This window comes from Rhodanobacter glycinis (assembly GCF_006438785.1).
Lineage (GTDB): Bacteria > Pseudomonadota > Gammaproteobacteria > Xanthomonadales > Rhodanobacteraceae > Rhodanobacter > Rhodanobacter glycinis_A.
Genome location: NZ_RCZB01000002.1, coordinates 343866 through 401536, shown reverse-complemented (window position 1 = coordinate 401536; position 57671 = coordinate 343866). Strand labels below are relative to the sequence as shown.

The following is a 57671-nucleotide window of genomic DNA, read 5'->3' as shown; positions in this document are numbered from 1 at the left end:
TGCGCTGACATTTGCCGCTGTCCTTGACCTGTGGCTCCGCCACAAGCTTGGCATTCCACAAAGGACACATCATGAAAACGAAACTTGTCTTGGCCATGTGCGCCGCCCTGCTGGCATCCGGTGCAGCGATGGCAGCGCAGTCCGACGATCAAAGCGGCACCGTTCAAACCACCAAAACGACGACCACCACCGTGCAGCACGTCAACGGCGCCAACACTACCTGGTACAAGGAGGGCGGCATCGTGCCGACCGAGTATCGCGACAATCGCTACGTCGTTCAGCACTGGCAGACCGAGCACCTGAACGAACCCGTCCATGGCTCCCATTGGGTGCGTGGTGACGATGGCGATTATCTGCTGGTCGATGAAACCAACGGTGCGATCACCAAGATCATCCACCGCACCGATTGAACAACTAGGGGCACGAACCCTCAGCCTGCCCCTGCAGACGGACCCATGGTTTCCATGGGTCCGTTTTTTATGGCGGCGCCCAATCTGCAACGGGACGAGTTTTGCCCCTGATTCGTTGCACTTCGTATTTGCGATGAACCGACCCGGCTGCGACACTCCCGCCACGGCGCTCCGGCCATGGAGCGCCATGGCCAACCATCCGAGGGGAGTTGCCATGTCCATCGCCGCCAACGTCGTGATCGCCGTCATCGCGCTGCTGCACCTGTGGTTCCTGATCCTGGAAATGTTCCTGTGGACCAAGCCCTCCGGCCGCCGCGCGTTCGGCACCACGGCGGAATTCGCCGAGCAAACGAAGGCACTCGCCGCCAATCAGGGGCTCTACAACGGCTTCCTCGCCGCCGGACTGGTCTGGGGCCTCTGTCTCGGCGGCGCCGGCTTCTACGTGAAGGTGTTCTTCCTCACCTGTGTGCTGGTCGCCGGCATCTTCGGCGGGCTGACCGCGAGCCGGAAGATTCTGTGGATACAGGCGTTGCCAGCCGTGGTTGGGCTGGTACTCATTCACCTGGCCTGATCAAGCAGACACTCATGGCGACTCCCTCTCGCGAAGCTGTCGGACAACACTTCGATCCCGCCATGATGCAACACGCCCGCGGAAAAACCTGGGCTGCGCTGCACGGTATCCGAGAGCGCATGCGTCCAGGCATCAGCGAGGACGAGGCGAGGCTCGAAGCGGCCGAAGTGTTCCGCGAGCTGGGCTTCGAGCGACTGTGGCATCCGGTGCTGATCCGCATCGGCGCGAACACTACCAGGACGTATCGGCAGCGCTCCGATCCGAACGTGCGGTTGGGCGAAAACGACAGCTACTTCATCGACCTCGGGCTGGTGTTCGACGGGCATGAGGGCGATGTGGGCGATACCTTCGTGGTCGGTCACGCGCCGCAGCGACAGGCTTGCGCGGATGCGGCGCGTGCACTGTTCGGCGAAGTGGCCGACGCGTGGCGCATGCAGGGACTGAGCGGTCGGGCGCTGTATGCGTTTGCCGGCCGGCGCGCCGACGCGATGGGCTGGCGATTCAATCAGGCGATCAAGGGCCACCGGGTCAGTGACTTTCCGCACGCGATCCACAAGGGCGGCGATCTCGGCGATCTGGAAGCGTCGCCATCCAGCGGGCTGTGGATACTGGAGATCCAGATCGCGCACCCGACGGAGCCGTTCGGCGCGTTCCATGAAGACTTGCTGACGGATACGCACATGCGCTGATCAGCACACGCGTAGCGACCGCGTCACTGCAATCACCCGTGTTAGGCAGCATGCGCGCTATGCTGCAGCCTCATCCAGGCGTTGCCTTGGATTTCAGGCTGCATCGCATGCCGTCGTATCTGAAGCCCGTGCCCACTCCCGCCACGACTGCCGGCAAGGGCAGCTCATCGGCGAAAACCCGCAAGCTGCCACCGACCAGCACCATGATCGTCGGCATCGGCGCTTCGGCGGGTGGACTTGAAGCGTTCAAGACATTCTTCGCGCACATGCCTGCCGATGGCGAGCTGGCCTTTGTGCTGGTGCAGCACCTGGCGCCGGATCACAACAGTCTGCTGGCCGAACTGGTCGGCCGCGTCACCGCGATACCGGTACTTGAAGCAACGCACGGCATGCGTGTCGAAGCGCGGCATGTCTATGTGATTCCACCAAATGCCACGCTGACGATTGCCAACCGCGTGCTGCAGGTGTGCAAGCCGGCGCCGCCGCGCGAGCATCGCTGGCCGATCAATACGTTCTTCACCTCGCTGGCCGAGGACCAGGGCGATTGCGCAGTGTGCGTGGTACTCGCCGGCACCGGCAGCGATGGCGCGAAGGGATTGCGCGCGGTGAAGGATCACGGCGGGCTGGCGCTGGCGCAGTCCGGCTTCGACCACGAGGCGATGACAGGCATGCCGGCCAATGCGGTGGCCACCGGGCTGGTCGATGCCGTCATGCCGGTAGCCGACATGCCGGCGCGGCTGCTCGCTTACCAGAAGCAGATGCACGCCGCGCAGCAGAAAAAAGGTTCCGATGGCGTACGCGGCGACGTGGCGGCGCACCTGAAAACCATCTGCGAGCTGCTGCATGCCGAGATCGGCCACGACTTCGGCCAGTACAAGGAAAAGACCCTGATGCGGCGGATCCAGCGACGCATGCTGGTGGTGCAGGCTGACAGCGTCACCGACTACATCACCCATCTGCGCGAGCATCCGAACGAACATGAGCTGCTGTTCCGCGAGTTCCTGATCGGCGTGACCGAGTTCTTCCGCGACCCGATCGCGTTCGAGGCACTGCGCACCATCGCGATTCCGTCACTGCTGGCCGACAAGACCAGCGAGGATGTGCTGCGGATCTGGGTGCCCGGCTGCGCCACCGGCGAAGAGGCCTACTCGATCGCGATCCTGCTGCGCGAGGCAATGGGCTCGCAGCGCGGCCTGAAGGTGAAGATCTTCGCCACCGACATCGACGACCAGGCGATCGCCCGCGCCCGCGCCGGACGTTACCGGGCACCGCTGAACGGCATCTCACCCGAGCGCCTGGAGCGCTGGTTCAGCAAGGATCGCGACGACTACTGCGTAGCCAAGCAGATCCGCGAGATGTGCATCTTCTCGCCGCACAGCGTGATCAAGGATCCACCGTTTTCGCGGATGGATCTGGTCTCGTGCCGCAATCTGCTGATCTATCTCAACAACGATCTGCAGGAACGGCTGGTGCAGGCCTTCCACTATGCGTTGCGCCCTGGTGGCTTCCTGCTGCTGGGGCCGTCGGAGCGACTGGCGCGGAACGCGCGCCTGTTCACCGAGCTGGACAAGAAGCAGCGGCTGTACGTGCGCCGCGACGATGCACACACACGCCCACGGAATTTTGTCAGCATGCAGCCACGCCCGTTCAACAGCGCCGAGCAAGCCACGCCAAGGCATGTCGAAGACCCGATCGATCAGCAGGCGCGGCAGGCGCTGGAAGCGTGGTCGCCGGCCTACGTGGTGATCAACAGCAGCCACGACGTGCTGCGCTTCGGCGGCGACACCGGGCGTTACCTGGCGCCATCGACCGGCGCGGCCAGTCTCAACCTGTTCCAGCTGCTGGACAAGCCGTTGCGCGGTGCCGTGCGCGCAGCTGCGCTGCAGGCCTTTGCCAGCGGCAAGCAGGTGATCCGCGATGGACTGACCATCCTGCTCAATGGGCAGGAGCGCTCGCTGCGGCTGATCGTGGAGCCGCTGGGCCAGGAGGATCTCCGCGACGACGGCAAGGTCGAGATGTGCGTGGTCGCCTTCCATGAGCTCGAACCTGCGCCGCGTTCGACCGAGGCGACAAGCGACGGCAAGCCCGGCAGCGAGCCCACGCGTATCCACGCGCTGGAGGACGAATTGCGCAGTACCCGCGTGCAACTGCATAACGCGGTCGAACTGCACGAAACCGCCAGCGAGGAACTGAAATCGGCGAACGAGGAATACCAGTCGGTCAACGAGGAACTGCAATCCGCGAACGAGGAGCTGGAAACCTCGACCGAGGAAATGCAGTCGATCAACGAGGAGCTGCAGACCGTCAACGCCGAGCTCAACAGCAAGAACGAGGCGCTGGGCCGGCTCAACAACGACATTCGCAACCTGATGGACAGCACGAAGATCGCGACGATCTTCCTCGATCGCGAGCTGCACATCCGCAGCTATACGCCGATGATGACCGAGCTGTTCCATCTGCGTGACGGCGACAAGGGTCGGCCGATCACCGAGATCTCGCCGCGCATCAACTACCCGGAACTGAAGAACGACGTCGCGCAGGTGCTGCACGACATGGCGGTTACCGAACGCACCTTGCGTGGCGTCAACGAGGCACCGACCTTCCTGCTGCGCATGCGCCCTTACCTGACGTTCGACAATGTTGTCGATGGCGTGGTGCTGACCTTCGTCGACATCACCGAGAGCCAGCAGCTGAACAGCGAGCACGCCCGCCTGGCGGCCATCGTGAACTCCTCACGCGATGCCATCTTCGGTTTTTCGCTGGACGAACGGATCAGCAGCTGGAATGCCAGCGCCGAACGCATCTTCGGGTTGTCGGCCGAGCAGGTGGTCGGTCAGCCGTTGAACATGCTGCTTCCGCCCAAGCCATCCGAGGAGACCAGGAAGTTTTTCGTCAGCCACGAGCGGCCCACACGGCTGGCCGAGTTCGACATGACCTGGGTGCGTCCGGATGGTGCCTCGGTGCCGCTGGCGATCAGCTATTCGCCGGTATGCGATCACGACGGCACGATGTTCGCCGGCAAGCTGATCGCACGCGACGTCACCGAGCGCGTGCGCGCGGCGCGACATACGGAAATGATGATGGCCGAGCTCAACCACCGGGTGAAGAACACCCTGGCCACGGTGCAGGCGATTGCCCAGCAGACCATCGTCAACGCGCCGGATCTGCCCACCTTCAGGGAAAGCTTCCTGTCGCGACTGCTGGCGCTGTCGCATACGCACAACCTGCTGGCGCAGGACGCATGGCTCGGCGCGCCGCTGGCCGGCATCATCAACAACGAACTGGCGCCGTACCGGCAGGACAGCGACACGCGCGTGAACGATGCGCGGGTTCGCCTGCAGGGCGGCGAACTCAACCTGCCGCCGAAGCAGGCGCTGGCACTGAGCATGGCCCTGCACGAACTGGCCACCAACGCCGGCAAATACGGCTCGCTGTCGATACCCGAAGGCCAGGTCTCCGTCACCTGGGCGACACGCGTGAAGGGTCAACGTCCATGGCTGTTGCTGCAGTGGACGGAAACCGGTGGCCCCGCGGTGGCACCGCCCACCCGCCGCGGTTTCGGTTCACGCCTGATCGATGAGGGCGTGCCGTATGAGCTGGATGGTGAGGTAACGCTCGCATTCCCCCCTGGCGGCGTGACCTGCGTCATCGATGTACCACTGGACGAGGTAGTTTCCTGATGACCAATGACAGCAGCCTGCCCTGCATCCTGCTCGCCGAAGACGAGATGATGCTGGCGATGATGCTGGAAGATCGCCTCAACGCATCGGGCTACAGCGTGATCAAGGCCGCACGGCTGGCCAGATGCCTGGAGCTGGCCGAGTCGGCGACGATCGACATGGCAATCCTCGACATCAACCTGGCCGGTGAAGAGAGTTTTCCCGTTGCCGTGGTGCTGCGGCGTCGCGGCATCCCGTTTGTATTTTCCTCCGGCTACGGCGACCAGGACCTGCCCGAGGCGTGGCGCAACGAAAAGGTCCTGCAGAAGCCCTACGACTCCAGGCAACTGACTGAGGCGTTGACCGCCCTGCGCGCCGCCTGACGGCCTTCGCCGAAGGAATCCGCTCTCTCCTCCGACTTGAGTCCTGGCCGCGAGGCCGGTCTGGCCGACCATCGGCGGCGGTCGTGGGCGCCACGCAAGTACGCCTCGCCCGAGATGCAGGACGTGCTGCTGGAAAGCCTGCAGGCACGGGTAGCTGACCAGTACGAATGCGACGATGGCGGGTCCTGTCGCCGTCAGCGGCCGATTTTCGAGGCACACCGAGGCCCCTGACGGGGCATATCTCCGTCCATTGCCGCCCGTCGACTGAACCGATCCCAGCAGGCTTGCCGCTGGCCGGTTATGATAGGCGGTCTGATGCACTCGCACCCTGCCTGCCGGGGCCAGCGCAAACCAGCCCCAAACCCGCAGGCATCTTGAAAACGATCCCGGTGGACAGCATCTGACTGCCCTCCTCACGCTTGCCCTGACACAACCTTTTCCGGAATCCAGACCGTGGCCCGACAGAAACCCATCTCGCTCTACCGCAACATCGGCATCATTGCGCATATCGATGCGGGCAAGACCACCACCACCGAGCGCGTGCTGTATTACACCGGCAAGAAGCACCAGATCATCGACGTGCACGACACGAAAGATGGCAAAGGCTCCACCACCACCGATTACATGGAGCAGGAGCGCAAGCGCGGCATCACGATCCAGTCGGCGGCGGTGACCGCCGAGTGGAAGGGCCACCAGATCAACGTGATCGACACGCCCGGACACGTCGACTTCACCATCGAGGTGAACCGTTCGCTGCGTGTGCTGGACGGCGCGGTGGTGGTATTCGACGGCGTCGCCGGCGTGGAACCGCAGACCGAGACCAACTGGCGCCTGGCCGACCAGTACAACGTGCCGCGCGTGTGCTACATCAACAAGATGGACCGCATCGGCGCCAGCTTCGCGCATTGCGTGAAAGGCATCCGCGAGCGCCTCAACGCACCGGCGCTGCTGTGCCAGATTCCGCTGGGCAGCTCCGACGAATTCATCGGCATGGCCGACCTGGTCGCCAATGTCGCCTACATCTGGGCCTCGGACGACAAGGACAGCACCTGGGAAACCGTGTCGTTCGAGGAGGCGCGGGCGCGCCTGAAGTTCGGCTCCACCGTCGACAACGACTGGATCGACCAGTTGCCCAAGCTGCGCGAGGAAATGCTGGAAACCGCACTGGCGATGGACGACGACGCGTTCAGCCACCTCATCGAGACCGGCGAGCACGATCCGGTGAAGCTGAAGGAATGCATCCGCAAGGGCTGCGTCACCGGCAAGCTGGTACCGGTGTTCTGCGGCTCGTCGTACAAGAACAAGGGCGTGCAGCAGCTGCTCGACGCCGTGGTCGACTACATGCCGTACCCGGGCGAGAACGGCGGCATCTCGATCGTCGACGAGGACGGCAATATCATCGGCGAGCAGGAAGTGCGCGACGACGCGCCGGCGCGCGCGCTGGCGTTCAAGGTCATCAACGACCAGTTCGGCACGCTGACCTTCTGCCGCATCTATTCGGGCGTGATCAAGAAGGGCGACACGCTGCAGAACGTCACCCGCGGCAAGAAAGAACGCGTGGGCCGCATCGTGGAAGTGCAGGCCAACGCCACCAAGGAAATCGACGAGGTTCGTGCCGGCGACATCTGCGCGTTCGTCTCGATGAAAGACACCGAGACAGGCGATTCGCTGTCCGATCCGGCGCATCCGGCCCTGCTCGAGCGCATGCGCTTCCCCGATCCGGTGATCAGCGTGTCGGTCGAGCCGAAAACCCGCGGCGACGTCGACAAGATGTCGACCGCGCTCTACAAGATGGTCAAGGCCGATCCGTCGCTGCGCATGGAAGTGGACCAGGAAACCGGCCAGACCGTGCTCAAGGGCATGGGCGAGCTGCACCTGGAAATCACCATCGACCGCATGCGCACCGAACTCGGTGTGGAGGCGAACATGGGCAAGCCCAAGGTCAGCTTCCGCGAGGCGTTCGGCCAGACCGTCGAGCACACCTACACGCACAAGAAGCAGACCGGCGGCACGGGTCAGTTCGCCGAAGTGAAGATCATCTTCGAGCCGGGCGAGCCGGGCACCGGCGTGGTGTTCTCCGACGAAGTGGTCGGTGGTCGCGTGCCGCGCGAGTACATCCCGGCAGTGGAGCAGGCCATCACGAAGGAGTCCCGCCAGGGCCAGGTCGCCGGCTACCAGGTGCTGGACTTCAAGGCACGCCTGATCGACGGCAAGTACCATGACGTCGACTCCTCAGCGCTCGCCTTCGAAATCGCCACCCGCGCCTGCTTCCGCGAGGCGCAGAGGATGTCCAAGCCGAAGCTGCTCGAGCCGGTGATGAAGCTGGAAGTAGTCACCGAAGCGACCTACCTGGGCGACGTGATCGGCGACATGAACCGTCGTCGCGGCTCGATCACCGAACAGGGCCAGAAGGGTACCAATGCCTTCGTGCAGGGCTTCGTGCCGCTGGCCGAAATGTTCGGCTACATCAACTTCCTGCGTTCAGCCACCAGCGGTCGCGGCAACTTCACGATGATCTTCGATCATTACGAAGAAGTGCCGGCCAGCATGGTCGAGAAGTTGATGGAGAAGGAGGCGAAGTAAGGCTTCGGTTCCAACATCGCACTGGCCGCACCGGCCAGTGCGATGCGAAAAGCCCGGGGAGCGATCTCCGGGCTTTTTTGTGCGTGCATGCCGCAACCGCTGGAATCCACGCGCGGGCATCGACCTATACAAGCGCGCGAGCCGCCGCGCATACTCGGGCTTCGTTCAAGACATGCACAGGGGACCTCGAATGAGAGCACCACGAGCACTTGGGCCCGCCGCAGCGGCCACACTGGTCTTCTGCGCCGGCATCGGAATGGCGCACGCCAACACGGCCGCCGAGGCGCTGCCCGAAACCATGGGCATGCTCAAGCACGCCATCAGCATCCACACGGTTCAGGGCGAGCACCAGGTGCCGGTGCTGGCCGCGTACCTGGCCGACAAGCTCAAGGCCGCCGGCTTTGCCGCCAGCGACGTCGAGATCATCCCGGTGGGTGAAACAGCCGCGCTGGTGGCGCGCTATCGCGGCACCGGCGAAGGCAAGCCGATCCTGCTGTCCGGTCACATGGACGTGGTGGCGGCGAAGCGCCAGGACTGGACTCGCGATCCGTTCACCCTGGTCGAGGAGAACGGCTATCTCTACGGCCGCGGCACCGCGGACATGAAAACCGCGGCGGTGGTGATGGTCGAGACACTGATCCGGCTCAAGCGCGAGGGCTTCAAGCCACGCCACGATCTGGTCCTGCTGCTGTCCGGCGACGAAGAGACCACCATGGCTTCGACCCGCGAACTGGCGAAGCGTTATCACGACGCCGAATTCCTGCTCAACGCCGACGCCGGCGGCGGCACCCTGAACCCCGACACCGGCAAGCCTGCGCTGTACCAGATCCAGGCGGCCGAGAAGACCTACGCGGACTTCCAGATCAGCCTGACCTCGGCCGGCGGACACTCCAGCGAACCCAATAAGGACAATGCCATCTATCGGCTGGCACGCATCATCGATCGCGTTGCCGGTTACCAGTTTCCACCACTCAGCAACGAGATCACGCTCGCCTCGCTGCGTGCGCTCGGCGCCCACACGCCCGGCCCGCTGGGTGCGGCGATGACCCAGTTCGCCGCCCACCCCGATGACGCTGCCGCCGCAGCCACCATCTCGGCCGATCCGGCCTATGTCGGCCAGATCCGCACCACCTGCGTGGCGACCATGCTCAACGGCGGCCACGCGCTCAATGCGCTGCCGCAGAGCGCCAGCCTCAACGTCAACTGCCGCATCTTTCCCGGCACACCGGTCGACAGCGTGCGCGACACGCTGATCAAGGTGATCAACGACAAGTCCGCCACCGTAGCGGTGCTGTCACCCACCCCGGTGGCCAGCCCGGCATCGCCGCTGCGCAAGGACGTGATCGCCGCGGTGACCGACGCCGTGCACCAGCGCTTCCCCGGCGTGGAGATCGTTCCCGGCATGTCCGCTGGCGCCTCCGACAGCATGTACTTCCGCAACGCCGGCGTACCCAGTTATGGCGTGGACGCGGCATTCACCAAGCCGGACGATACCTTTGCGCACGGCCTCAACGAAAAGCTGCCGGCGTCGGAAGTCGCTGCGGGACTGGAGTTCTGGCACCGGGTGCTGACCCAGCTGGCGAAGTAGGCGGCGGCCTGGCCAGCCGATCCGGCTTCATCAACGATATGCGCCCGGCCGGACCATGGCCGTGGCGCTCGCCCGATGGGGCTGGGCCGCTATGCCGAAAGGTGTTCGTACAGGATCGCCGCACCCACGCCGATCAGGATGATGCCGCCGATCACCTCGGCACGCCGGCCCACGATGGCACCGAGTACGCGGCCAAGCATGATGCCCAGCGTCACCATGCTGAACGTGCACAGCCCGATCACCACCGCCACGACCGCGATCGGAATGTCGACGAAGGCCAGCCCCACGCCCACGGCCAGCGCGTCGATGCTGGTGGAGAAGCCGGTGATGGCCAGCGGGACGAAACCGTGCTTCTTCGCATCGTCCACTGTCTCGTCCGTGGCCGGCTTGAGCGCGTTCCAGATCATGTGCAGGCCCAGCGCCAGCAGCAGGCCGAAAGCCACCCAGTGATCCCACGTTTCGATATAGCGTGAAGCGCTCTTGCCCAGCAGCCAGCCAAGCACCGGGGTGATCGCCTCGATCACGCCGAAAATCAGGCCGGCACGCAGCGCCTGGCCGAGCCGGGGCCGGGTCATCGCCGCGCCCTTGCCGATCGCCGCCGCGAACGCGTCGGTGGACATGGCGAAGCCGAGCAGCAAAATGGAAAGGGGATTCATGGATGGCCGGATCGGTCGGGCAAGGCGCAACGGCACGACGGCGCGCCCCACCGCTGTGGCGCCGTCAGCCGTTGGTCTCGCCAACCAGGATCGGTGTCTTCGCCACGGCAGGATAAGCCGAGCATGTTGACGAAGACGCCTCGCCGAAGCGAGGCAGGCTACTCCCCAAAAGATGGGGGACACACCGGCATGGCCGGGATGTCCAGCGCCAATTCTAGCATGGAGCGGATTCGGACGGCCGGCGATCCACGCTACAATTGGCGGTTCGCGCTCCAGCCGACCCGCCATCCATGTCCACCCATCTCCAAGAAACCCGCCGCCGTCGCACGTTCGCCATCGTCAGCCATCCTGACGCGGGCAAGACCACGCTGACCGAAAAGCTGCTGCTGTTCGGCGGCGCGATCCAGATGGCGGGGTCGGTGAAGGGGCGCAAGGCGGCGCGGCATGCGACGTCCGACTGGATGGCGCTGGAGAAGGAGCGCGGCATCTCGGTAACCTCGTCGGTGATGCAGTTTCCGTACGAGGGCAAGATCGTCAACCTGCTCGACACGCCGGGACACGCGGACTTCTCCGAGGACACCTATCGCGTGCTGACCGCGGTGGATTCGGCGCTGATGGTGATCGACTGCGCCAAGGGCGTGGAGGAACGCACGATCAAGTTGATGGAAGTCTGCCGGCTGCGTGACACGCCGATCATGACCTTCATCAACAAGCTCGACCGCGAGGGTCGCTCGCCGATCGAATTGCTGGACGAAGTGGAGTCGGTGCTCGGCATCGCCTGTGCGCCGGTGACCTGGCCGATCGGCATGGGCAAGCGGCTGAAGGGTGTGTACCACCTGCTGCTGGACGAAGTGCACATCTTCGAGCAGGGCAAGAATTTCACCCGCCAGGATTCGACCATCTTCGACGGCCTCGATGCGCCGGGCCTGCTGGAGAAGATCGGCGACGAGGCGATGCGTGAGCTGCGCGAGGAACTCGAACTGGTTCAAGGCGCCGCGCCCTCGTTCGAGATGGACGAGTACCTCGCCGGCCGGCAGACGCCGGTGTTCTTCGGTTCGGCGGTGAACAATTTCGGCGTGCAGCTGTTGCTGGATTTCTTCGTGGAACACGCGCCCAGCCCGCGTCCGCGCGGCACGCTCACTCGCCTGGTGCAGCCGCAGGAAGAAAAGCTCACCGGCTTCGTGTTCAAGATCCAGGCCAACATGGACCCGGCGCATCGCGACCGCGTGGCGTTCATGCGCGTGTGCTCGGGAACGTACACGGCCGGCATGAAGATGATCCAGACGCGTACCGGCAAGGACATCCGCATCGCCAACGCGCTGACCTTCATGGCCAGCGACCGCGAGATCGTGGAGACCGCGTATCCCGGCGACGTGATCGGCCTGCACAACCACGGCACCATCACGATCGGCGACACCTTCACCGAAGGCGAGTCGATCAACTTCACCGGCATCCCGAACTTCGCGCCGGAGCTGTTCCGCCGCGCGCGCCTGCGCGACCCGCTGAAGATGAAGGCGCTGCAGAAGGGCCTGGCGCAGTTGAGCGAAGAAGGCGCCACCCAGTTCTTCCGCCCGCTGATGTCGAACGACCTGATCCTGGGCGCGGTCGGCGTGCTGCAGTTCGACGTGGTGGCGTACCGGCTGAAGGACGAATACAACGTCGACGCCAGTTTCGAGCCGGTGACGGTGACCACCGCGCGCTGGGTGCATTGCGACGACGAGAAGAAGATGGCCGAGTTTCGCGAGAAGAATGCGATGAACCTCGCCATCGACGGCGCCGGCGAGCTGGTCTACATCGCGCCGACGCGGGTGAACCTGCAACTGGCGCAGGAGCGCTGGCCGCAGGTGCGATTTGCCAACACGCGTGAGCATGCGGCATCGGTCGAGATGTAACTGCCGCGCACCGGCGAGTGGACGCCGGGCATGACAGCTGCCACTAGGCGGGCCCTGTCGCGACTGCTAGCGTGCTGGTCTTTCCAGACAGGGGCCCACCACCATGCACGACGCGTCAGTTGCCTTTGCCACACCCGACGGCGCACCGCGCTGGAAACGCTGGCTGCTGTTCTCGCCGCTGGCGCGCATCGTGATCTTCGTGCTGATGTTCATGGCGCTGAGCTTCGGCATGGGCGCGCTGGTTCATGCGCTTGGCTGGGGTGGCAAGGACGCGCCGGCCAACGTGCACGCCTTGGGGCAGTTCCTGATGCGTGCCGTGCCGGCGCTGCTCGCCTATCTGCTGCTGGTGAAGCTGGTGGAACGGCGCCCGATCACCGAGCTGGCACCGCGCAGGCTGCTGCGTGACGGCATCGTCGGCCTGCTCGGCGGCTTGCTGCTGTTCAGCGCGGTGGTCGGCGTGCTGTATCTGCTGGGCAGCTATCACGTCATCGGCACCAACCCCGACGCACAATGGCTGCCGGCGATGCTGATGGTGGGGCTGGGCGCGGGTATCGGCGAGGAGATCATCTGTCGCGGCGTGCTGTTCCGCATCGTCGAGGAAGGCCTGGGCACCTGGGTCGCGCTGATCGTCTCGGCGCTGTTCTTCGGCGCCGCGCATATCGCCAATCCCGGTGCCACGCTGTGGAGTTCGGCGGCCATCGCGATCGAGGCCGGCCTGCTGTTCGGCATGCTCTATCACGTGACGCGCTCGCTGCCGCTCTGCATGGGCCTGCACGCGGCATGGAACTTCGCCCAGGGCACGATCTACGGCATCCCCGTCTCCGGCCTCAAGGCCGATGGCTGGCTGGTGTCCACGCGCAGCGGCCCGGACTGGCTCAGCGGCGGCGTGTTCGGTGCCGAGGCGTCGGTGATCGCGCTGACCCTGTGCTCGCTGGGCACGCTCGCCCTGCTGGCCGTCGCCGTGCGCCGCGGCTCGATTGTGCCGCGCCGGTCCTGGCGGCGGCTCGGTCGTCACTGAGCCACGGCGTACGGCCGGCTATGGTTCGGCGGCAGCACAGACTAATCTGTTGCTGGCGCAGTGGTCGATCCGACGACTGCGCGACAGATCGCCCATCGGACCACCGTGGCTCGCATGCAGCAACCTACCCGACCGAAAAAGAGCTCCTGGCTCGCCGACCAGCCGCTGCAGCGCAAGATGATGCTGGCGATCGGTCTGCTGCTGGGCCTGTTCCTGCTGACCAGCCTGGTCACCCTGCACTCGCTGCATCAGCAGGAAAGCAATCGTCATTGGGCGACGCACACCAATCAGGTGCTGCTCGAACTTGATCATGTGCAGCGTGCGCTGCAGACCAGTCAGATCGGCGCGCGCGGCTACATGCTGACCCAGCGCGCCGACCAGCGGGCGATGTTCGAGAGCGGCACCCGCGACCTGCGTGAGCGCATCGCCTCTCTGCGCAAGATGACCGCCGACAACCAGCTGCAGCAATTGCGCACCGATTCGCTGGAAAAGATGGCGGCACAATGGCAGCGCGAAATGACGGCCAATGCGGTCGACCCGATCGCCCGACTGAAGGGCACCGATACGACGGCGAAGGCGCTGGAACTGCAGCGCATCCAGTCGAGCTATCTGGAGCACCGCGCGGTTCGCAGCGAGGATCTGTACGCCGTCATCGACCAGATGATCGTCGAGGAGAATCAGCTGCTGACGGCGCGCAACCAGCAACTCGATGACGCCCTGATCACCACCAAAGTGATCAACATCATTGCAGTACTGCTCGGCATCCTGCTCGGGATGACGGTGATCCGGCTGACTTCGCAGCTGGTAAGCCGGCCGCTGCGCCGGCTCACCAACCTGATGACACGGTTGTCCAGGCATGATCATGATTTCGAGATCCGCCGGCTCGACCGTCGCGACGAGATTGGCGAAATTTCCCGCGCGCTGCAGGTGTTCAAGCAGATGTCGCTGGATACCGAAGCGCAGACCTGGATCAGATCGCGGGTGGCGGATATTTCGCATGTACTGTTGCAGGCAACCACCCACAAGGATTTCGCGCAGTGGCTGACCAGCGAACTGGTGCCGTTGTGCAAGGCCGGCGTCGGCCTGTTCTATTCGTTCGACGATACGCGCCAACGCCTCGACCTGCTGGGCAGCTATGGCCTGCGCCTGAGCAACCGTTCGACCGATCACTACCTGCCCGGCGAGGGGTTGGTGGGCCAGTGCGCGATCGAGCGCAAGGCCATCATGCTCGACGACGTGCCGGAGAATTACCTGCACATCGACTCCGGCAGCGGCGAGGCCCTGCCGAGCTACGTCGCGATCCTGCCGGTGCTCTACCGCGATACGCTGATCGGCGTGCTGGAACTGGCCGGCTTCGTGCCGATCACCACGCAGCAGAAGCAGTTGCTGGATGAGTTGCTGCCGATCGTGGCGTTGACCCTGGAAAACCTCAACCGCACGATCCACACGCATGACCTGCTGCTGCAGACGCGGGAACAAGCCGACGATTTGCGTGTGTCCGAACTGGTGATGCGTCAGCAGAAGGAAGTGCTGCGCGACAACAACGAGGCACTGCAGGCGAAGACGGCCGAGCTGGAGGAACAGTCCGAACGGCTGATTGCCTCGGAGGAAGAGCTGCGCGTGCAGGCCGAAGAGCTGCAAGCGTCCAACGAGGAATTGCGCGAGAAGACCGACAGCCTGAACCGGCAGAAATATGTGCTGGAGGATCTTCAGCAGGAAACCGCCGACAAGGCTGCCGAGCTGGCGCGGGCCAGCCAGTACAAGTCCGAGTTCCTGGCCAACATGTCGCACGAGTTGCGCACACCGCTGAACAGCCTGCTGATCCTGTCGCGCAGCCTGGCCGACAACGACACCGGCAACCTCGACGAAGAACAGATCGAATCGGCGCGGATCATCCACGACGCCGGCAACAGCCTGCTGCACCTGATCAACGACATCCTCGACCTGTCCAAGGTCGAGGCCGGCAAGATGGAACTGGTGATCGACGATCTGGTGCTGGCCAGCCTGGTGCAGCGGCTGCGGCGCACGTTTGCGCATGTCGCCGGGGAAAAGGGCCTGGACTTCACGCTGGAGATCGAGCCCGACCTGCCAGCGATCCTTCGCACCGACGGCAACAAGCTCGAGCAGATCGCCAACAACCTGCTCAGCAATGCGTTCAAGTTCACCGCTGGTGGTGCGGTGAGCCTTCACATCGGGCGCCCCGACAGCGAGACCGACGTTCCCGAGGCGCTGTTCGGCCAGCCGTTGATCGCGATGACGGTGAGCGATAGCGGCATCGGCATTCCACCGGACAAGCTCCAGCGCGTGTTCAATGCGTTCGAGCAGGTGGACGCCGGCACCAGCCGACAGTTCGGCGGCACCGGGCTGGGCCTGGCGATCTCGCGGCGGATGGCGCAATTGCTCGGTGGCGACATCGTGCTGCGCAGCGAAAGCGGCCGTGGCAGCTGCTTTACCGTGTTGCTGCCCGAAACACCACCGGTGCCATCCGAGGTCGCTGCCGATGTGCCACACATCGGCGCCACCAGACTCAGCCGGGCAACGTCACCGTATCTGCTGCCTGAGGTGATCGATGACGATCGCCGCTCGCTGCTGCCCGGCCAGATCTCGATCCTGGTGATCGAGGACGATCCTGCATTCGCGCGCATCCTGATCGACATCATCCATCGCCAGGGCTATCGCGCGCTAGCCGCCGTCGATGGCGAATCGGGCCTGCAGCTGGCGCGCGAACACCGTCCCACCGGCATCCTGCTGGACGTCGCATTGCCGGCGATGGATGGCTGGACGGTACTCGACAAGCTCAAGGCCGACGACACCACGCGGGCGATCCCGGTGCACTTCATCTCGGCCACCGACAGCAGCACACATGGACTGGAGCGTGGCGCCGTGGGCTTCCTGACCAAGCCGGTCAGTCGCGAGTCGATCGGCACCGCGCTGGAGCGCCTGCTGCACTTCGCTGTCGGTCAGCGACGACACCTGCTGATCGTCGACGACGATGCCGGCTCGCGCACCGCCGTGCGCACCATGCTGCGCGCCGACAGCGTACAGATCGACGAAGCGGGCTCAGCCGAGGAGGCGCTGGAGAAGATCGCCCACACCGGCTACGACTGCATCGTGCTCGACCTGGGCCTGCCCGGCATGTCCGGACTCGAATTGCTGGAGAAGCTGGCGGACACGGCCAGCGGCGTGCCGCCGGTGGTGGTGTATTCCGGCCGCGAACTGAGCCGCGAGGAAACCCTGAAATTGCGCCAGTACACCGATGCCATCGTGCTCAAGGGCGCACGCTCGACCGAGCAGCTATTCGACGAGGTCAGCCTGTTCCTGCACAGCATCCAGCATGCGCCGCCCGGGGTCGCCGCCGAATCGGCCGCCGCCAGCGAGCTGACCGGCCGTCGCGTGATGCTAGTGGACGACGACATGCGCAACCTGTTTGCGCTGTCCAAGGTGCTGCGCGGCTGGGGGCTGCAAGTGAGCATGGCGCAGGACGGGCCCAAGGCGCTGAAGATGCTGGCCGAGGTCGAAGCACCGGAACTGGTGCTGATGGACATCATGATGCCTGGCATGGATGGCTACGAGACCATTCGCGCGATCCGCACACAGCCGCATTTCGCCAGCCTGCCAATCATCGCGCTGACCGCCAAGGCAATGCGCGGCGATCGCGAGAAGTGCCTGGAGATGGGTGCCAGCGATTATCTGTCCAAGCCGATCGACATCGACAAGCTGGCATCGCTGATACGCGTGTGGCTGCAGCGCTGACCGCGATGCCGACCCTCCTCGATCGAGCCTGACAGTGCGGCCGTTCACACCGGCCATTGCCGATAGCGACTAAGGTTCGCCATGGACCCAACCGCTCCGCCATCGACATGAACGCGATGTTGCCGAAAATCCTGGTGGTCGACGATACCGCTGCCAACCTGGTCGCGATGCGTCGGTTGCTCGCGCATAGCGGCGCGCAGATTCTCGAGGCTCGCAGCGGCAACGAGGCGCTGGCGCTGTGTCTGGACCATCAATTTGCGTTGATCCTACTCGACGTCAACATGCCCGACATGGATGGCTTCGAGGTGGCGGCCCTGCTGGGCGAAACCGAGCAGCTGCGCGATACCCCGATCATCTTCGTCACCGCCGCCTACGCCGACGACATGAACCGGCTCAAGGGCTATCGCTCCGGTGCGGTGGATTACATCGCCAAGCCGATCAACGATGTGATTCTGCAGTCCAAGGTGCGCGTGTTTCTCGAGCTGTATACGGCGCGCGCCGAATTGCAGCACGCGATGGCCGAACTGGCCGAGCGCAACCGCCAGCTCACCGAGGAAGTGGCCGAACGCGAGCTGATCGAGACGATGGTCCGTCACCAGGCCAGTCATGACTTGCTGACCGGCCTGCCCAATCGCATGCTGTTTCAGGATCGCCTGCATGTCGCGATCCAGCGCGCACATCGCCATCATCAGCGCTTCGCCCTGGCCTTCATCGATATCGACGGCTTCAAGGGCGTCAACGATGAGCACGGCCATGCGGCGGGCGATGTATTGCTGCAGGAAATCGCGGCGCGGCTGTCTGCGCAGCTACGTGGCAACGACACCGTGGCGCGGCTGGGTGGCGACGAGTTCGCACTGATTCTGGAGGACATGAGCGACCCGCAGCAGGCGTTGCAGCTCGGCGAGAAACTGTGTTCCGTGCTGGGCGAGCCGTACATGCTGCGCGTGGATGGCTGTTCGATCGAGGTGCGCATCGGCGCCAGCATTGGCATCGCACCGTTCGTGACTGATGATCGCCCCGATGCCGACGAGCAGTTGGTCCAGACCGCCGACCGCGCCATGTACGCGGCCAAACGCAGCGGCAAGAATCGCTGCGTGCTGGCGGGCTGAACGTTCGCGGCTTGCCTGCCGCTGGACAACGCGTTCAGGCATGTCTGCGCGGAGACACCCACATCATGACGCGAGCGCGGAATACCACTTCACCGGCAGCATCGGTGATCTGCACATCGACCGGCCATTGGTAGCCGTCGACAGCGGAGTGCACCATCGTCTCGGGCGTAGCGACTCCATGCAGTGTACCCACCGCCTTTTTCAGGTACTCGACGGTCATGCCCTTGGGAATCCAGCGCATGTCGGCCGGAATGGTCGCGTCGGTCATCACGCCGGCGCTGAGTTCGGCCAGGTTGCACAGCGCGATCGCATGCACGGTGCCGATATGGTTGTGCACGCGGTGGCGGTCGCGGATGCGCACTTCGCAACGCCCCGGCTCCAGCGCCACGAATCGCGGCGCGATCGTGGCGAAGTACGGCGCCTTGAAACAGACCAGCCGCGAAAAGATCCAGTGGCCGGCCGGCCAGCGCGTGATGCGGCGGTACAGCGACAGCACGGACACAGTCATCGGCGATCTCCGGGAAAAAAGTCGGCCCGCGCCTGGTGTCGTAGTAGCGACATCAAACGCGGGCCGGTAGCTACATGTTGCCGTCTGCTTACTTGTCCGCGCGGGTCTTGAAAGCGCGCAGCTCCTCCGGTGCGAAATCGTCCACCGAAATGAACTCGAACACGCCTTCGCGCACGCGCTTCAGCAGCGCTGCCTCGCTGGCATTCAGCACGCCGGACCGCTCCGCTTCGGCCAGCTGATCCATGTAGTCGTGCGTCGTGAACTGGCCACTCTTCTGCGCCTTGCCGAACTTGCGATCGACCGGTTCGGCCGCGATCACGTCCGGCAGCAATGCATTCATGCGGCCGACCGTGTTGTTCGCCGTCGGCGTCAGGTAGACCCATTCCATCAGGCGATCGCGCGCCTCGCTGGGGCCGCTGATCAACGCAGCAACGCGGCGGCCCAGGCGATCGGACGGCGGCACTTCGCGGCGACCGAACGGGAACACCAGCACGCGCAGCAGCCACGACACCGGGCGCACCGGGAAGTTGCGGATCGCCCCATCCAGCGCCATCTGCATGTTCCATACGCACTGGTGGAACGCCCAGGCCAGCAGCGGACGGTCCGCTTCCGGCCGGCCGGTGTCCTCGTAGCGCTTGAGCATGCTGCTGGCGATGTACAGGTAGCTCAGTACGTCGCCGAGGCGCGCCGACAGTTTCTCCTTGAACTTCAGCTTGCCGCCGAGCACGCCCATGAACACGTCGGCGCACAGCGCCAGCGCGGCGGAATAACGATCGAGCTTGCGGTAGTAGCGGCGTGTATAAGCATCGCCCGCGCTCTCGCCGAGACGCGAGCCGGTGAGACCCATCGCGAAGCTGCGCACTGCGTTGGATACACCGAAGCCGAGATGGCCGAACAGCAGGCGGTCGAAGGTCTTCAGCTGCTCGCCGCGGTCGGTGATCGACAGCGCCTGCATTTCCTTCAGCACGTACGGATGACAGCGGATCGCACCCTGGCCGAAGATCATCAGACTGCGCGTCATGATGTTGGCGCCTTCCACGGTGATCGCGATCGGCACGCCCTGCCATGCGCGGCCGGCATAGTTGCTCGGGCCGAGCTGCACGCCCTTGCCGCCGAGCACGTCCATCGCGTCGCCGGCGACCTGCCGGCCCCATTCGGTGGCGTGGTATTTCGCGATAGCCGACGGCACCGCAGGCTTCTCGCCGCGATCTACCGCGGCAGCAGTAGCGCGGGAGAGCGCCGCGGTGGCGTAGGTCAGACCACCGATGCGTGCCAGCGCTTCCTCGACACCCTCGAAGCGGGCGATCGCCAGACCGAACTGCTTGCGCATGCGCGCGTACGCGCCGACCGAGGCCACCGCACCGCGCAGCGCGCCAGTGGCATTGGACGGCAGCGAGATCGCGCGCCCCACCGACAGGCACTCGACCAGCATGCGCCAGCCGTGGCCGGCCATGTGCGGGCCGCCGATCAGGGTGGACAGCGGCACGAACATGTCCTTGCCGTGGATCGGGCCATTCTGGAATGGCACGTTCAACGGGAAGTGGCGACGCCCGATCTGCAGGCCCGGCGTCGAGCGCGGCAGCAACGCCAGGGTGATGCCGAGGTCGTCCTGCTCACCGAGCAGGTGCTCGGGGTCGTACATGCGGAACGCCAGTCCGATCACCGTGGCGATCGGCGCCAGCGTGATGTAGCGCTTGTCGAAGGTGAGCTTGATGCCGAGCGTATCGACGCCGTCGACGCTCTGCCTGCAGACGATGCCGAAGTCGGGAATCGAGGTGGCGTCGGAGCCGGCGTACGGGCCGGTGAGTGCGAAGCAGGGAATCTCCTCGCCCACCGCCAATCGCGGCAGGTAGTGGTTCTTCTGCTCCTCGCTGCCGTAATGCAGCAGCAGTTCGGCCGGCCCCAGCGAGTTCGGCACCGACACGGTCGAGGCCACCGTCGCCGACATCGTGGCCAGCTTCTGCAGCACCGCCGAATGCGCCAGCGCGGAGAACTGCAGGCCGCCGTACTGCTTCGGGATGATCATGCCGAAGAAGCGATTCTTCTTGATGAACTCCCACACATTCGGCGGCAGGTCGGCCAGCTCGTGGGTGATCTGCCAGTCATCGATCATGCCGCAGAGTTCTTCCACCGGGCCGTCGATGAATGCCTGCTCCTCCACGCTCAGCTCGGGCTTGGGCTGCTTGAGCAGCTCATGCCAGTTCGGCTTGCCGGAGAACAGCTCACCCTCGAAGCCGACCGTGCCCGCTTCCAGCGCGGTCTGCTCGGTCTCGGACAGTTTCGGAGTGACCTTGGCGAACAGCTTCAACAGCGGCGCGCTGATCTGGCGTCGACGAAAATCCACCAGCAGCAGCGGCACGGCGATCAGCAGCTCGACGATCAACAGGATTGCCGTGGTCCATGGTGCATGGGCGATCAGACCGACCACCAGGGTGGCGACGATCGTGACGATCGCCCAAGTGCGCAGGCTGCTGCGATGGTAGGCACAGGTACCGGTGGCAATCAGCGCCGCCAGCAGGGTCAGTATCACGGACATCACGAACACCTCATCACGGTTGGGCCGCGCCGGCATGTCGCCGGTCGGCGGATGGATCCAGACTTTGCACGAAACGGACGACTTCGCGCATGAATGCATCATTCGCGTCGCCCGCCACCATGTGCGTGGCGTGCGACAGTTCCACATGCTGCGCATGCGGCACCAATTGCATGAATTCGTCGACGGTGGCGCGCGACACCACGTCACTGCGGGCACCGGACAGCAGCAGCACGGGGAGGTCGATCTTTGCCGCAGCTGCCTGCAGGCGCGGCTGGTAACGCTCGCTTTCCTGCACCACGCCACCGGCCAGCAGCGCCGGGTCCCAGTGCCAGCGTAGCCGGCCATCCGCACCTTCGCGCAGCAGCGGACGCAGTTGCTCCTCGCTCTTGCGCTCGCGCCGCTGCGGCAGATACGCGGCGATCTGTTCGGCCGCATCGGCGTAATTCGCGAAGCCGTCCGGATGTGCCTGCATGAACGCGAGAATGCGTTCCACCCCGGCGGTTTCCCAGCGCGGCGTGATGTCGACCAGCACCAGCGCGCGGAACGGTACAGGCCGCATTTCGCCGGCAAGCACGATGCCCAGCAGGCCGCCCATCGAGGCGCCGACCAGGATCGGTGGCTGCGGCTGCGCTTCCGCCAGTCGCAGCAAATCGTCGGCGAACTGATCCATGTGGTACCCACCTCCAGAATCCGCGCCGCCAGCCACACGATCACTTTCGCCATGACCGCGGGTGTCGTACGTGACGCAGCGGCATCCTGCGTCCGCCAGCGCGGAGGCGGCACCGTTCCAGGCCCCTCGGGTTTGACCGAAACCGTGCGCGAACAGGAGCGTCGGACTGCCGTCCGGATTGCGTGTCTCTACCGCCAGACCCAGATCGGCGACGGGGAACCGGCTGATGGCCGGCGGCGCGTGGATATCGTATACCATACGGATGAGTATGGATTGCCTCCACGAGTGTCGTCAACCGCCCCTGCCGATACCGGTGCAAGCAGCCGATGCATCCGTCGGGCGACCACATTACAAATACGCGAGGTATGGCTACCATACGCACATGAATGTCAGTAGCAAGCCAGAACGCACCCGCCTGTCCGCCGAAGATTGGGAACTTGCCGCCCTCCATCTGATTGCCGAACAAGGTGTCGGCGCCTTGGCTGTGGAGGCACTGGCACGCCAGCTTGGCGTGACCAAGGGCAGCTTCTACTGGCATTTCCGTACCCGCGAAGCCCTTCTGAATGCGGCGCTGGAGCGTTGGGAGCAATACGGCGAGCGCGAGATCATCAGCCAGATTGAGCAGATTGCCGATCCGCGCAAACGCCTGCCCGAACTGTTCCGCCGGGTAGCGCATGAGTTGCAGCCACATCGCGTGTATGCCTCGCTGCTCAAGGCACTGGATCATCCCCAGGTCGTGCCCGTGATGGCACGCGTATCGCAGCGACGGATGGAATTTCTGACTACAGCCTACCGCGAAGCCGGCTTGCCGCCGCCGCAGGCGTTGAACCGGGCACGGCTGACCTACGCGGCCTACGTGGGTTTCCTGCAGCTGAACTTCACGCTGGGCCTGCCGCGGATCAACCACGAGGAATTCGAGGCCTACGTGGAGCACATGATCGCGACCCTGATTCCGGCCTGACGCACTTAGCAGATATCCCCTACGGCGCCATCTGGCGCCGTTTTTGTTGCAAGAAACCTTGCAATACCAGTGCACGCAAACTACCGTTTCAGATCAATTTTTCTGAAAACCTTAGAGGGACACGATGGCCAGCAAGCTGGAAGCGCTCGAGCATTGGGTAAACGAAGTGGCGGCGCTGACGCGTCCCGCCCGGATTCACTGGTGCGATGGCTCGGATGCCGAATACCAGGCGCTGGTACAGCAGATGCTGCAGACCGGCACCCTGATCGAGCTGAACCAGCAGACCCATCCGGGCTGCTATCTGCACCGCTCCAATCCTTCCGACGTCGCGCGTGTCGAGCACCTGACCTTCGTCTGTCATCCCGACGAACAGGACGCCGGCCCGAACAACCACTGGATGGCACCGGCCGAAGCGCACGCGAAGATCGATGCACTGTTCGATGGCTGCATGGTTGGCCGCACCATGTACGTGATTCCGTACTGCATGGGACCGATCGACTCACCGCTGGCGCGTTGCGGGGTGGAGATCACCGACAGCCCGTACGTGGTCGCCAACATGAGGATCATGACCCGCATGGGCGCTGCGGCGCAGGCACGGATCGAGCGTGAAGGCACGTTCATCAAGGGGCTGCATTCCACCGGCGAACTTGATCCCGAGCGTCGTTTCATCATGCACTTTCCGGCCGAACTGTCGATCAAGTCGTACGGTTCCGGCTATGGCGGCAATGCGCTGCTGGGCAAGAAATGTCATGCGCTGCGCATCGCCAGTCATCAGGCACGCAGCGAAGGCTGGCTGGCCGAGCACATGCTGATCGTCGGCATCGAGAACCCGCAGGGCGAGACGCATTACATCGCCGCCGCGTTCCCCTCCGCCTGCGGCAAGACCAACCTGTCGATGCTGATCCCGCCGGAAGGCTATCTGCGCGATGGCTGGAAGGTGTGGACGATCGGCGACGATATCTGCTGGATGCGTCCCGGCGCGGATGGGCGGCTGTACGCAATCAATCCGGAGGCTGGTTTCTTCGGCGTGGCCCCGGGCACCAGCGGCAGCACCAATCACAATGCGTTGACCAGCATCTCGCACGACACCATTTTCACCAATGTCGCAGTCACCGCCGATAACCAGCCGTGGTGGGAAGGCCTGCCCGGCACGCCGGCCATCGACTGGCAGGGGCGTCCCTTTGACCCGGCCAATGGTCCCGCCGCGCACCCGAACTCGCGTTTCACGGTCAGCGCGAAGCAGTGTCCGACCTGGTCGGAGATGGCTGAGGCAGCCCAAGGCGTGCCGATCAGCGCGATCGTGTTCGGCGGCCGTCGCCCGTCACTTCTGCCGCTGGTGATGGAGGCGCGCGACTGGACCCACGGTGTGCTGATGGGTGCCGCGATGGGCTCGGAAACCACTGCCGCCGCCACCGGCACGGTCGGTGTACTACGCCGCGACTCGATGGCGATGAAACCGTTCTGCGGCTATCACTATGGCGACTATTTCGCACACTGGCTGTCGTTCGACCAGCCCGGCGCGAAGCTGCCGAAGGTGTTCCACGTCAACTGGTTCCGCAAGGGCGCCAACGGCAAGTTCCTGTGGCCGGGTTTCGGCGACAACCTGCGCGTGCTGGAGTGGATGATCAACCGCGTCGAGGATCGCGTCGATGGCGTCGAAACCCCGATCGGCATCCTCCCGGGCGATGGTGAACTCAAGGTCGACGGACTCAGGCTCGATCCCGCACAGCTCGATGCATTGCTCGACGTGGACAACGCCGGCTGGCAGGCCGAACTGGCTGCCATCGGCGAGTATCTGCAAACCTTCGTGCCACATCTGCCGGAGCGCCTGCGCGAAGAGCAGCAACGCGTGGCCAGGGCACTGGATGCAGCTGACGACGCCCAGCCACGTCAGGAAGCCACCGCGCACTGACCGATCGTATCCCGGACGGTTCACCATTCCTTCCGGGATGTCGTTGACGCTGTGGCACGGTAGTGATTCAAACCCTTTCGCACGACAGCGCATCCAAGCTGGCAAGATGATCGCCGCCTGCCCTGCCATTGGAAGCTCCATGTCGCCTGCCTCAACGGGAGCCACCGACACCGATGACGTGCGCGCCGCAGCTGCCGGTGATCGTCATGCATTCCAGCGGCTCTACCGGCTGCACGTCGGCCGCGTGCATGGCGCGGTATACCGTCTCGCCGGCTACGACCACGCACGCGCCGAAGACCTCACCCAGGACGCCTTCATCCGCGCCTGGCAGAAACTGCCCGGCTTCCGCCATGAGAGCGCGTTCGGCACCTGGCTGTACCGGCTCGCGGTGAACGTGGCGCTGATGGATATCCGCGCCCGCGGCGCCGACCCCGTCAGCATGCTCGACGACGATCACCTGCCGGACACCGGCGCAACTCCGTTTTGCGCCGCCGAGCGCGAGGAACTGGAACGCGCGATCGGCCTGCTGCCGCCGCGCGCCCGCGCCGTGCTGGTATTGCACGATATCGAGGGCTGGCGACACGAGGAGATCGGCGGCGAGCTTGGCATGGCGGTCGGCACATCGAAAGCGCAACTGCATCGCGCACGTGGTCTGTTGCGCAAGGTTTTGGGAGAAAAGTCATGAACGAATTCGAATGGCGCCGCCAATTGCGCGACCTGCGCCAGCCGCTCACGCCGCAGCGCGACCTGTGGGTTTCGATCGATGCCGCACTGGACGACACCACATTGGCCCGTGCGCCGGCAATGCCGCCGACACCACTCCATCAACCGAGGCACCGCCAACGCTGGCTGGTTGCCGCTGGTCTCGCGGCATCGTTGCTGCTGGTCGGTGGCATCGGCTGGCATCGGCTGCAGGCACCGGCGACCCGATCGATGGCTGGCGTCGCTTCATCCTCCGCTGGCTGGAAACCGGCCGACCCGCGTCTGGCCGGTGCCGCGATCGAGCTGGATGCCGCACGCATGGAACTGCAGCTGGCGATCCAGCAGGCGCCCGATTCAGCGGCCTTGCAGCGCCTGCTCAGCCGCACCCAACTGCAACAGACGCAATTGCGCCAACTGACCGATCAGGCCGGTTGATACCCACAGGAATGATCATGAAAACCAACCGCTACCTTCCGCTGCTGCTGTGTCTGTGCATCGGCCAGGCTCTGGCCGACACGCCGATCCAGTTGCGCCACGACGCCACTGCAACCGCCCATGTCAGCATCAGCAACATCGCCGGCACGGTGAACGTGATCGCCTGGGACCGCAACGAAGTGCAGGTCAGCGGCCGACTCGGCGACGGCAGCAAGCCGCTGGTAATCACCGGCAGCAATGGCGACTTGTCGATCAAGGTCGAGCCGCTGGGCGGTTCCGGCTGGTTCAACTGGGGTGGTGACAGCAAGATGGCGCCGACTACGCTGGAACTGCATGTGCCCAAGGCGGCTTCGCTCAGTGTCGATGTGATCAGTGCACCGCTGGTCATCGACGGCATGGCCGGCGGCAACATCGAGGTCAATACCGTCAGCGGCAAGGCGCGCATCAACGCGCGCACGCCATCGCTGAAAGTGGACAGTGTCAGCGGTGGCATCGAACTGGCTGGCCATGCCGAACAGGCCGACCTGCAAACCGTGAGCGGCGAGATCCTCGCGCCCTCGCTCGGCAGCGACGTGAAGCTGCAAACCATTTCCGGCCGCATCCAGGCCGCGGGCGGACCGTGGCAGAAACTGGCGCTCAGCACGGTATCCGGTGATGTACAACTGACGGGCGCCCTGATTCCCCAGGGTACGCTCGCTATCGACAGCATGAGCGGCGACGTGCAGCTGCAGCTACCCGCCAATACCTCAGGCAGTCTGCACGCCAGCAGTTTCAGCGGCGACCTGCGCAGCGATTTCGGCACACCGACGAAACCCGAACACGGCCCCGGCAGCTCGCTGGACGTCCGCCTCGGCGACGGTCACGGCAAGATCAATGTCGAAACCTTCAGTGGCGACCTGCGCGTCCGCAAACAGAACTGACCACGGGCCGCCCGCCATCCCATACCAAAACGCCGTCGCGGCAGCGACGGCGTCAACAGTTCAACCGAAAGTTTCCTGCCGGCGGGTCAGAGATCCTGGTGGTACTGCACGTACGGTGTACGTGACTGATCCGGTTCCGGACCCACCGGGGTGTTGGCGGGTGTACCGGACGACCACAGGTTCTGCGCGCCAACGCTCAGCGAGCCACGCCACGGCAGGCGCCAGGTCACGCCGAGATCGATGCTGTTCCAGCGCCTGTCGGCACTGAAGTTGCCCGGAATGCCGGCCTGCGGTTGCATGGTGCGACCGATCAGTACGCCACTCAACGGGCCGTGATCGACCCCGAAACTCAACGCCTTCTGATCCAGCGCATTGATGCCAAGCAAGTTGCCCGGCAGCAGGTGGATGCGGCCGACGCTGGCACCCAGATCGATACCACTCTTGTTGCCCAAGGCCAGCCGGCCGCGCGCATTGAATTGCGAGCTGCTGTCGAAACTGGACAGCCCGTCGATACCCGGCGCGGCGCCCGGCAGCACGCGCGGCAACACGTTGTTGTTATTCGGTGTACTGGTGGCACCCACACTCAAGCCAAGGCTGTAACGGCCGGCATCATAGGTGGCACCCACTTCACTACCCAGTATCCGCGAGCCCTGGTTGTTGACCCACGAGGAGTGTTCGCTGATCTCGGCATGCGCCGAAAGCCCTGAGCCCAACCCGTACTGCAGGCCGGTTGTCATCACGCTGGCGGCATCGACCACGCGCAGCGACAGCGGGGCATTCTTGCGCAGCGCGTCGGCGCCGGTGCTGCGATCAGCCTTGAGCGCCAGCAGACGACCATCGGTACCACGCCACAGTGGCACCATGACGCCGGGTTCCACCTCGGTCATCTGATCCGGTGGTTGCGCCAGCAGACGCTCAGCCATGACGCTGTCGCCGCTCACAGACTGCCCGGCCGCGGCAAGCGGCAATAGCAAAATCAGCAGGGCGGACAGGCGGCGCATGAGCTTGGAATCGGTGGCTCTTTCAATAGGGGTATAGGCGGAGCTGAGTATATCCCGTTTTACGTTTTGCTAACACCCTGAAAACCCCTAACCAATCACAGAATGGGATAGGTTTGTGTCAAGCTTTGACCGGCCGGGACACCCGCAGTTCCCGCCGCCGCAATGCTGGCGACAGGGCCAACTTACGCGATATAAAGGGATTTGACGCTGACCTGACAGATCGTCCCGGAACCAACCATAGCCCCAATGAGCGCTACACCGACGATCCGTTCATCCCAGCCTCCTTCAGTGGCTCGGGATCTTGCGGCCTTGCGCGAAGCGGTCGAACGGCTGTTCGAAGCTCCCGACGCCGCCAGCGTGATGGAAATCTGTGAGCTCATGCTGGTCAACTTCGGCATCCAGGGCCGACTTCGCTGGCGCCGCATGGACGAGCAAGCCGGCCATATCGGTGGACAACTCGATCTGGCCGAGGACCCCCAAGGCCCGCGCACGTTGACGCTTGAATGGGCCGACCTGCCGCCGCCGGAGATCGTGCGCGACCGGCTGGACTGGCTCGGTCGGCTGGCCGATACGCGTCTGCGCCAGCTGGCCGAAATCAGTCGGCTCTACGAAGCCATCTCCCGCCTGGCCCTGGCCGAACGCCTGCAGCGTGCGCTGTACGCGATCGCCGAACAGGCAGGCGCCGAACACGACATGCCCGAAATGATGCGCTCGCTGCATGCCATCGTCAGCAGCCTGATGTATGCAGAGAATTTCTACATCGTGCTGTACGACGCGGCCACCGACACCGTCCGTTTCCCGTACTACGTCGACATCGCCGATACCGACCCGCCCTCACCTGACCAGGGCGTGCCGTTGCACGACATGCTGCACAGCCTGACCTGGACCCTGTTGCAGGAGGGTCGGCCGCTGATGGGCTCGATCGAGGAGTTGAAGCAGCAGTTCGGCGACCATTTTGTGCCGATCGGCCCGAGTTGCGAACACTGGCTGGGCGTACCGCTGCTGCGCGGCGATCGCGTGGTCGGCGGAATCGTGATGCAGAGCTATCGCGCCGACACCCATTACTCGCGACATGATCTGGAGTTGCTGAGCTATGTGGCCCAGCATGTGCAGACCGCGCTGGAACGACGCGAAGCGCATATCGAGCTGGGCCGCCGGGTAACCGATCGCACTGCGGCACTGCGCGAGGCCAATCGCGTGCTGCGCCAGCAGGTACTGCAACGCCAGCGCGGGGAACGCCTGCAGGCGGCGTTGTTCCGCATCGCTGAACTGGCGAATAACTCGGAGAGCCTGGAAAAGTTCTACGCGGCCATGCACCAGGTGATCAGCGGCCTGCTGTACGCCCGCAATTTCTATATTGCGCTGGTCGACGAGGAAAACGGGCACCTGACCTTCCCCTATTCTGTCGATGATGTCGACAACCTGCGGCCACCACGGGCGCACGGACGCGGCGTCACCGAATATGTGTTGCGCCATGCCAAGCCGCTGCTGGCCGACATGCAGGCCATCGACCATCTCATCGAAACCGGCGAAATCAGCCATTTCGGTTCGCGCTCGGTGTGCTGGCTCGGCGTGCCGCTGATCTGGGGTGGTAAGGCGCTGGGCGTGCTGGCGCTGCAAAGCTACTCACCCGAACACACCTACAACGAGCGCGACCAGGAATTGCTGACCTTCGTCAGCTACCACATCGCCAACGCGCTGCAACGCAAGCAGGCGGCGTCATCGCTGAAGCAGGCCTATGCCGGGCTGGAACGTCGCGTCACCGAGCGCACCCGCGCACTGGCGCTGGCCAATCGCGACCTGCGCGAACAGATCGCCGAACGCGAACGGGTCGAGCGGCGGTTGAAGTACGAAACCCTGCACGACTCGCTGACCGGCCTGCCGAATCGCACGCTGCTGCTGCAGCGACTGGAGCAGGCGATGCAGCGCTACGTCGCGAATCCGAACGAGCAGTTCGCCGTGCTGTTCATCGACCTGGATCGTTTCAAGGTAATCAACGACTCGGTCGGCCACCTGGTCGGCGATGACTTGTTGTTCCAGGTCGGCGGTCGCATCCGTGCCTGCCTGAAGACACGCGATGTGGTCGCGCGCCTGGGCGGCGACGAATTCGCCGTGTTGCTGGAGGGCATCGTCGACACCGGCAAGGCCACGCTGATTGCCGAGCGCATCATCAGCGAACTGCAGACGCCGTTCCGGCTTGGCACCAAGGAGATCTTCACCTCCGCCTCGATCGGTATCGCCCTGTCCAGCCCGCATTACCGCCAGCCGGAGGAGTTGCTGCGCGACGCCGATGCCGCGATGTACAACGCGAAGGACGGCGGTCGCCATCGCGCGGCGATGTTCGACGACCGTCTGCGCCGCGAAGCACTGTCACTGCTGGACATGGAAAGCGACCTGCGCCACGCGCTCAGCCGCAACGAATTCGAACCGTTCTACCAGCCGATCGTCGAACTCGCCGACGGCCGCGTTACCGGCTACGAGGCGCTGCTGCGCTGGCATCACCCCGAGCGCGGCCTGCTGCCGCCGCATGATTTTCTGCTGATCGCCGAGGAGTGCGGCTGCGCCGAGGCGATCGACTGGCAGATCTTCGAACAGGTCTGCACCCAGGCCGTGCGGCTGATCGGCAACGAGGGTTTCATCAGCATCAATGTCTCCGGCCGGCATTTCCGGTCCGCCGATCTCGACCAGCGTCTGCTGGCGCTGTTCGAGCAATACGCCGTGCCGACGCACTGCATCCGCATCGAGGTCACCGAGCACGCGTTGCTGGAGAACCCGACTCAGGTCAAGCAGATGCTGCAGAACCTGCGCAGTCATGGCGTCGGCATCGCGCTCGACGATTTCGGCACCGGCTACTCCTCGCTGAGCTATCTGCACCAGTACCCGTTCGAGACGCTGAAGATCGATCGCTCCTTCATCACGGAATTGCCGCCCGGCGACGAAGAGACCCAGGGGCTGGCACTGGTGCGCGCGATCCAGGTACTGGCTGACTCACTGCAGATGAAGGTGATTGCCGAGGGCATCGAGGATGAATCGCAGCGGCAAGCCCTGTTACGCGTCGGCTGCCGCTATGGCCAGGGCTTCCTGTTCGCCATGCCGCAGCCGGCGGCAACCTGGTTGAGTGCAGACAAGCCGCTGCTGCTGGCCTGATCGCTGCCCAACCCGGGCTCCTATCCTCCGATCCAGCACAGCGGATTCATTGCTCGGTATCGGGCGTATCTACGGTCGCACTGGCGCTGAGCAGATGCTCGGCGTCGATGCGATCGAAATGATAGCGCTGCGCGCAGAACTCGCAGATCACCTCGATTTCGCCATCGCGCGCCGTCAGCGCCGCCTCCACCTCATCGCGCCCCAACGAGCGCAGCATCGCCGTCACCCGCTCACGGCCGCAGCTGCAACCGAAAGCCAGCGGACGCGGCGCGAACAGGCGTACCGATTCCTCGTGGTAGAGCCGGTACAACAACTGCTCCGGCGCCGTACCCAGTAACTCTTCGGCGCCCAGCGTGGCCGTCAGGTGCACGATGCGGTTCCACGCATCGTCATCCAGCGCAGCGTCGCGACCACCCTCGTCCGGCATCTTCTGCAACATCAGGCCAACGGCGTGTCCGGCGTCGGCGGCCAGCAGGATGCGCGCCGGCAATTGTTCGGACTGCACAAAGTAGTTTTCCAGCGATTCGGCCAGCCCGGCGTGTTGCAGGTCGACCAGCCCCTGATAGCGCTGGCCCCGGTCCACGTTGCCAATGGTGATCGCCATGATCGCGTCAGGCAGCGCGTCCAGCGCCAGCGGCGCGGGCAACGGTTCATTCCAGCGGGCCAACCCGCGCACGCGACCCTGGTCGTTGCACTCGGCAAACAGCAGACGCAGCGCACCCGAGCTCTTCAGCTCGATCGACAGCGCGCCGTCCAGCTTGATGTTGCCGGTCAACAGCGCGCTGGCGGCCAACGCCTCGCCCAGCAGCGCATGCAAAGCGGGCGGATAGTCGGCACGGCCGGCCACGTCGCGCCATGACGGGCCGAGCCGCACCAGCGTGCCGCGCACGCCAGCGCGTTCCAGCAAGAAGCCATGCAACACATCTTCGACAGGCAGGTTTTCCAAAATAGACACTCTCAATCGGCTCAGTCGCTTCAGATGGGGGCGCGACGGCGGCGGGACAACGCCCCTTATACTGCGGCGTCTTCCTGCGCGCACCGCTATGCTTCCTTTGTCTCGCCGCCCTGTGTTGTCCCGACCGTTGCGTTCGCTGGCCGTCCTCGTGCTGGCCTGGCTCGCATTGAGCTGGCTGGTGGTGCTGGTGCTGCGCTTTGTGCCGCCGTGGACATCGGCCGTGATGCTGGAGCGACAGCTTGGCGCCTGGGTTCGCGGCGAGAAGGATTTCCAGCTGCGTCAGCACTGGGTGCCGTGGGCGCAGGTATCGCGCTGGATGCCGTTGGCGGTGGTGGCCGGCGAGGACCAGAAGTTTCCCTACCATCATGGCTTCGACTTCGATTCCATCCATGACGCGATGGATGCGGCCGACGATGGCAAGCGCCTGCGTGGTGCCAGCACGATCAGTCAGCAGGTTGCCAAGAACCTGTTCCTGTGGAATGGCCGCAGCTTCGTGCGCAAAGGACTGGAAGCCTGGTTCACCGTGCTGATCGAGCTGACCTGGCCGAAGCAGCGCATCCTCGAGGTGTACGTGAACATCGCCGAGCTTGGGGATGGCGTCTATGGTGTCGGTGCGGCCAGCGCGGCGTATTTCCACACCTCGCCGGCACAGCTCGGTCCGGCGCAGGCCGCCCGCCTCGCCGCCGTGCTGCCCAGCCCGCGCCGCCTGCATGCGGATCGTCCCAGTACTTATGTGCAACGCCGCGCCAACTGGATCCAGCAGCAGATGAACCAGCTCGGTGGCCCGGGCTATATCGAAGGTCGCGCGCCGCCACGACCCAGGCACTGAACGCACCCCGGCGCCAGCGGCAAGCGTCTGCGTGGACCCGCTACCCGCTTCACAACTTGGCTACACGCCAGCCCGGCAGCGGCGCTAAACTCGTCTCGGACGGCCCGCCCGGGCCCGTGGGAGACCCAAGCATGAGCCAGGTCAAACATCTGCTGGAAAGCAAGGGCAGCAAGGTCTTCAGCATCGCACCCGATGCGCCGGTGCTCGAAGCGATCAAGCACATGGCCGAACACCGCGTCGGCGCGCTGCTGGTGATGCGCGGCGACCAGCTGATCGGTGTGGTGTCGGAACGCGACTACGCGCGCAAGGTGATCCTGCAGGGTCGCTCCTCATCGCAAACCGCCGTGTCCGACATCATGAGCAGCACACCGCTCACCGTCAGCCCGGATACCGACGTGTTCGACTGCATGCGCCTGTGCACCGACAGTCGCATCCGGCATCTACCCGTAGTGGACGGCCAGAGCGTGGTCGGGGTGATCTCGATCGGCGATCTGGTCAAGGCGGTGATCGACGCGCAGGCCGAAGAGATCGAGCATCTGCAGCGCTATATCACCAGTTAGGCCGGGAATCGCTGAAACGCAACCCGCCAGCTTCAAACTGGCGGCGTTTCACCATCGTCGACCCGCGCATGCTCGTCCGGCGCCAGGTCGGGCGACCAACCGGCCCGGCGGGCCACTATCGCCGCCAGGGTGGCGACGCCGGCACCCAGCAAGGCCAGTCCACCGATGCCCCAACCCAGCATGCGCAAACCGCTCACGGCACTGGTCACCACCACGTCGCCAAAGCGCCATACCGCGGTCTCGACGAAGTTCTTGCCCTTGTAGCGCGTCTCGCGCGGCACCCGCGTGTACAGCGCATCCACCGCCGGTTTGGTCATGCCGTAGGCGAAGCCGCGCGTGATCACCTGCATCACCGCCAGCAGCGGCACGCTGTAGCTGAAGAACACAAGGCTGCCACCACCGATCAGCGCGACGCCAGCCAGCAAGATCAGATTCACCAGCGATGGCACGACCAGCCCCCAGCCGGCGCCGCGACGCACCAGTAACCACGGCGTCACACTCAGCTGCAGCACTGCGCCGAGCAGATTGGTCGCCAGATCCAGGTCGTTGTAGAACAACGTGCGCGCGACCGTGCTGGTGAAATGCGCCTTGGCGTAATCGGCCACCAGCGCATAGGCCAACGTGCCGATGCCATCGCCGAACAACATCAACAAGGCCATGTAACGCAGGAACGGACGCGACCACAACTCCCTGATGCCGGCCCACAACGAGCCGCCAATCGCCTCATCGGCACGGCTGCCCGCTTGTCGATCGTGCTGCGTGGAAAGCTGCAGCAACAGCATCATCGAAAAGCTCAACGCCAGCGCCGAGACCACCAACAGCGGCGCCACGCCGATCAGCTGCACCAGAAGCTTGGTCACCAGCGGGCCGAAGATCGCGCCAGCCATGCCACCGAGCGCGATCAGCGAAAACACCCGCCGTGCCTGATCGCTGGAGAAGATGTCCGCCATGAAGCTCCAGAACAGCGACACCACGAACAGGTTGAACACGCTGGCCCAGACGAAAAACACCACACCCAACTCGCGCGCGCCGATGCGATCCTGCGCCATGAACGCAGGCACGAACGCGAGCAGGCACAGAATGAAGAAGCTGTAGCTCCAGCCGAGCAATTGCCGGCGTCGGAAGCGCGCCACCAGCATGCCGAACACCGGCGTCAACAGCAGCATCACCACAAACACCGCGCCGTAGAACAGCGGCAGTGACTGCGAGCCGACCGCACCGCTCAGCTGGCCCATGACTGGCCGGATGATGTAGTACGAAGTCATCACGAAAAAAAACGCCAGCGCGGACAGCGTCGGCGCGGCGGCTTGTTCCACAACGGTTTGGCGGGGCAAACTCACGGGCACATCCAGCGTGGGGCGCGGCAAGCCTAGCATGCGGTCATATCCACCCCGTCGGGAGCGCAAAACCCTTGAGCCATTACGACTACATCATCGTCGGTGCCGGCTCGGCCGGCTGCGTGCTGGCCAACCGGCTCAGCGCCGATTCGGCCAAACGCGTGCTGCTGCTGGAGGCCGGCGCGTCCGACTGGAATCCGCTGATCCACATGCCGGCCGGCATCGCACGGCTGGGCAACAACCGTCGACTCAACTGGAACTACCACACCGAACCGGAGCCCGCACTCAACCAGCGCCGGTTGTGGTGGCCGCGCGGCAAGACGCTGGGCGGTTCCAGCTCGATCAATGCGATGTGCTACATCCGCGGTGTGGCAGCCGATTACGACAGCTGGGCGCAGGTGTGCGGCGATCCACGCTGGTCATGGCAGCAGGTGTTGCCATGGTTCCTGCGCAGCGAGGACAACAGTCGCGGCGCCAGCACCCTGCATGCCGCGGGTGGTCCGCTTGGCGTTTCCGACCTGCGCCATCACAACGTGCTGTCGGCGACCTTGATCGATGCGGCCACGAGCGCCGGCTACACACGCAACGACGATTTCAACGGCACCCAGCAGGCCGGCTTCGGGCTGTATCAGGTCACCCAACGCAACGGCGCGCGTTGCTCCACCGCGACGGCCTTCCTGAAGCCGGTACGCCAGCGCGGGAACCTGCATGTGCGCACGCATGCACTGGTCGAGCGCGTACTGCTCGACCACGCCCACGCGGTGGGCGTGCAGTTGCGCCACGGCCGGCATGTGACGGAACGCATCGAAGCGGGCGAGGTGATTCTTGCCGCCGGCGCGATCAACACACCGCAACTGCTGATGCTGTCCGGCCTCGGCCCGGCCGATCATCTGCGCGAACACGGCATCGCCGTGCTCGCCGACCTGCCCGACGTCGGCAGCAACCTGCAGGATCATCTGGACATCAGCACGCTGGATGGCAGCACGCAGAAAATCACCTACGACCATCTCAACGAACTGGGCACCGGCCTGCGCTGGTTGCGTCATCGCGATGGCCCGGGCAGCTCCAATATCGCCGAAGCCGGCGGCTTCGTGCGCAGCCGTCTGGCCGATGACGAACGCTGCGACCTGCAGTTCCACTTCATACCCGCGCTGCTCGACGATCACGGCCGCCATCGCCTGCCCGGCTACGGTTACACCATGCACGCCTGTTATCTGCACCCGCGCAGCCGGGGCCGTTTGCGTCTGCACTCGGCTGATCCGGCGCAGCCGATCGCGATCCACGCCAATTACCTGGGCGATCCGGAGGGGCACGATCTGCAGCGGATGATCGAGGCGGCGCGGCTGTCGCGCGAAATCTTCGACCAGCCCGCATTCGACGCGTACCGCGGTAAGCCGGTGTTTCCCGAACGCGCACTTCGCACCGATGCCGAGTACGCCGACTTCATCCGGCGCAAGACGGAGACGGTCTATCACCCGGTCGGCAGTTGTCGCATGGGCAAGGACGATCGCTCGGTGGTCGACAGCGAGCTGCGCGTGCGCGGCGTGCAGGGGCTGCGCGTGGTCGATGCCTCGGTGATGCCGAGCCTGCCCAGCGGCAATACCAATGCGCCGACGATCATGATCGCCGAACGGGCCAGCGCGTTGATCCTGGGCGAGGCCTGAGCTTCGCGTGGAACGTGAACCTGTTGTGGGAGCGACTTCAGTCGCGATGCTCTGGTGTTTGAAATGAATCAAAAGCATCGCGACTGAAGTCGCTCCTGCCGAACGGCGCGTTGCTACGCCGGCACCGGGCAGTGCAGGCTGGCGCAGATGACCCGCAACAGTTCGGCCTCTTCCACGCTGACCTGACCATCCGCACGGATCGCGGCGAGCAGACTCTGGATCAGCAATTCCTTGGCCACCGGCATCAACCCATCCAGATCATCCAGCGCGCGCTCGAACGGTGCCTGCCACGCCGCTGGCGGCGGCGACCACTCGATCGCTTCGCCAGGGAAGGCATGCTGCATCGCCAGCAGCCACGCGCGACGGGCGCTCGCTTGGTCGGAACAGCCGCCTGCCGCCACGATGGCGCATACCAGGATCACGCTGTCGCGACAGGTTGGGAGTTTCTTCAGGCCATCGATCGGCGTGCGGCGGGGTTGCCGGGCCTCCTGCAATTGCATGCGCAGCAGCCGGGCCAGGCAATACTCATTGAGGTCGACCTTGCCATCGGCTCGAACGAGGGCATCGAGCGTACCCAGCAAGGTTTGCTGACGCCCCTCCGACAGCTGCTTCAACGCGGGAAACGCGAGTGCCGCAAGCGGCAGGCGGGCGATCGGCGGCAGTGTCGCCAATTCGCCAGCCATCGCCTGCACGGCCTGCTGCACGTCATCGCCAAAGGCGTCAGCGACGATACGCCGCTGCGTCGGCAGCAACTCCGCTTCCTCCGAAGTGGCCAATGCCAGCACCACGGCAAGCGCCGACTCGGGCTGCTGCACGGCAGTCGTCAACGTGTCCGGCATCGCCTGATGCACCGCAGCGGCACGCTGGAAACGTGCCATGCCGCCGGCAACAACGGCACTGCCCAGCACGGCAGGCAGCACAGGAGGCAGTGCCATGCCCGGCACGCCTTGCGGATTGCCCGGCTTGCCGGCAACCGCAGCATCGGATGGAACCGCTGCAGCGCGCTGCAGTGACGCGGCCAATCGGGTCAGCTCCTCCTCGCGAAAGCCGGGCTCCAAAGCACGAATACGCTGCAGCAGCGGTGGATGGGTGGCGAACAGCGCATTGAACTTGCTGGCCTCGCCGAACAGCATGTGCGCCACCTCCTGCTTGTTTGCCACCTGCAGCTCGGAGCCCTCACTGAGGATCGCGATTTTCTTCAGCGCGCCGGCAATGCCGTCGGTCTGGCGGGTGAACTGCACCGCCGAGGCGTCGGCCAGCGATTCGCGCGAGCGTGCCACCGCCGCCTGGATCAGCCGCGCGAAAAAATACCCGATGTAGCCGACCACGATCAGCGCCAGCCCGATCATCCACACCTGACCGCCGCCACCATCGCGCCGGCTGCTGCGGCCGCCGCCGAACCAGATCACCCGGCGTCCGACGATCGCCAGTACCAGGATGCCGAACAGCAGGCCCATCAGGCGGATGTTGAGCCGCATGTCGCCATTCAGCACGTGGCTGAATTCGTGCGCGATCACACCCTGCAACTCGTCGCGGCTCAGGTTGTCGAGACAACCCCTGGTCACGCATACCGCGGCATCCGACGCCGAATAGCCCGCGGCGAATGCGTTGATGCCGGGCTCGTCGGCCATCAGGTAGATATCCGGCACTGGCACGCCCGCCGCGATCGCCACTTCCTCGATCACATTGCGCAGCTGGCGCAGCTGCGGCTCGCGGGTATCCGGCGGCACCGGCACCGCGCCGACACTCTCGGCCACCGTCTTGCCGCCGCCGGACAGGCTCATGATGCGGAACAATGAACTGAGGCCGATCCCGGCCAGCACCACGGCACTGCTGGTTAACAGCAGCGGCAGATTCGATAGCGCCGGCTCGCCATCCACCGGGTGGTGGCCCATGGTGAGCCACACCACCGCATCGATCGCCGCCACGATCGCAATCACCGCCAACACGAACAGCGCGACCAGTCGTCGACTGCTGCCGCGTACGCGCGCCTGTTGCGCAAAAAAATCCATGGAGGCTCCAGCGGCTGAACGCGTGCATCGCGACTACAGCCGCGATGCACGGCGATCAGGTGAAGGAAACCTTCGGCACGTCACGCACGGCCGGATCCTCGATCTTCAGCGGCTCGGCCGCGACGAAGCCGAAGCTGTTGGCCACGAACGAGGCGGGAAAGACTTCACGCTTGTTGTTGTAGGTCAGCACCGAATCGTTATAGGCCTGCCGTGCGAACGCGACCCGGTTCTCGGTCGAGGTCAGCTCTTCGGAGAGCTGCATCATGGTCTGGTTGGCTTTCAGGTCGGGGTAAGCTTCCTGCAGCGCGAACAAATGACCCAGTGTCTGGGTCAGGGCATTTTCGCTGCTGGCCAGCTGCTGCATCGCGGCTGGATCACCGGGGTTGGCCTTGGCACCGGCCAGCCCGCTGACCGCCGCGTTGCGGGCCTGCACCACCGCCTCCAGCGTGCCGCGTTCGTGTGCGAGGTAACCTTTGGCGGTTTCGACCAGATTCGGGATCAGGTCGTGTCGGCGAGTCAGCTGCACGTCGATCTGGGCAAACGCGTTCTTGTAACTGTTACGCGAAGTGACCAGTCCGTTGTAGATCGCCACGAAGTACAAGACAATCAGAACGACAACAACAAGAAAAATGATCAGGCCCATCGGTAGACTCTCCACCCTGAGGCGCATCCCCACGCCGGAACCCCATCAGAATACCATGCAGTTTCGAAAGATATTCCTGTTGATCGGCGGCGCACTCGGGCTGGCCTGCACACTGCCTTGTGCCGCCACGTCGGCCGCGTCATCGCCCACTGTCAGCGTTCGCAGCGCGCCGCAGAACCTGCCACCGGCGCGCATCAAACAGACCGTCGCTGACTACCAGCGCTGGCTCAACCGTCTTGGCGAGCGCCATGCCGTTGCCGGTCTGGTCACGGCAGTGGTGATCGATGGCAAGGTGGTCTTCGAAGGTACCGTTGGCTACGCCGATGCCGCCACCAGACAACCGGTCACAGCGGACACCGTGTTTCGGCTCGCCTCGTTGTCGAAGGCCTTTGCCACCGCCATCACCGGCCTGCTGGTGGACGATGGCAAGCTGAGCTGGGATACCAAGCTGGTCGACGTGCTGCCGTATTTCAAGCTCAAGGACATGCAGGCAGCCTCCCAGGCCACGGTGAGCGACATCCTGGGGCAACGGCTGGGTCTGCCGCGCAATACCTACGACAACATGCTCGAAGGCGACATTCCCTACGAGGAGCTGGTGCGCAAGCTGGACGAGGTCAATCTGGTCTGTGGCGTCGGTCAGTGCTACGGCTACCAGAACGTCGCCTTCGGCATGATCGGCGACGTGGTGCTCGCGCGTACCGGCGACTTCTTCTACCGCCAGGTCGACAAGCGGATCTTCTATCCGCTGGGGATGACCACCGCCAGCTACGGTCGTGCGGCACTGGAATCTAGCAAGAGCTGGGCACGTCCGCACCGCGCATCCAGTCGCGGCTGGATACCGTTCGACCCGAGTGAAACCTATTACCGGGTGGCGCCGGCGGCGGGCGTCAACGCCAGCCTGCGCGACATGGAGAAATGGCTGATCGCGCAGATGGGCGATCGCCAGGATGTACTGCCCACCTCATTGCTGGATGTGCTGCACGCCCCCGGCGTTTCCACGCCCAGCGAGTTGCATGCCACGCCATGGCGCCGTGCGCGACTGACCGAAGCGCACTATGCGATGGGTTGGCGGGTGTACGAGTACGGCGGCGAAACGCTGATCTATCACGCTGGCGCCGTGGCCGGCTATCGCACCATGATCGGATTTTTTCCGAAGTACCAGGCCGGCGTGGTCACGTTGTGGAACTCCACCGGCCCCACACCCAGCGGCCTGATGCCGATGGTGTTCGACGATCTGTTGGGCCTGCCGCATGTGGATTGGGCCGAGATCGAAGGCAATGCCAGGACCTCGGCACCTGCGGCAGCGCCAAGGCGCATGAAGCCACGCAAGCATCGTGCGACACGTCGCCACTGAGTCGGGGCGATCGGCGGACAACCTTCAAAACGAAAGACGGCGCATGTGAAACATGCGCCGTCCGGTTTGAGCTGTCACGTCGGCGGCTCAGCACTCAGAGCTTGAACTCGATCCGCTGCTGCTTGGTGCTGGAAACGGCCACGCCATCCTTCATCGCCGGCGTGAACCGGTAGCGCTCCACCGCATCCATCGCAGCGCGATCGAAGATACGACGAGGCTGCGCGTCAACCACCTTGACGTCGCTGGTCCCTCCATCGGCGTCGACCGTGAACGACACCACCACCCAACCCTCCTGCCGCGCGCGCATCGCCGCTGTGGGGTAACGCGCACCTACCGCCTTCAGCAGCACGGCGCCGGCGGCCTGACCAGCGGCATTGCCGCTGTCTGCGCCGGCAGTCGCGGTGCTGTCACCTGCTCCGGACGGAGCTTTCGCAGCCTGCTGCCCGGTCGACTGCGCTGTACGGGCCTGCTGCGTCTTTGCCTGCTCGGCTGCCAGCTGGGCTTTTTGCTGTTCGGCGGCAAGCTTGTCCGCCGCCACCTTGTCGGCCGCAGCCTTTTGCGCCGCCAGCTGCTGTGCTTTCTCCTGATCGGCCGCAAGCTGCTGCTGCTTGTCTAGCGTCTTGCGTTGCGCATCCAGTTTGGAGCGCAGGATGGTCAACGTGAAGTTGGTCGGATCGGCCTTGGCGAGTAGATCGATCTGGCGCTGCGCTTCATTGAAGTCACGCGAGTTGATCGCCTGCTCCGCCGAGGTGGCGGCGAACGGGAAGGTTTCACGCAACGCGTCGGACGCCACCTTGTTGCCGGGGTCCTTCTCCAGCACCCGCAGATAGAACAGGAATGCGTTGTTGCCCGTTGGCGCAAGGTAGCGCTGCTCGTTCATGGCCGTGCGTGCTTCGGCCAGCAGCTGATTGACGTCCATCCCCGCCACATCGGCCGGCGGTGGCGCCGACCGCGTGGCTGTGGATACCGGCGTGGACGGATGGCCGCCCGCGTCAGCCATGACCAGATCCTGGTGTGGCTTGATGATGAGGAACCAAGCAGCCACGGCCAGCAGGGCGATGACGGCGATGACGGCGATGACTACGGGCTTGACGGCCCCACGCGCATGCCGGCGTGTAACTGGTATGTATCGGGTATCCATGGTCTCTCACTGAGTGTCGACAGATACCCGCGCTTTTTCCCCCTGTCGATCCAGGAGCGGTGAATCCCCCGGATTCACCGCGGCGCGGATGTGCGAAAGGTAACTCCAATATGGAGGCACGGCAAATGGTGCGTGATTTCACAACACGCCAAGGAAATATGTTCCAGGGGCGACAGTCCACGGGCAGGATCGTATTAACGAACAGGAGTCCGGAATCGTCCGGGGCTGCGCGAATCATGGCCTGCACTCTGCAGCGCAAGGCAGCGTGGCGACGCCGGCCAGACTTTCCGGCCCCACAAACGAAGCGTCCCGGCCAGGCCGGGACGAAGGCTTCTCGAAGTGCTCTCCCCGCGCTGGGCACCGCGGGGAGAGAAATATCGATAACTTGTCTTATTTGATGGTGTCGCTTATTGCGTGTGGCTTACTTCTTGGCTTTGGCGGTCTTGGTGGCCTTGACCACCTTGGCCGGTGCAGCTTTCTTGGCGGCAGCCTTCTTTGGCGCAGCCTTCTTCGCGACTTTCTTTACAGCGGTCTTCTTGGCAGCTGCCGGTTTCTTGGCAGCAGCTTTCTTGGCGGCCGGCTTCTTGGCGGCAACCTTCCTCACGGCAGCTTTCTTGGCGGCCGGCTTCTTGGCGGCAACCTTCTTCACGGTGGATTTCTTGGCGGCCGATTTCTTGGCGGCCGGTTTCTTTGCGGCGGATTTCTTGGCAGTGGCCATGGTTCGTCTCAGCTCCTCATCAGTTGGCAGTGGTTGCCCAGTAAAAGCGTGCAGGAACGCTTCGACCAACAAGTCGCTGTTGGTAGCGTGCCGAAGATTGTTCACTTGACGGTGGGTGCGCAAATCAGAAAGCCGCCGCAAAACGTGCAGCGGAATCGAGACAGTGATCTTGCGTACTGCATTGGCCTTTTCACCGTGCTCGACATAAGGCTTGATGAATTTTGCTGTTGCCATAAAGCGCATTCCCCGTGATCTGTTGCGAAAGCTATCCCTGAAGATTTCGGCTGTCAATTGATTTTAATCATGAAATCAAACCACTTCGCTCGCCCCGATCGGACCGCAACCCCTGTGCGACAAGGCCTGCCGGGTAAATGCGGCATTATGAATTGGACGTCCATACGTCCAAACAATATTAGCTTGAAAATATGCCAATGTCTTGAAACCGTTGCTGCACAACGTTTTCGGGACAACGACCTCGATACCGACAGCATGGCAAGTCATGCGACTAGCGTTTCGTTGAGGGCCATGATCGGGGTGGCCGCGACGCTCCCGCCAGATGAACGGAACACGACTGAAATGATTTTCATCGACGGGCCGGAGTACCCGGAAAATTCCGGCCATCGTTCCTCTCGGACAGTTCGACGGTCCGCGAGTCGAATCGCGAAGTCCCTTCCACTCATCGTCGAGGTCTGCGCGCACGAGCAAGTTTTCCTGACCGACTGCATCGACGATGCGTACGAATGCGGCCACCATTTCAACACGACCTGATCGACAGACATCGCGCTGATAGTTCCGCGCGGGCGACGCGAGTCGACGTGGCCCACCCAGAAGACACACGATGCGGATCTTCCATCGAACCCGCTGCACCTCATGCCGATATGCGCGATCCACATGTTGCGAACGGCTACCCCGAAAACGTTGCCGGCCGCACTAGGCGGCCGGCAATTTCGTGCTCGATGACGGGAGACTCAGTGGTCTTCGTTCTCGACCAGTGCTTCGTAGTCATTCGCGTCGAGCAACTCGTCGAGCTCGGCACGATCGCTCGGACGCACCAGGAAGATCCAGCCGTCGCCGAAGGCGTCTTCGTTGATGATCTCGGGCTTGTCGTTGAGCAGCTCGTTGACTTCGACGACTTCGCCGGAAACCGGCGCATAGATGTCCGAGGCGGCCTTCACCGACTCCACCACGGCCGCGCCGGTGCCTGCCTTCACGGCAGAACCGACTTCCGGCAGCTCCACGTAAACCAGGTCGCCGAGCTGGCCCTGCGCATGGTCGGAGATGCCGACACGGACCAGGCCATCGTCTTCGACGCGGGCCCACTCGTGGGACTTGAGGAATTTCAGATCGCCAGGAATCTCGCTCATGATCGGGGTCCAGTCGTTAGGTGTAAGTCAGGGTACAGGCGGTGATTCTAGCCACATCCGCCGCGGGGGAAAAATGGGCGGGGAATCAGATCCCCTCGCACGGCTTGCCGTCGCGCACGAATGGGTACTTCACCAGGCGTACCGGCACTTCGCGGCCGCGGATGTCGACGCGCACCTCGCCAGGCTCGCCGGCCGGGATACGCGCGAATGCCACTGCCTTGTTCAGCGTCGGCGCAAAACTTCCCGACAGGATCTCGCCCTCGCCGTTCGCGGTCAGCACTTTCTGGCCGTGACGCAGCACGCCCTTGTCGTCCAGCACCAGGCCGACCATCACGCGCGGTACGCCGGCAGCCTTCTGCTGTTCCAGCGCAATGCGGCCGATGAAGGCGCGACCTTCATCCAGCGCGATGGTCCAGCCCAGGTTCGCTTCCCAGGGCAGCACGCTTTCGTCCATGTCCTGACCGTAGAGGTTCATGCCCGCCTCCAGCCGCAATGTGTCGCGTGCGCCAAGCCCTGCCGGCGTCACACCTGCAGCGACCAGTGCTTCCCACAGCACAACCGCGTGCTCTCCCGGCACGATGATCTCGAAGCCGTCCTCGCCGGTGTAGCCGGTGCGCGCCACGAACAGCGGCATGCCGTGCGGACCCTGCGCGGCAGCGGCGGCAAACTTGCCGAGCTTCTCGATGCGCGGACGATCCACCTCATGCAGCAGACCAAGCACCTTGGTGCGGGCATTCGGACCCTGCACCGCGATCATCGCGAACTCGGGACGCTCCTTCACCTGCACGTCGAACGCCTTCGCCTGGCTTTCGATCCAGGCCAGGTCCTTCGCGCGGGTACCGGCATTGACGACCAGCCGGAAGAATTCCTCGCCGAGGTAATACACGATCAGGTCGTCGATCACGCCGCCCTGCTCGTTCAGCATGCACGAGTACAGCGCCTTGCCGTGCACTTTCAGCTTGTCGATGCTGTTGGCCAGCAGGTGACGCAGGAATTCACGGCTGCGCGCACCGTGCAGGTCGATCACCGTCATGTGGGAGACGTCGAACATGCCGGCGTCGCGACGCACCGCATGATGCTCCTCGATCTGCGAACCGTAGTTGATCGGCATGTCCCAGCCGCCGAAATCGACCATGCGCGCGCCGAGTGAGCGATGGGTGGCGTTGAGTACGGTCTTGTCGGTCATCGCGGCAGTGCCTTGCGGGGAAAGTCCTGCATTATCGCCGCCGGGCCGGGGCAATCCAAGCCGCGCGGGAGCGATGCCCCATCAGGCCTCGGCGCCGGCGTCACCGAGGCCGGCAAGCACTCGCCCGGTGACCTGCTCGGCCAGTTGTTCGGCCCGTTGCCCGCTGGCCAGCAAATGGATGTCCGGTGCTTCGGGCCTTTCGTAAGGCGCATCGATGCCGGTGAAGTTGCGGATCGTGCCTGCACGCGCCCTGCGGTAGAGCCCCTTGGGATCGCGTCTTTCGCATTCCTCCAGCGGCGCGTCGACGAATACTTCCAGGAACTCCGCCTGCGCGAACAGCTCACGCGCCGAACGCCGCTCGCTGCGATACGGCGAAATCGCGCTGACCAGCACGATCAGCCCCGCATCCACCATCAGATGCGCCACCTCGGCGATGCGGCGGATGTTCTCGACACGATCTTCCGGCGTGAAGCCGAGATCCTTGTTGATGCCATGGCGCACGTTGTCGCCATCGAGCAGATAGGTGTGATAGCCGAGCGCATGCAGCCGACGCTCGACCAGGTTCGCCACGGTGGACTTGCCGGCGCCGGACAGGCCGGTGAACCACAGGCACAGTGGATGCTGTCCCTTGCTGGCGGCGCGCACGGCCTTGTCGATGTCGACATGTTGCCAGTGCACATTGGTCGATCGGCCCAACGCGAAATCCAGCATGCCGCACGCCACGGTGGCGTTGCTCTGGCGGTCGATCAGGATGAAACCGCCCAGCGTGCGGTTGCTGGCGTAGGCCTCGAATGCGATGGCGTCGTCCAGCCCCAGCGTGCAGTAACCCACTTCGTTGAGCGCGAGGTGGCGTGCGGCAAGCCGGGCCTGGCTGTTGACGTCGACCTTGTACTTGATCGACATCACCCGCGCATTGACGGTGCGCGTGCCGATCTTCAGCCAGTAGGTGCGATTGGGCAGCAACGCCGCATCACCCATCCACAACAGGTGGCAAGTGAACTGGTCAGCCACCGGCGTCGGACGCAACGCGTCCGCGATCACGTCACCGCGGCTCACGTCGATCTCGCGATCCAGGCACAATGTCACCGCCTGGCCGTCCACCGCGCCCGGCAGGTCGCCGTCGGCGGTGACGATGCGCTCGATGCGTGCGCGTTGCCCGCCGGGCTGCACCACCACGTCATCGCCGCAGCTCACGCGACCGCCGCAGATCGTGCCGGCATAGCCGCGGAACGAATGATCCGGGCGATTCACCCACTGCACGGGCATGCGGAAATCGGTGGCGCGAAATGGCACGACATCGACCGACTCCAGCAATGCGAGCAGGCTGTCGCCCTCGTACCAGGGCATCCGCGCCGAACGCGCGCCCACGTTGTCGCCGGTCAGTGCCGCCACCGGCAGGCAATGCACGTCCACGATGCCGAGGCTCTGCGCCAGTTCGCGATATTCCCCGGCGATCGTGTCATAGGCGGACTGGTCGTAGTCGACCAGATCCATCTTGTTGACGGCCAGCACGACCTGGCGGATACCCAGCAGGCTGCATATATAAGTGTGGCGACGCGTCTGCGACAGCACACCCTTGCGCGCGTCGACCAACACCACCGCCAACTCGGCGTTGGAGGCGCCGGTGGCCATGTTGCGCGTGTACTGCTCGTGGCCCGGGCAATCGGCCACGATGAAGCTGCGCCGTGCGGTATGAAAATAGCGGTACGCCACGTCGATGGTGATGCCCTGCTGGCGCTCCGCATCCAGGCCGTCGGTGAGCAGCGAGAAATCGAGCACGTCGCCCGCGTCGGCATGCTGCCGGCGACTGTCGCGAGCCAGTGCCGCCAGTTGATCGTCCGGCAGCATGCCGGCGTCATACAGCAGGCGTCCGAGCAGGCTGCTCTTGCCGTCATCCACGCTGCCGCAGGTGATGAAGCGCAGCAAGCCCTTTGCGGGTGAAACATCAACTGTCTGGTTCGACGCCGCCATCAGAAATAGCCTTCCTGTTTCTTGCGCTCCATCGACGCGGTGGGATCCTGATCGATCACCCGGCCCTGCCGTTCGGAACTGCGCGAGCTGGCCATTTCGTCGATGATTTTTGCCAACGTATCGGCCGTGGATTCCACGGCGCCGGTCAGCGGGTAGCAGCCGAGGGTGCGAAAGCGCACCTCGCGCATCTGCACCGCCTCGCCTTCGCGCAGCACGAAACGGTCGTCGTCGACCATGATCAGCGCACCGTCGCGTTCGACCACCGGACGGGGCCTGGCGAAATACAGCGGCACCACCGGAATGCCTTCGCGCTGGATGTACAGCCACACATCCATCTCGGTCCAGTTGGACAGCGGAAACACCCGCACGCTCTCACCCTTGCGAATGTGGGTGTTGTAGGTGTGCCAGAACTCCGGGCGCTGGTTGCGCGGATCCCAGCGGTGCTGGGCGTTGCGGAACGAGAAGATGCGCTCCTTCGCGCGCGACTTCTCCTCGTCGCGGCGCGCCCCGCCGATGGCCGCATCGAAACCGTACTTGTCCAGCGCCTGCTTGAGCGCCACGGTTTTCATGACGTCGGTGTGCACGGTGGCGCCGTGCGTGAATGGCGAAATGCCCTCACGCACGCCGTCTTCGTTGATGTGCACCAGCACTTCCACGTCCCCGGCCGCCGCCACCTGATCACGGAACGCAATCATCTCGCGGAACTTCCATGTGGTATCGACATGCAGCAACGGGATCGGCGGCCGCGCCGGAAAAAAGGCCTTGCGCAGCAGGTGCAGCAGCACCGAGGAATCCTTGCCGATGGAATACAGCATCACCGGACGCTGGAAGCCCGCCAAAACCTCGCGAAAGATGTGGATGCTTTCGGCCTCGAGATCATCGAGGTGGGAGTGCGATTCCGAGGATGCTGTCGTCATGCCAGAAGAGATTCAGGAAGTTTTTGTCGCGACGGTGTACCGCCGATGTCAGCTGGCACGGTACTTGACCCGACATCTTACGCGATCGTCAGGCCACCACCGGATAGGTCGGCTCGACATCCAGCGTCGCCGCACACACCGCTGCCAGCTCCAGCAGGCGCAGATCCGAGCCGCGCGCCCCGACCAGTTGCAAGCCGACCGGCATGCCATTGGGCAACGTACCCATCGGCAGGCTGACCGCCGGGCATCCGGCCAGGCTGGCAAAGCTGGTGAGGTCGGCCTGCGAATCGGGCACCGGGCCATCCAGCGGAAACGCACCCTGCGGCGTGGTCGGTAACACCAGCACGTCGACCTGGGCGAACAGCCGGCGCATCTTCAGCGTGGCCGCGTCGAGCACCCGATCGGCCACCGCATAGTCTGCCGCGCTCTTGCCGGCGGCAAAGCCCAGCATGTTGCGGAAGCGGTCGGACACGGGATGTTCCGCATTGGCCAGATCCGCCGCGAAGGTGCCCAGCATCTCCGCTTCCATCAACAGCAGGCCGGCGCGGCGGGTGCGGCTGAAGTCCCAGTCGGCAAAATCGACGGTGCGGCGATCGCCCAGCGCATGCGGCAATTTCGCCATCGCCGCCTCGAACACCTCGATCACGTCCGGCTGCACACCGACCGCCGCCAGATCCGGCAACAGGCCTGCGCGCAGGTTGCCCGGCTCCCAGTCCGGCAACGCAAACGCCACCCGCCGTCGACGCGAACGCGCATCGTCGGCATCGTAGCCAGCCAGCACCTGCAGCAACACGGTGAGGTCATCCGCGCTACGCGCCAGCAGGCCCACCGCATCGAGCCGACGCGCTGCCGGCACCAGGCCACGGGCGGAAATCTCGCCGTGCGTCGGCTTGAGCGCGTACACACCGCAGTAGCTGGCCGGGATGCGGATCGAGCCGAGGCTGTCCGAGCCGACGGCCGCCACCGCCAGGCCCGCCGCCACTGCCGCCGCGGCGCCACCGGAGGATCCGCCGGCGCTGTAACCGTGACGATGCGGGTTGTGGGTGGCACCGAAGTGCGGATTGTCGGTAACCGCGCCCAGCGCGCCTTCGTCCATGTTGGTCTTGCCGACCAGCACCGCACCCGATGCGCGCAGGCGAGCCACCACATGCGCATCGCCCTCCACCGGCGTCTCACGTCCGGGCAAACCCACCCGGGTCGGCCAGCCGGCCATGTCGAAGTTGTCCTTCAATGCCAGCGGGATGCCGTCCAGCCGACCGATCACGCCGTCGCGGCGACGACGATCGGCCATGTTCGCCTGCTCCTGCAGCAGGCCGTAACGCACATCGACATAGGCATTGAGTTCGGGATTGAGTCGTTCGATCGCCGTCTGATAGGCGTCGGCCAGCGCCTGCGGCTGCACGCGGCCCACCGCCAGCCAGTGCAGCAACTGGCACAGCGAGGCACGGCGCAGGTCAAGATCGGCGATCGGCGGCATCGAATTCATGAACACTCCTTCAGATTTGTTCCGATTATCGCCGCGTCTGGTGAAACGATTGCAAGCGGTAGCGCAGCACGCGTTGCCGCGCAGCACGCGAAACCGGACAATGACGGCCTGATCCATACCTCCACGCACGGCACCGCGTGCAGCAACTTACACATGATGGAGTCCGCCATGAGCGAACGCGAAACCATGGAATACGACGTTGTCGTGGTCGGCGCCGGTCCGGCCGGCCTGTCGTTCGCGATCCGCCTCAAGCAGTTGAAGCCCGAAGTGAATGTGTGCGTGATCGAGAAAGCCTCGGCCATCGGCGCGCAGATCCTGTCCGGCGCGGTGATCGAACCGCAGCCGCTGGATGCCCTGCTTCCCGGCTGGCGCGACAACCCGCCACCGATCTGCGTGCCGGCCGGCGACGACGAGTTCTGGTTGCTCAGCAAGACCGGCGGCCGCAAGCTGCCGGTGCCGCCGGGCATGCAGAACCATGGCAACTTCATTGTCTCGCTGGGCGCGATGTGCGCGTGGCTGGCGCCGCAGGCCGAAGCGCTGGGCGTGGACGTGTTCCCCGGCTTTGCCGCCGCCGACAACATCTACAACGATGACGGCTCGGTCGCCGGCGTGCGCATCGGCGACATGGGTGTGGCCCGCGACGGCACGCACAAGCCGGGTTATACCGAAGGCATCGACATCAAGGCCAAGGTCACCGTGCTGGCCGAAGGCGCGCGCGGCAGCCTGACCAAGCAGCTGATCAAGCGCTTCAAACTGGATCAGCACAGCGACCCGCAAGGCTACTCGATCGGCATCAAGGAGTTGTGGCAGGTGCCGGCCGGTCGCGTCACGCCGGGCAAGATCGTGCACAGCATCGGCTGGCCCGCCGACAACCACACCTACGGCGGCAGCTTCCTGTATCACCTGGACAAGGACCGCATCGCGCTCGGCTACATCAGCGGACTCGACTACAGCGACCCCGAGTACAAACCGTGGGAAGCGTTCCAGCAGTGGAAGAACCATCCGATGGTGAAACCGTTGCTGGAGGAAGGCACGATCCTCTCCGCCGGTGCGCGCGCCATCGTCACCGGCGGCTACCAGTCGCTGCCGACATGCGACATGCCCGGCGCGTTGCTGATCGGCGATACCGCCGGCCTGCTCAACGTGCCCAAGATCAAGGGCACGCACCAGGCGATCCGCAGCGGCATGCTGGCCGCCGAACATCTCGCCGCGAGCGGCCTGGACGCTGCCGGCTTCGACGCGAAGCTGCGCGGCTCCGAGGCGATGGCCGAACTGAAGAAGGTGCGCAACATCAAGCCCGGGTTCAAGAAAGGGCTGTGGTACGGCCTGTTGAACGCGGCATGGGAAACCGCCACTTTCGGCCTGTCGCCGTGGACGCTGAAGAACAAGGCCGACTGGTCCTCGCTGCACAAGCTCGGCGCGCAGGAGGAACCGAAGCGCGACTACGTGCAGCGCACGCTGGCCCCGCGCGATCGCCTCGCCGGCGTCTACTTCGCCGCCACCGAGCACGACGAGGATCAGCCGATCCACCTGCACGTGGCCGACACGAATATCTGCATCGACCAGTGCACCACCGAATACGACAACCCCTGCACCCGCTTCTGCCCCGCCAACGTCTACGAGATCGTCGACGACGCGGCCGGCAAGCGCCTGCAGATCAACGCCGCCAACTGCGTGCACTGCAAGACCTGCGACATCAAGGATCCGTACGAGATCATCACGTGGGTCACGCCGGAGGGTGGTTCCGGGCCGAACTACCAGAGTCTCTAGGCCGATCGAGGGCAATCCACTGATCGGCCAACTGTCATGGCGACTGAAACGCCTCGGTTATCTCCTGCAACGTGTCCGTGGCAGCTTTGCGCTGCGCGGCTGGCACGGCACGCTGGCGCGAATGCGGCAGCAATTCCAGACCCGGCCTGAGCTCGACGAAGACCTGTCGTTACTATCGCTGGACGAGCCATTTGCGCCGTTCGCCGTGCCGGTCACTGCCGACCCGCAGGTCTCGATCGTCATCCCGATCCACGGCAAGCTCGCCTATACCCTCGCCTGCCTGCGCTCGCTGGTGCGGCATGGGGCGCAGACCTCGTTCGAGGTGATCGTGGTCGACGACGCCTCAGCAGACGACAGCGCCAGCGTGCTGGCACAAGTTGATGGCATCCGCCTGTTGCGCAACCAGAGCAACCTCGGCTTCATCGACAGTTGCAACGCGGGTGCGGCAGCGGCGCACGGCGAGTTTCTGCTGTTCCTCAACAACGACACCCAGGTGACCACCGGCTGGCTGGATGCCTTGCTGCGCTGCTTTGCCGAGCGCGCCGATTGCGGCATTGCCGGCAGTCGTCTGGTCTACCCGGACGGCCGCCTGCAGGAAGCCGGGGGCTTGGTGTTTGCCGACGGCAGCTGCTGGACCACCGGGCGCTTCGAGTCGCGTGATGCGGCCGCGTTCCGTTATCGGCGCGCGACCGACTATGTCTCCGGCGCCGCCCTCATGATCCGCCGCGAAGTTTTCCGGCAAGTTGGCGGGTTCGATGCGCGCTACGCACCTGCGTACTACGAAGACACCGACCTGGCCTTTGCGGTGCGCCAGCTCGGCTTGCGCGTCTATTACGAACCGGCCAGCACCGTCATCCACTGCGAAGGGATCAGCGCGGGCACCGATCTTGGCAGCGGCATGAAGCGCTACCAGCTGATCAATCAGGCCACGTTCGTCGACAAATGGAGCGTCGAACTCACCCGGCAGCCGCCCGCGGGCACATCGTTGGAGCGCGCCATGCGATGGCATTCGCGCGGCCGGGTGCTGGTGGTGGATGCGATGACACCGGAGCCAGCGCGTGATTCGGGTTCGCTGCGACTGTGCGCAATCCTGCGTCTGCTTGACGAGCAAGGCTGGAGCACGTGTTTCCTGCCTGACGACGGCCGCGCCAGCAGCGAAGAGATCGCGGCACTCGGCGCACTGGGCTGCGAAGTGCTCGCGCGACCGCAGACGCCGGCATTGCCACACTGGCTTAAACAGCATGGCCGCGAACTGCACGCGGTAATTCTGTGCCGGCACACCGTGGCTGGCCAGTACGCCAGCCTGGTGCGCCAACACGCACCTCAGGCGAAGCTGCTGTTCGATACCGTCGACCTGCACTTTCTGCGCGAACAGCGCGCCGCCGAACTGAGCGGCAGCGCCACGCTGGCCCGCCAGGCCGAGACTTCCCGGCGCGGCGAGCTGGCACTGATCGAACAATCCGACGTCACCTTCGTGGTGAGTTCGCATGAACAGGCGTTGCTGGCGCAGATGCTGCCGAAGGCACGCGTGGAACTGCTGTCCAACATCCACGACGTGCACGGGTGTCGACATCCTCATCGGGAGCGCAGGGATTTGGTTTTCATCGGTGGTTGCGGCCACCCGCCGAACACCGATGCGATTCGCTGGATGGGCACCGAGATCCTGCCGCGGCTGCGCGAAGCGCTGCCCGGCATCCGCGTGCATGTGCTGGGCGACGTGTCCGATCCGATGCGCTGCGAACTCGCTTCGGCAGGCCTGGAGTTTCATGGCCGCGTGCCCGATCTGGCCCCATGGCTCGACAGCTGCCTTGCCTCGCTGGCACCGCTGCGTTTCGGCGCCGGCGTGAAGGGCAAGATCAACATGGCGATGAGCTACGGTGTACCTGTAGTCGCCACGTCAATAGCAGTGGAAGGCATGCAACTGAATGACGGCGTCGATGTGCTGGTGGCAGACGATGCCGCCGCTTTCGTTGTCGCCGTGGTGCGCCTGCATGACGACATCACGCTCTGGGAAGCCCTCTCGGCCAACGGCATGACTAACGTGCGCGAGCATTTCTCGATGGATGCGGCGGCGGCGGCCCTGCAGCGTACTCTCGGTTGAGTGCCAATGACTTTCCTGGATAGCCAAACGATTTTTCGCCGATGACAGTCATGAGAAAGATCGTTGCCATGGTCGGCCTGATACGCACCGCCGTTGCCCGACATGGCGGTGGCTGGGCTGGGGCATGCTCATTGGCTGGCCGAAGCTTGCGGGTCATTCGAGCACTCGGCTGGAGAGGCTTCACGCAGCGAATCCGTGCGTCGCAACAAGCTGAGCCCCACGCGGCCGCTCCTCCCGATGTCATATCGTTTCCGGCGGCCAGCCAGCTGAGCCAGCTCGAACTCAGCATCGGCATCATGATTCATGTCTTCTATGCGGATTTGCTCGACGAGCTCGTGAATGACGTCGCACATGTACCCGTGCCGTTCGTCCTGATGGTTTCGGTCATCGATGAACAGACCAGGATCGCGGCGCTGTCGCGTTTCGGAAAGATTCCGAACGTCCGGACCTTGCATGTCCACGTCGTACCCAACCGTGGTCGTGACATTGCACCGTTCCTGCTGACCTTCCGCGAAGAAATCCTCGCGCTCGATCTCGTCTGCCATATTCATACGAAGAAGTCGCTCTACTCCGGCAGCGAACAGGGGAAGTGGCGGCGTTACCTGATCGACACCCTGCTCGGCAGCGACGACCGAGTGAGCTGGATCCTAGGCATGTTCCAGGCCATGCCGCGTCTAGGCATGGTCTATCCGGAAAGTTTCGGCTCGATGCCGTTGTGGGCACACACGTGGCTATCCAATGTCGAACCCGCGCGCGAAGTGGGTTCACGGCTAGGCGTAGACATCGATCCCACGGCATACCTGGACTACCCGGCCGGATCCATGTTCTGGGCTCGCACCGAAGCATTGCGCCCGCTGTTCGAACTGAAACTGTCGCTGGACGCTTTTCCGGTAGAAAGTGGACAGACCGACGGCACCATGCAACACGTAGTGGAGCGGCTGCTTGGTTTGATTGTTCGGCGCCATGGCATGGTGCTCGGCATCATGCCGTCGAACGGAACGACGATGCTGAGAAGTGAGGGCGAGCGGAACTGGAGGAGCTACTTCACCTCCCCGCTGGCGGACAAGCTCAGTTTCGCCGCGGTTGATGCCAGGATCATCTCGTTCGACCTGTTCGAAACCATGGTGACGCGCCCATTCCTGCACCCGTCAGGTGCGCGCGGATACCTCGGTCACCTCGTGGAGAAGAGGTTCGGACTGAAGGATTTCCACACCATCAGATCTCGTGCGGAAACGATGGCGCGCACGAAACACGGCCGCGACGTCGACTGCAGCATCATTTACGACACGATGGCTCATATGGCCGAACTGCGTGGAATGCCCGTTGCCGAGATCCGTGAGCTAGAGCTGGACACTGAAAAGCGCCTGCTGAAGGAAAGGGCAACCCTGGTCGATGCCGCCCACATGGTGGGCCTCTCCGGCAAGCGCGTCGTTGCGGTTTCCGACATGTATTTGAATGTCGAGGATCTGCGCCGGGTGCTTCCTCCTTCGGTTTCGAAGATCCTTCAGGATATCCATGTCTCATGCGAAACCGGATGGCGCAAGGATACTGCCGAGACATGGCGACACCTCCCGCAGATGGAGGACGTACCCGCACGGGAGTGGTTGCACGTTGGAGACAACGAGCATTCCGACGTTCAACTGCCCCTTGCCATGGGCTTCATACACCCCGTGCATGCACTGCGCTCCAGTTCACTTCTGGATGTGGTTCCTGCGTTGCGCAGCCTGCGCCCGCAACCCAGGCATTCTGACCATTGGCAGGATCAATTGTGGCTGGGGCTGATCGCCAATCGTCTCAACGATCTGGCCGACCGCCAGCCCGCTGCGTTTGGCCAGCATCTGGTCATCGAGGAGCCGGAAACATTCGGCTACACCGTCATGGGCCCGCTTGTCCTCGACTACATCACCTGGCTCGCTCGAATTGCGCTGGACAGCGGCACACCGAGGATTCTCTTCCTCAGCCGCGAGGGTTACCTGTTGCAACGCGCGTTCCAGCGACTGCAGGTGACGAGCCCTCAGCTCTGCTCCATCCAGGCGTCCTACCTGCTGGTTTCCCGGCGCGCCGTGAATACCCCGACGCTGCGCTCGATCGAGGATCTGGCAGATGTCTTTGCCGCCCCCTATACAGGCTCTCTGGAGAACTTGCTCGGCGCGCGGCTTGGCGCACGGATTGCCGCCCTTGCGGCGCGGGAGCTCGGCAGGGCTCTCATCGGCACCGAGATATATCTGCCGCAAATGGGTGCAAGGATCATCGATTGGCTGCGGCCAATTGCCGCCGCCATCCTCGATATCGCCACGGAAGAACGCGATCTCTACATGGAATACTGGAATAGCCAGGCTGGCGAAGGAAGCGTCATCCTTGCCGACATCGGTTACGCCGGAACCATCCAGAGCCAGCTCGTGAAGCTGACAAACCGTGAACTCGGCGGCGCTTATTTCGCTGCGAAGCGGGGCATGGATCAGGTGCATCACAAACATGGCTGGGGCCGTGCCCGCTTCTTTGATGAACGCAGCGAAGATACCTTCGGGTCGCCGGTGATGGAATATCACCTCATGCTCGAGGCTATCCTTACCTCTCCGGCCGGCCAGTTCTCCCACTTCGAACGTGGCCCCCACGGTCTCCACCCAGTGCATTTCCCCAATGCGGTGAACGCTTACCAGTGGAGCGTGATCGAGCACATCCAGGCTGGTGCGCAACAGTTCATCGACGATGTCTGCGCCGTGACGGGACCGGATACGGTCGACCTCGCGTTCGACAGCGCCCATGTGCAAGAACCGCTGCGTTGCGTGGGGACTGGCCTGTGGCAATTAGGTAGTTGGGCCAATGCGCTTGGTCTTGAAGACGACTACACCGGCCGAGGCGAGATACCTACCGCCAGCGGCCAACCCCGATAGCCGAAAGGCGTATCCACGCGGCTAAAAGGAGCCATGCAGCGAGGAGGGAGGGCCCACGTTACAATGACGGCCTATATTGCCCATCGTACAGACTGCAAGGATCCATCGATGAAAATTCTGGTCGGCTACAAACGCGTCGTGGATTACAACGTGCGCATTCAGGTGAAGTCCGACGGCACCGGCGTGGTCACCGATGGCGTCAAGCTGTCCGCCAACCCATTCGACGACATCGCACTGGAGGAGGCGCTGCGCCTGCGCGAGAAAGGTGTGGCCGAGGAAGTGATCGTGGTCGGCATCGGCCCGGCCGATCTCACCGCGCACCTGCGTAATGGCTTGGCCATGGGCGCCAACCGCGCCATCCATGTAGTCACCACCGACGCAGTGCAGCCGCTGACCGCCGCTCGCGTGTTCCTCAAGCTGGTCGAGAAGGAGCAGCCGGGCCTGGTGATCCTGGGCAAGCAGGCCATCGACGACGACGCCAACCAGACCGGCCAGATGCTGGCCGCGCTGTGGGATCGCCCGCAAGCCACCTTCGCCAGCAAGGTCGAGATCGCCGACGGCAAGGCCACGGTGACCCGCGAAGTCGATGCTGGCCTGGAAGTGATCGAAGCAGAACTGCCTGCCGTGATCACCACCGACCTGCGCCTGAACGAGCCGCGCTTCATCAAGCTGCCCGACATCATGAAGGCCAAGTCCAAGCCGATCGACACAATCGAGTTCGGCTCGCTCGGCGTCGAAGCGCACGATCATCTGAAAACCACGCATTACGCGGCACCGGCCAAGCGCAGCAAGGGCGTGATGGTGAAAGACGCGGCCGAACTGGTCGCGGCGCTGAAGCAGAAAGGCCTGCTGTAACCACTCTATTTCATACTCCCTGTTTCTCGTGGGAGCGGCTTCAGCCGCGATAACACACTCGAGTCAAACGAGATACCTGTCGGGACTGAAGTCCCTCCCACAGAAGAAGCAGGCAAAGGACACATCATGAGTAAGATCCTAGTCATCGCCGAGCACCTCGGCGGCAAGCTGAACTCCTCCACCGCGCGCGCTGTGAGCGCCGCCATCGCCGTGAAGGGTGAGGCGATCGACGTGCTGGTGCTATCGGACGCACCCGATGCGATCGCCGCCGAAGCCGCAAAGATCGACGGCGTGAGCCGTGTGCTCACCGTCGCCAAGCCTGAGAACGCGCACCCGCTGGCCGCCGTGCTGGCACCGCAAATCGCCAAGGTCGCCGCCGGCTACAGCCACGTATTCGTGCCGTCCACCACGTTCGGCAAGGACGTTGCCCCTCGCGTCGCCGCCCTGCTCGGCGTGGCCCAGGTCAGCGACGTGATGAGCGTGGAAGCCGCGCACACCTTCAAGCGTCCGATCTACGCCGGCAACGCGATCATCACGGTCGAGGCTGACGCCAGCCATACGGTGGTCGCCACGATCCGTTCCGCTTCATGGTCAGCTGCTGGTAATGGCAGCCACAGTGCACCGGTCGAGGCACTGAGCATCGACGCGGCCCTCCCAACGCATACCCGCTTCGTAGAACTCAAGCAGGGCAGCAGCGATCGCCCGGACCTGCAGAGCGCCAGCAAGGTCGTCTCCGGCGGCCGTGGCGTCGGCTCGAAAGAGAACTTCGACATCATCTACAAATTCGCGGACAAAATCGGCGCCGCCGTCG

43 protein-coding genes and 1 riboswitch (1 of these 44 only partly in view) are annotated in these 57671 nt (G+C 64.2%); of the genes, 27 read left to right on the top strand and 16 right to left on the bottom strand.

The window, feature by feature from the left end:
- The first annotated feature begins 71 nt into the window (after positions 1 to 71).
- The 7 genes from EAH75_RS09845 to EAH75_RS09815 all read left to right on the top strand — a co-directional run bounded on the left by EAH75_RS09845 (position 72) and on the right by EAH75_RS09815 (position 9883).
- Positions 72 to 410: an RcnB family protein gene (locus tag EAH75_RS09845; RefSeq protein ID WP_140648453.1), complete on the top strand. Its 339-nt coding sequence runs from the start codon at positions 72 to 74 to the stop codon at positions 408 to 410.
- A 214-nt stretch (positions 411 to 624) separates the two neighbouring features.
- Positions 625 to 981 carry a DUF1304 domain-containing protein gene (locus EAH75_RS09840; protein WP_140805315.1) on the top strand — a complete coding sequence of 119 codons (357 nt, stop codon included), beginning with the start codon at positions 625 to 627 and terminating at the stop codon, positions 979 to 981.
- A gap of 14 nt (positions 982 to 995) precedes the next feature.
- Positions 996 to 1670, top strand: coding sequence for a M24 family metallopeptidase (locus EAH75_RS09835; RefSeq protein WP_140805313.1), 675 nt, complete (start codon positions 996 to 998; stop codon positions 1668 to 1670).
- A gap of 107 nt (positions 1671 to 1777) precedes the next feature.
- Complete coding sequence (locus tag EAH75_RS09830) at positions 1778 to 5350, top strand: chemotaxis protein CheB (protein WP_161596299.1); 3573 nt, start codon at positions 1778 to 1780, stop codon at positions 5348 to 5350.
- Positions 5350 to 5712, top strand: a complete 363-nt coding sequence (locus tag EAH75_RS09825; RefSeq protein ID WP_140648449.1) for a response regulator — start codon at positions 5350 to 5352, stop codon at positions 5710 to 5712. Before EAH75_RS09830 ends, EAH75_RS09825 begins: the two co-directional genes overlap by 1 nt.
- A 453-nt stretch (positions 5713 to 6165) precedes the next feature.
- Positions 6166 to 8295: an elongation factor G gene (fusA, locus tag EAH75_RS09820; RefSeq protein ID WP_140648448.1), complete on the top strand. Its 2130-nt coding sequence runs from the start codon at positions 6166 to 6168 to the stop codon at positions 8293 to 8295.
- A 190-nt stretch (positions 8296 to 8485) separates the two neighbouring features.
- Positions 8486 to 9883: a M20/M25/M40 family metallo-hydrolase gene (locus EAH75_RS09815; protein WP_140648447.1), complete on the top strand. Its 1398-nt coding sequence runs from the start codon at positions 8486 to 8488 to the stop codon at positions 9881 to 9883.
- Positions 9884 to 9972: 89 nt separating this feature from the next.
- Here the strand turns inward: EAH75_RS09815 and EAH75_RS09810 are convergent, their stop codons facing one another.
- A complete protein-coding gene (locus EAH75_RS09810) occupies positions 9973 to 10539 on the bottom strand; it encodes a manganese efflux pump MntP family protein (RefSeq protein WP_140648446.1) in 567 nt (188 codons plus the stop codon).
- 5 nt (positions 10540 to 10544) lie between these two features.
- Positions 10545 to 10715, bottom strand: a riboswitch (yybP-ykoY riboswitch).
- 114 nt (positions 10716 to 10829) lie between these two features.
- Between EAH75_RS09810 and EAH75_RS09805 the strand changes: the two genes are divergently transcribed.
- From EAH75_RS09805 to EAH75_RS09790, 4 genes are all read left to right on the top strand, one after another.
- Positions 10830 to 12431 (top strand): peptide chain release factor 3, encoded by a 1602-nt coding sequence (locus tag EAH75_RS09805; RefSeq protein ID WP_140648445.1) that lies wholly within the window; start codon positions 10830 to 10832, stop codon positions 12429 to 12431.
- 103 nt (positions 12432 to 12534) lie between these two features.
- Positions 12535 to 13449 (top strand): CPBP family intramembrane glutamic endopeptidase, encoded by a 915-nt coding sequence (locus EAH75_RS09800; RefSeq protein WP_140648444.1) that lies wholly within the window; start codon positions 12535 to 12537, stop codon positions 13447 to 13449.
- A 114-nt stretch (positions 13450 to 13563) separates the two neighbouring features.
- On the top strand, positions 13564 to 17202 hold the full coding sequence (locus tag EAH75_RS09795) for a response regulator (RefSeq protein ID WP_140648443.1): 3639 nt from the start codon (positions 13564 to 13566) through the stop codon (positions 17200 to 17202).
- Positions 17203 to 17318: 116 nt separating this feature from the next.
- A complete protein-coding gene (locus EAH75_RS09790; protein WP_140648442.1) occupies positions 17319 to 18311 on the top strand; it encodes a diguanylate cyclase domain-containing protein in 993 nt (330 codons plus the stop codon).
- Positions 18312 to 18345: 34 nt separating this feature from the next.
- On the opposite strand, the gene EAH75_RS09785 is transcribed toward EAH75_RS09790, so the two are convergent.
- The 3 genes from EAH75_RS09785 to EAH75_RS09775 form a co-directional block, all read right to left on the bottom strand.
- On the bottom strand, positions 18346 to 18819 hold the full coding sequence (locus EAH75_RS09785; RefSeq protein ID WP_140648441.1) for a hotdog fold domain-containing protein: 474 nt from the start codon (positions 18817 to 18819) through the stop codon (positions 18346 to 18348).
- A gap of 88 nt (positions 18820 to 18907) precedes the next feature.
- The gene (locus EAH75_RS09780; protein WP_140648440.1) at positions 18908 to 21355 is read right to left on the bottom strand and encodes an acyl-CoA dehydrogenase; all 2448 of its coding nucleotides are present in this window, start codon (positions 21353 to 21355) and stop codon (positions 18908 to 18910) included.
- A 13-nt stretch (positions 21356 to 21368) separates the two neighbouring features.
- On the bottom strand, positions 21369 to 22283 hold the full coding sequence (locus EAH75_RS09775) for an alpha/beta fold hydrolase (protein WP_140648439.1): 915 nt from the start codon (positions 22281 to 22283) through the stop codon (positions 21369 to 21371).
- Positions 22284 to 22407: 124 nt separating this feature from the next.
- Here EAH75_RS09775 and EAH75_RS09770 point away from each other — a divergent pair, with 124 nt between their 5' ends.
- The 5 genes from EAH75_RS09770 (at position 22408) to EAH75_RS09750 (ending at position 26955) form a co-directional block, all read left to right on the top strand.
- Positions 22408 to 22986, top strand: coding sequence for a TetR/AcrR family transcriptional regulator (locus tag EAH75_RS09770; RefSeq protein WP_140648438.1), 579 nt, complete (start codon positions 22408 to 22410; stop codon positions 22984 to 22986).
- Positions 22987 to 23110: 124 nt separating this feature from the next.
- The gene (locus EAH75_RS09765) at positions 23111 to 24898 is read left to right on the top strand and encodes a phosphoenolpyruvate carboxykinase (GTP) (protein WP_140648437.1); all 1788 of its coding nucleotides are present in this window, start codon (positions 23111 to 23113) and stop codon (positions 24896 to 24898) included.
- Between the two features lie 139 nt (positions 24899 to 25037).
- On the top strand, positions 25038 to 25583 hold the full coding sequence (locus EAH75_RS09760) for an RNA polymerase sigma factor (protein WP_140648436.1): 546 nt from the start codon (positions 25038 to 25040) through the stop codon (positions 25581 to 25583).
- Positions 25580 to 26035, top strand: a complete 456-nt coding sequence (locus EAH75_RS09755; protein ID WP_140648435.1) for a hypothetical protein — start codon at positions 25580 to 25582, stop codon at positions 26033 to 26035. The genes EAH75_RS09760 and EAH75_RS09755 overlap by 4 nt, the downstream gene beginning before the upstream one ends.
- A 17-nt stretch (positions 26036 to 26052) precedes the next feature.
- Positions 26053 to 26955 (top strand): DUF4097 family beta strand repeat-containing protein, encoded by a 903-nt coding sequence (locus tag EAH75_RS09750; RefSeq protein WP_140648434.1) that lies wholly within the window; start codon positions 26053 to 26055, stop codon positions 26953 to 26955.
- Positions 26956 to 27041: 86 nt separating this feature from the next.
- Here the strand turns inward: EAH75_RS09750 and EAH75_RS09745 are convergent, their stop codons facing one another.
- Positions 27042 to 27956, bottom strand: a complete 915-nt coding sequence (locus EAH75_RS09745; RefSeq protein ID WP_140648433.1) for a hypothetical protein — start codon at positions 27954 to 27956, stop codon at positions 27042 to 27044.
- A 246-nt stretch (positions 27957 to 28202) separates the two neighbouring features.
- Here EAH75_RS09745 and EAH75_RS09740 point away from each other — a divergent pair, with 246 nt between their 5' ends.
- The gene (locus EAH75_RS09740; RefSeq protein ID WP_140648432.1) at positions 28203 to 31103 is read left to right on the top strand and encodes a bifunctional diguanylate cyclase/phosphodiesterase; all 2901 of its coding nucleotides are present in this window, start codon (positions 28203 to 28205) and stop codon (positions 31101 to 31103) included.
- A gap of 46 nt (positions 31104 to 31149) precedes the next feature.
- Here EAH75_RS09740 and EAH75_RS09735 read toward each other — a convergent pair whose 3' ends face one another.
- Positions 31150 to 32049 (bottom strand): Hsp33 family molecular chaperone HslO, encoded by a 900-nt coding sequence (locus EAH75_RS09735; RefSeq protein WP_140649579.1) that lies wholly within the window; start codon positions 32047 to 32049, stop codon positions 31150 to 31152.
- 97 nt (positions 32050 to 32146) lie between these two features.
- Here EAH75_RS09735 and mtgA point away from each other — a divergent pair, with 97 nt between their 5' ends.
- Entirely contained in the window at positions 32147 to 32887 is a 741-nt protein-coding gene (gene mtgA, locus EAH75_RS09730; protein WP_140648431.1) for a monofunctional biosynthetic peptidoglycan transglycosylase, read from the top strand.
- A 131-nt stretch (positions 32888 to 33018) separates the two neighbouring features.
- On the top strand, positions 33019 to 33447 hold the full coding sequence (locus EAH75_RS09725; protein WP_140648430.1) for a CBS domain-containing protein: 429 nt from the start codon (positions 33019 to 33021) through the stop codon (positions 33445 to 33447).
- A gap of 32 nt (positions 33448 to 33479) precedes the next feature.
- On the opposite strand, the gene EAH75_RS09720 is transcribed toward EAH75_RS09725, so the two are convergent.
- On the bottom strand, positions 33480 to 34787 hold the full coding sequence (locus EAH75_RS09720; protein ID WP_240046104.1) for an NTP/NDP exchange transporter: 1308 nt from the start codon (positions 34785 to 34787) through the stop codon (positions 33480 to 33482).
- Between the two features lie 71 nt (positions 34788 to 34858).
- Between EAH75_RS09720 and EAH75_RS09715 the strand changes: the two genes are divergently transcribed.
- Positions 34859 to 36448 (top strand): GMC family oxidoreductase, encoded by a 1590-nt coding sequence (locus tag EAH75_RS09715; protein ID WP_140648428.1) that lies wholly within the window; start codon positions 34859 to 34861, stop codon positions 36446 to 36448.
- 113 nt (positions 36449 to 36561) lie between these two features.
- On the opposite strand, the gene EAH75_RS09710 is transcribed toward EAH75_RS09715, so the two are convergent.
- Together EAH75_RS09710 and EAH75_RS09705 are read right to left on the bottom strand one after the other, a co-directional pair.
- Complete coding sequence (locus tag EAH75_RS09710; protein WP_140648427.1) at positions 36562 to 38460, bottom strand: M48 family metallopeptidase; 1899 nt, start codon at positions 38458 to 38460, stop codon at positions 36562 to 36564.
- A 55-nt stretch (positions 38461 to 38515) separates the two neighbouring features.
- Complete coding sequence (locus EAH75_RS09705) at positions 38516 to 39103, bottom strand: LemA family protein (protein WP_140648426.1); 588 nt, start codon at positions 39101 to 39103, stop codon at positions 38516 to 38518.
- A 55-nt stretch (positions 39104 to 39158) separates the two neighbouring features.
- Here EAH75_RS09705 and EAH75_RS09700 point away from each other — a divergent pair, with 55 nt between their 5' ends.
- Positions 39159 to 40457 (top strand): serine hydrolase domain-containing protein, encoded by a 1299-nt coding sequence (locus EAH75_RS09700; RefSeq protein ID WP_140648425.1) that lies wholly within the window; start codon positions 39159 to 39161, stop codon positions 40455 to 40457.
- Positions 40458 to 40551: 94 nt separating this feature from the next.
- Here the strand turns inward: EAH75_RS09700 and EAH75_RS09695 are convergent, their stop codons facing one another.
- Both EAH75_RS09695 and metJ read right to left on the bottom strand, forming a co-directional pair.
- Positions 40552 to 41598, bottom strand: a complete 1047-nt coding sequence (locus EAH75_RS09695) for an energy transducer TonB (RefSeq protein WP_140648424.1) — start codon at positions 41596 to 41598, stop codon at positions 40552 to 40554.
- 421 nt (positions 41599 to 42019) lie between these two features.
- Positions 42020 to 42550 (bottom strand): met regulon transcriptional regulator MetJ, encoded by a 531-nt coding sequence (gene metJ / locus EAH75_RS20050; RefSeq protein ID WP_140648423.1) that lies wholly within the window; start codon positions 42548 to 42550, stop codon positions 42020 to 42022.
- A 69-nt stretch (positions 42551 to 42619) separates the two neighbouring features.
- Between metJ and EAH75_RS09685 the strand changes: the two genes are divergently transcribed.
- On the top strand, positions 42620 to 43084 hold the full coding sequence (locus EAH75_RS09685; RefSeq protein ID WP_140805309.1) for a hypothetical protein: 465 nt from the start codon (positions 42620 to 42622) through the stop codon (positions 43082 to 43084).
- A gap of 200 nt (positions 43085 to 43284) precedes the next feature.
- Here the strand turns inward: EAH75_RS09685 and gcvH are convergent, their stop codons facing one another.
- The 5 genes from gcvH to EAH75_RS09660 form a co-directional block, all read right to left on the bottom strand.
- The gene (gcvH, locus tag EAH75_RS09680; protein WP_140648421.1) at positions 43285 to 43680 is read right to left on the bottom strand and encodes a glycine cleavage system protein GcvH; all 396 of its coding nucleotides are present in this window, start codon (positions 43678 to 43680) and stop codon (positions 43285 to 43287) included.
- 85 nt (positions 43681 to 43765) lie between these two features.
- Entirely contained in the window at positions 43766 to 44866 is a 1101-nt protein-coding gene (gcvT, locus tag EAH75_RS09675; RefSeq protein WP_140648420.1) for a glycine cleavage system aminomethyltransferase GcvT, read from the bottom strand.
- A gap of 81 nt (positions 44867 to 44947) precedes the next feature.
- Positions 44948 to 46837 carry a sulfate adenylyltransferase subunit CysN gene (gene cysN, locus EAH75_RS09670; protein ID WP_140648419.1) on the bottom strand — a complete coding sequence of 630 codons (1890 nt, stop codon included), beginning with the start codon at positions 46835 to 46837 and terminating at the stop codon, positions 44948 to 44950.
- A complete protein-coding gene (gene cysD, locus EAH75_RS09665) occupies positions 46837 to 47754 on the bottom strand; it encodes a sulfate adenylyltransferase subunit CysD (RefSeq protein WP_140648418.1) in 918 nt (305 codons plus the stop codon). The genes cysN and cysD overlap by 1 nt, the downstream gene beginning before the upstream one ends.
- An 88-nt stretch (positions 47755 to 47842) precedes the next feature.
- Positions 47843 to 49240: an amidase gene (locus EAH75_RS09660; protein WP_140805307.1), complete on the bottom strand. Its 1398-nt coding sequence runs from the start codon at positions 49238 to 49240 to the stop codon at positions 47843 to 47845.
- A gap of 168 nt (positions 49241 to 49408) precedes the next feature.
- On the opposite strand from EAH75_RS09660, the gene EAH75_RS09655 reads away from it, so the two are divergent.
- The 5 genes from EAH75_RS09655 to EAH75_RS09635 all read left to right on the top strand — a co-directional run.
- Entirely contained in the window at positions 49409 to 51010 is a 1602-nt protein-coding gene (locus EAH75_RS09655) for an electron transfer flavoprotein-ubiquinone oxidoreductase (protein WP_140805305.1), read from the top strand.
- A gap of 121 nt (positions 51011 to 51131) precedes the next feature.
- Positions 51132 to 53111, top strand: a complete 1980-nt coding sequence (locus EAH75_RS09650) for a glycosyltransferase (RefSeq protein ID WP_140805303.1) — start codon at positions 51132 to 51134, stop codon at positions 53109 to 53111.
- Positions 53112 to 53161: 50 nt separating this feature from the next.
- Entirely contained in the window at positions 53162 to 56005 is a 2844-nt protein-coding gene (locus tag EAH75_RS09645) for a rhamnan synthesis F family protein (protein WP_140805301.1), read from the top strand.
- A 108-nt stretch (positions 56006 to 56113) separates the two neighbouring features.
- Positions 56114 to 56860: an electron transfer flavoprotein subunit beta/FixA family protein gene (locus EAH75_RS09640; RefSeq protein ID WP_140805299.1), complete on the top strand. Its 747-nt coding sequence runs from the start codon at positions 56114 to 56116 to the stop codon at positions 56858 to 56860.
- A gap of 126 nt (positions 56861 to 56986) precedes the next feature.
- On the top strand, positions 56987 to 57671 hold the 5' portion of the coding sequence (locus EAH75_RS09635) for an electron transfer flavoprotein subunit alpha/FixB family protein (protein WP_140805297.1). Its footprint extends 257 nt past the window's final position; 685 of the gene's 942 nt are visible here — the first part of the coding sequence; the start codon lies at positions 56987 to 56989; its stop codon lies beyond the right edge, outside the window.

What these genes read in the sequence shown, in the direction of transcription:
- EAH75_RS09750 (WP_140648434.1), top strand. Translation starts at nt 26,053, where the DNA reads ATGAAAACCAACCGCTACCTTCCGCTGCTGCTGTGTCTGTGCATCGGC.
- EAH75_RS09790 (WP_140648442.1), top strand. Translation starts at nt 17,319, where the DNA reads ATGTTGCCGAAAATCCTGGTGGTCGACGATACCGCTGCCAACCTGGTC.
- cysD (WP_140648418.1), bottom strand. Translation starts at nt 47,754, where the DNA reads ATGACGACAGCATCCTCGGAATCGCACTCCCACCTCGATGATCTCGAG.
- gcvT (WP_140648420.1), bottom strand. Translation starts at nt 44,866, where the DNA reads ATGACCGACAAGACCGTACTCAACGCCACCCATCGCTCACTCGGCGCG.
- EAH75_RS09645 (WP_140805301.1), top strand. Translation starts at nt 53,162, where the DNA reads ATGAGAAAGATCGTTGCCATGGTCGGCCTGATACGCACCGCCGTTGCC.
- EAH75_RS09780 (WP_140648440.1), bottom strand. Translation starts at nt 21,355, where the DNA reads ATGTCCGTGATACTGACCCTGCTGGCGGCGCTGATTGCCACCGGTACC.
- EAH75_RS09705 (WP_140648426.1), bottom strand. Translation starts at nt 39,103, where the DNA reads ATGGGCCTGATCATTTTTCTTGTTGTTGTCGTTCTGATTGTCTTGTAC.
- EAH75_RS09845 (WP_140648453.1), top strand. Translation starts at nt 72, where the DNA reads ATGAAAACGAAACTTGTCTTGGCCATGTGCGCCGCCCTGCTGGCATCC.
- EAH75_RS09765 (WP_140648437.1), top strand. Translation starts at nt 23,111, where the DNA reads ATGGCCAGCAAGCTGGAAGCGCTCGAGCATTGGGTAAACGAAGTGGCG.
- EAH75_RS09785 (WP_140648441.1), bottom strand. Translation starts at nt 18,819, where the DNA reads ATGACTGTGTCCGTGCTGTCGCTGTACCGCCGCATCACGCGCTGGCCG.
- EAH75_RS09695 (WP_140648424.1), bottom strand. Translation starts at nt 41,598, where the DNA reads ATGGATACCCGATACATACCAGTTACACGCCGGCATGCGCGTGGGGCC.
- EAH75_RS09770 (WP_140648438.1), top strand. Translation starts at nt 22,408, where the DNA reads ATGAATGTCAGTAGCAAGCCAGAACGCACCCGCCTGTCCGCCGAAGAT.
- EAH75_RS09775 (WP_140648439.1), bottom strand. Translation starts at nt 22,283, where the DNA reads ATGGTATACGATATCCACGCGCCGCCGGCCATCAGCCGGTTCCCCGTC.
- EAH75_RS09650 (WP_140805303.1), top strand. Translation starts at nt 51,132, where the DNA reads ATGCGGCAGCAATTCCAGACCCGGCCTGAGCTCGACGAAGACCTGTCG.
- EAH75_RS09800 (WP_140648444.1), top strand. Translation starts at nt 12,535, where the DNA reads ATGCACGACGCGTCAGTTGCCTTTGCCACACCCGACGGCGCACCGCGC.
- EAH75_RS09640 (WP_140805299.1), top strand. Translation starts at nt 56,114, where the DNA reads ATGAAAATTCTGGTCGGCTACAAACGCGTCGTGGATTACAACGTGCGC.
- EAH75_RS09810 (WP_140648446.1), bottom strand. Translation starts at nt 10,539, where the DNA reads ATGAATCCCCTTTCCATTTTGCTGCTCGGCTTCGCCATGTCCACCGAC.
- EAH75_RS09710 (WP_140648427.1), bottom strand. Translation starts at nt 38,460, where the DNA reads ATGGATTTTTTTGCGCAACAGGCGCGCGTACGCGGCAGCAGTCGACGA.
- EAH75_RS09660 (WP_140805307.1), bottom strand. Translation starts at nt 49,240, where the DNA reads ATGAATTCGATGCCGCCGATCGCCGATCTTGACCTGCGCCGTGCCTCG.
- EAH75_RS09685 (WP_140805309.1), top strand. Translation starts at nt 42,620, where the DNA reads ATGAAATCAAACCACTTCGCTCGCCCCGATCGGACCGCAACCCCTGTG.
- EAH75_RS09840 (WP_140805315.1), top strand. Translation starts at nt 625, where the DNA reads ATGTCCATCGCCGCCAACGTCGTGATCGCCGTCATCGCGCTGCTGCAC.
- EAH75_RS09830 (WP_161596299.1), top strand. Translation starts at nt 1,778, where the DNA reads ATGCCGTCGTATCTGAAGCCCGTGCCCACTCCCGCCACGACTGCCGGC.
- EAH75_RS09700 (WP_140648425.1), top strand. Translation starts at nt 39,159, where the DNA reads ATGCAGTTTCGAAAGATATTCCTGTTGATCGGCGGCGCACTCGGGCTG.
- EAH75_RS09795 (WP_140648443.1), top strand. Translation starts at nt 13,564, where the DNA reads ATGCAGCAACCTACCCGACCGAAAAAGAGCTCCTGGCTCGCCGACCAG.
- EAH75_RS09655 (WP_140805305.1), top strand. Translation starts at nt 49,409, where the DNA reads ATGAGCGAACGCGAAACCATGGAATACGACGTTGTCGTGGTCGGCGCC.
- EAH75_RS09815 (WP_140648447.1), top strand. Translation starts at nt 8,486, where the DNA reads ATGAGAGCACCACGAGCACTTGGGCCCGCCGCAGCGGCCACACTGGTC.
- cysN (WP_140648419.1), bottom strand. Translation starts at nt 46,837, where the DNA reads ATGGCGGCGTCGAACCAGACAGTTGATGTTTCACCCGCAAAGGGCTTG.
- EAH75_RS09725 (WP_140648430.1), top strand. Translation starts at nt 33,019, where the DNA reads ATGAGCCAGGTCAAACATCTGCTGGAAAGCAAGGGCAGCAAGGTCTTC.
- EAH75_RS09835 (WP_140805313.1), top strand. Translation starts at nt 996, where the DNA reads ATGGCGACTCCCTCTCGCGAAGCTGTCGGACAACACTTCGATCCCGCC.
- EAH75_RS09755 (WP_140648435.1), top strand. Translation starts at nt 25,580, where the DNA reads ATGAACGAATTCGAATGGCGCCGCCAATTGCGCGACCTGCGCCAGCCG.
- gcvH (WP_140648421.1), bottom strand. Translation starts at nt 43,680, where the DNA reads ATGAGCGAGATTCCTGGCGATCTGAAATTCCTCAAGTCCCACGAGTGG.
- metJ (WP_140648423.1), bottom strand. Translation starts at nt 42,550, where the DNA reads ATGGCAACAGCAAAATTCATCAAGCCTTATGTCGAGCACGGTGAAAAG.
- EAH75_RS09740 (WP_140648432.1), top strand. Translation starts at nt 28,203, where the DNA reads ATGAGCGCTACACCGACGATCCGTTCATCCCAGCCTCCTTCAGTGGCT.
- EAH75_RS09745 (WP_140648433.1), bottom strand. Translation starts at nt 27,956, where the DNA reads ATGCGCCGCCTGTCCGCCCTGCTGATTTTGCTATTGCCGCTTGCCGCG.
- EAH75_RS09825 (WP_140648449.1), top strand. Translation starts at nt 5,350, where the DNA reads ATGACCAATGACAGCAGCCTGCCCTGCATCCTGCTCGCCGAAGACGAG.
- EAH75_RS09805 (WP_140648445.1), top strand. Translation starts at nt 10,830, where the DNA reads ATGTCCACCCATCTCCAAGAAACCCGCCGCCGTCGCACGTTCGCCATC.
- mtgA (WP_140648431.1), top strand. Translation starts at nt 32,147, where the DNA reads ATGCTTCCTTTGTCTCGCCGCCCTGTGTTGTCCCGACCGTTGCGTTCG.
- EAH75_RS09760 (WP_140648436.1), top strand. Translation starts at nt 25,038, where the DNA reads ATGTCGCCTGCCTCAACGGGAGCCACCGACACCGATGACGTGCGCGCC.